Here is a 57671-nt window from a genome sequence, read left to right on the forward strand (position 1 = left end):
GTCCGGCAACGGCCTTCGCCTGACCACCGACTGCCCGCTGAAGCTGACCTCGCTCTCCCTCCACCACCTGAACTCCATCTGGGCGGAGGCCCGAGTCAGCGGTTGACGCGGCCTGTTTCGTAGGCCCACATGACGATCTCGACCCGGTTCCGGGCGCCGAGTTTCGTCATGATGCTGGCGAGATGGGTCTTGACGGTGCTGAGGCTAACGTGGAGGTCGCCGGCGATCTCGGCGTTCGTCCGGCCCTGGGCAACGGTGACCAGGACCTGCTCTTCCCGGTCGGTGAGCGGTTCAACGGGTTGAGCCGGCGGGCGCCCACGCTGTACGTCGGAGAACGCGGCGAGCAGCCGGGCGGTGATGCTCGGGGCGATCAGGGCGTCGCCGTCGGCGGCCGCGTGGATCGCCTGAATGAGGAGCGCGGGTCCGGAATCCTTGAGCAGGAATCCGCGCGCACCCGCTTTGAGTGCGCCGTGCACGTACTCGTCGAGGTCGAAGGTGGTGATCACGACGATCGCGAGCGGGTCGTCGACACCGGGACCAGCCAGCTCGCGGGTCGCCGCAATCCCGTCCATACCGGGCATGCGGATGTCGAACAGGCACACGTCGGGTCGCAGCTGCCGGGCGAGTGCCACCGCCTCGTGACCGTCCGCCGCCGTACCGACAACCTCGATATCAGGCTGGGCGTCAAGGATCATCGCGAGCCCGGTCCGGATCAGATCCTGGTCGTCGGCGACCAGCACTCGAATTGTCATCGGGCCGCCCTGGGCAGCGTCGCCTCGACCGTCCAGCCGCGGTCCGGCCCGGGACCCGCCTCCAGGAAGCCGCCGAGGAGCATCGCGCGTTCGGTCATCCCGATCAGGCCGTAGCCCAACGGGTTCCGTGGGGTCGAGCCGCCATCGCCGTTGTCGGAGACGGTCAGCCGGACCCGGTCCGGATCGCCGTCGACGTGGACGTCGATCCGGGTGGCGCGCCGGGCATGCCGTACGGCGTTCGTGATCGACTCCTGCGCGATCCGATAGATCGCCGTACCGATGGGTGATCCGAGGTTCTCGAGGTCGCCGGACAGCGTGAGCTCGACCCGCGGGCGGTCGCCGACGCTGCGGGCGAGCCGCTCGAGGTCGGCCACTCCGGGCTGCGGAGCCAGGACGGCCGAGCCGTTGTCGCGCAGACCGCCGACCATGATGCGCATCTCGGCGAGCGTACGCGAAGCCTCCTGCTCGATCACGGCGAGCGCGTCCAGCGCGGCCGTGGGGTCGGTCGCCGCGACAACCTGCCCTGCCTGCGCCCGGATGGCGATGGCCGAGACGTGATGGGCGACCGTGTCGTGCAGTTCGCGGGCCAACTGCTCGCGCTCCCGAAGCCGTACCTGGTCCAGCTCGCGCATCCGGGACGTCGCCCAGTACCGCACCGCGGCGCCGAGCGTCGCCGGGAACAGCAGGAACATGCTGCCGAACACCGAGTCGACTACCCCGGTGTTGTCGACGGCCAGCCCCATGGCCAAAGCGACCAGGATGACCACCATCCCGATCACGATCTCGCGCCCGGATCCCCAGCGCACGAGCGAGTACGGCAGCATCACCACGCAGATCATCGTGTAGAGCCCAACAGGCCCAGCGGTCGTGAGCAGGCTGGCGATATCGAGGACGATCAGTGCACCGAAGGTGCCGGCCACCACCGCGAGCGGGTGGGTACGACGCCACAGCAGCGCGCAGACGACTCCCACCCCGAGCACGAGAGCGACAGGTCGCCAGGTGAGCGGATCGCGCAAGATGCCTTCGAGAATCGCAGTCGGCACCAGCACCGCGACGAGCACCCAGTCCCGCCACACCCGCGCGGGCGGCTTGGGCGCTCGCGATTCGGCCCAGAGCGCGCGGACGGCGTTGGTCAGCATGACCTCAGCGTAGATACTCCGGGCGGACTGCGGATCAGCCCAAAGTACGGCGCGCGGATCGGCCGGTCGGCCGAGGAAAGTCCGGCTCTTCGCCCGAGGCGCCTCCGGCGGCGCCGTCGACACGATGTGACCACATCTGTCGCTGGAGGGGATCAAGGATGATGTCGAATTCGCTGTACCGGTTGGGCCGGTTCGCCGCACGTCGACCATGGGCTGTCATCGGGGCATGGCTGGTCGTGTCCGTGCTCGTGGTCGCGGCGTCCAGCACGTTCGGTCAAAAGCTCGAGGACTCCTTCGGAGCACCAGGAGTCGATTCCCAGCGCGCGACCGATCTGTTGGCGGCCGCCGGGTCGGATCAGGCAGGTCTCACCGCACAGGTTGTCGTGACACCTCGCGACGATGGTGTGACGTTCTTCAACTCAGCTGCGGCGCGGGCGGCTTTGTCCCAGGTCCAGTCGGCGGCGGCCGAGTTGCCGCACGTGCTGGGGACCAGTGATCCCGCGGGTACGCCGACCGCGACTCCCGGCGTCCTTTCGCCGGACGGCCGGGTCGCGATCATCCGGCTGCAGTATCCGGTGCTCGAGGAGCTGGCCAAGGAAGACCTCGCGAACCTCAAAGCCTTCGCGGCCGGCGCCGGTCAGGATCTTCCGGTCCGGATCGAGCTGGGCGGTGACCTGTTCTTCGCGTTCGAGGAACCCGAGAGCGGACTCGGCGAGGCGATCGGCCTGTTCGCTGCGATTCTCGTACTGCTGCTGGCGTTCGGATCGATCATCGCGATGGGGTTGCCGATCGGCATGGCGCTGTTCGGTCTCGCCCTCGGCATCAGCTCGATGTCCCTCGTCGCCTTCCTGATCGACATTCCGAGCTTCGCACCTGTGCTCGGCAGTATGGTCGGCCTCGGGGTGGGGATCGACTACGCGCTGATCCTCGTCACCCGGCACCGCGAACACCTCGCGCAAGGGCTGACTGTCGAGGAGTCGGCCGGACGCGCTGTCGCCACTGCGGGTCAGTCTGTCATCTTCGCTGGTGGCACTGTCGTCATCGCGATCCTCGGGCTGGCTGTGGCCGGCGTTCCGTTCGTGACTGCCGCTGGGGTTGCCATCGCGCTCATCGTGCTGACCATGGTGGTCGTCTCGATCACCTTGCTACCGGCCTTCCTCGGCCTTGCCGGGCACTGGATCAACCGGCTCGCAGTCCGGAAGGTGGCAGCCTCCCCCGGTGCCGGCTGGCAACGATGGGCAATGCACGTTGCCAGACATGCAACCGCGTATGTCATCGGTGCAACCGTGCTGCTGCTGGCTCTTGCCGCGCCAGTGCTGGCGCTGAGGGTCGGCACACCTGACGACGGTTCCCTCCCCGAGAACCGGACGCAGCGCCAGGCCTACGACCTGGTTGCCGCCGGCTTCGGACCTGGGATCAACGGGCCGTTGGTCATCGCCGTCGACATCTCGAAGGACGCGACCGTCGTACCGCCGCTCCTCGAGGCTGTCCGTGCGGACGAAGGGATCGCGGACGTCACGCCGCCCCAGGTGAATGCCGCGGCAGGGGTCGCGACGCTGGTCGCGTTCCCGACCACCGGGCCTCAGGACGACGCCACGGTGGACACGATCAAGCGTCTCCGCGCGGACGTCTTTCCGGCGGTGATCGGCGAGAGCCCGGCCAAGGCTCACGTCGGAGGTCAGACGGCGAGCCTGGCCGACGTCGGTGACCGGGTCAGGGAACGCCTTCCACTGTTCATCGGCGCGGTGATCCTGTTGTCGGTCCTGCTCCTGACCGTCGTCTTCCGGTCGGTCGTCGTACCCCTCAAGGCAGCGTTGATGAACCTGCTGAGCATCGGTGCGTCGTTCGGGGTGATGGTGATGGTGTTCCAGTGGGGTTGGGGCGCCGACCTGATCGGACTCGAAACGACGGTGCCGATCATCCCGTTCATCCCGATGTTCATGTTCGCGATCCTGTTCGGCCTGTCGATGGACTACGAGGTGTTCCTGCTCTCCCGCATCCGGGAGGAATACCTCAAGACCGGCGACAACGACGCATCGGTCGTCCGCGGTATCGCCTCCACCGGAAGGGTGATCACGTCCGCCGCGCTGATCATGATCTCGGTGTTCCTGAGCTTCGTCCTGAACGACGATCCGAGTACGAAGATGTTCGGACTCGGCCTGGCCACCGCCGTCTTCGTCGATGCCACCATCATCCGCCTGGTCCTGGTGCCGGCCGTGATGAAACTGCTGGGCCCCGCCAACTGGTGGCTCCCCGCCTGGCTGGCTCGCCTCCTCCCCACCCACGACGTACGCCGCCCTGAGCCAGTCACTGACCTCGTCGAACTCAACCGGTAAAGGTGAACCTGGTCGCGTCCTTCGGGAATGCCGACCAGGCAATCACCCGTCGCGGATGTACGACCGTCGGCTCGGCGTAGGCGCTCGCGTCGTGCTGCATCCCGTACTCGGCGTACTTCTCGTTCGCCAGATCAGCGAGCCGCTGCGCCAACTCCGGCGAGGAGGTAGACACCCGCACCTCGCCCTCGACCACCACGACCTTCCACGGATCGGGAAGATGAATCGTCACGTTCGGATTCGCCTGCACCGCCCGCACGTGAACGGTCTCCGGGCTGCCGCCGTAGTACAGCAGGTCATCAACCCACAACCCGTCGACAGGCACCAGGTGCGGACTACCACTCACCCTGTTCGTCGCGAGCCAGTACTGCTTGGCATCCACCAACTGAGCCCGCACACTCTCCCAGCTCATCGTCTTGCTCGTGCGCCCATACCCCTCGGGCAGCACCAACCTCTCCCGAATCGGCACCCCAGCCACCTCCTCACACACATCCTCGCGCGTGGCGTCCATCAGCGACCAGGCCTCGAAGGGGTCAGCACTGACGTGCCCGGCTGGATGATCCAGCCGGGCACCGCTCAACTACAGAGGCCGGGGTCCTACCGCTCAGGTCGTCGGCGGGGCACTGCAGTTGCCGTCAGCAAACTAGCGTGTCGCGGAAGTCGGTGCCTTCGGCACGTAGCGCTGCGGCACGGGCGACGGCGTCGGCCGGGGTGACCACTTCGTTCTTGGCGTAGTAGGTCCAGTCGGTCTGCTGCTGGTACACGCCGGCGCAGTCCATGGCGGACCGTCATGCCCAGTTCCTGCTCGTCGACGTCATCTACGCCCGGATCGCGCAACTCACGCATCCCGGCATCGTCGACGTACTCGAACGGACCGCCGACGCACTCCAGGCGCACCGCCTCCCGCCCCGCCCGGGCCGCAAGCGGGCACGCCAGTAGCCGCCTGTGCGCGTTGGCGAGCCTGTCGTAGCAATCACTTGACAGCGGGATGTGGCGGAGAAATCCTGGCAGCTGTCGCTGCTAAGTGTACTGGTCGGACCAGTGCGCGATCAGGCTGGAGGATCATGAGTGAGAGCCAGGCGTTCCAGGGTCGTATCGGCCTGACACATCTGGATTCCGTGCCGCACTGGTCGCCTGTCCGGACACCAGGAGCCTCGGCGCCGAACGTCGTCTACGTGGTTCTCGATGACGTCGGGTTCGCCGATCTCGGCTGCTTCGGCTCGGAGATCGACACCCCGACGATCGACGGTCTCGCCGCCGACGGGCTGCGCTACATCAACTTCCATGCGACACCGTTGTGCTCGCCGACCCGGGCGTCTCTGCTGACCGGGCGGAACCACCACTCGGTCGGCATGCGCCTGCTGTCCAACCTGGACACCGGCTACCCGAACGGCCGCGGCCACGTCACGAAGGCCGCAGCGACCTTGGCCGAGATGCTGGTCGACGCCGGCTACAACACGATGTGCGTCGGCAAGTGGCACCTGGCTCCGACTGAGCACACCACCGCGTCCGGTCCGTACGATCAGTGGCCGCTCGGGCGGGGATTCGAGCGGTACTACGGCTTCCTCGAGGCCGAGACCGATTGCTTCTATCCCGAGCTCTACTCGGACAACCACGCGATCGAGGCTCCTGGGCGGCCGGAGGACGGCTATCACCTGACCACCGACCTGGTCGACCAGGCGATCTCCTTCGTCCGGGCCCAGACCTCGGTCACGCCGGACAAGCCGTTCTTCCTCCATCTCGCGTTCGCCGCCGCGCACGCACCCCATCAGGCTCCACAGGAATTCCTCGACAAGTACCGCGGTCGCTATGACGAGGGCTGGGACGTCGTCCGGGAGGTACGGTTCGCGCGGCAGAAGGAACTCGGCGTCATTCCGCCCGACACCCGGCTGCCACCTCGCAACGACGGGGTGGACCCATGGGCGAATCTCACCGCCGACGAGCAGCGGCTGTTCGCTCGCCTGCAAGAGGCGTACGCCGCGATGCTCGACCACACCGATGCCGAGCTGCGCCGGTTCGTCGACGCCTTGGCGGCTTTGGATCGGCTCGACAACACCATGCTTGTGCTCTTGTCTGACAACGGTGCAAGTCAGGAAGGTGGCCGGCGCGGCTCGCTCAACCCGGCAGCCTTTCAGAACGGCATCGAACCGGACTTCGCCTGGAACCTGGAGCACCTCGACGAGATCGGCGGACCACGCGGTCACTCGAACTACCCCTGGGGCTGGGCGCAGGCAGGTAATACGCCGTTCCGGCGCTACAAGCAGAACACCCACGAGGGCGGCGTACGGGTACCGCTGATCGTGAGGTATCCCGACGCGATCGCCGACCCCGGCGTGGTCCGCTCACAGTTCCACCACGTCACCGACATCACGCCGACTGTGCTCGACGTCGTCCGTGTGGAGGCGCCGGAGGTCTACCGGGGTGTGCCGCAGCTCCCCATCCACGGCACTCCCCTGACCTACACCTTCAACGACGGCGCGGCGCCGACCCGTCATCGCACGCAGTACTTCGAGATGTTCGGTCACCGCGCCATCTGGCACGACGGATGGAAAGCCGTCGCCTATCACCAGCGCGGCACGGACTACGCCGACGACCGATGGGAGCTGTTCGACACCGCGACCGACTGGTCGGAGTCCGACGACGTCGCTGCCCGCTACCCGGACAAGCTCAACGAGCTCCAGCAGCGGTTCTGGGCCGAGGCAGGCAAGTACGACGTCCTGCCGCTCGACGACCGTGGCTTCGCCGTACGGGCCAAGGTGGCCAGGCCGGGATCGATTCGCGCCCGCCGCCGGTTCGTCTACTACCGTGGGATGCCGCACCTGCCCGCAGCTGCGTGCCCGCCGACGATGAATCGCTCGCACCGCATCACGGCCTTTGTCGAGCGCGCCGCGTCGGACGGTGACGGAGTGCTGGTCGCTCTGGGCGGCGTAGCCACCGGGTTCTCCTTGTTCGTCAAGGACAGTTGTCTGACGTTCGACCACAACTACCTTGGTCAACACACCGTCGTACGCTCCCAATCCCCCATTCCCGTGGGGACGACGGAACTCGCGGTCAGCGTCGAGCAGACCGGAGACCGCACCGCATCCGTGCGACTACTGGTCGGTGCGAAGGAGGTCGCTTCCGGCAAGCTCGACGCCGTACTACCGCACTTCCACGGCTGGGAGGGCTTGGACGTCGGCCAGGACGGCGCGTCCCCGGTCTCGTCCGAGTACGACGACACCTTTCCCTACCAGGGCCAGCTCGACCGCGTCGTGATCGACCTCGAGGACGACGACGTACCGCTGTTCGAAACCGTCGACTAGGACTCAACAACCCTGAGGGCCGAAGCCCTTGTGGGCGTATCTCACCAGGTCAATACTCGATGGCAGGTGGTCGAAGGCCGCCGATTTGGTCGCGGGGGGCGCCGCAAGGGCAGATCAGCCAAGGAGGATTTACCTGACGTCACCTCGCTGCCCAGGGATGTGGAGGGGAAGCGATGTCGATTCCGGAGCTCGAGGACCTCAAGAGAGAGGTCCGGGAAATGCTTCAGAACTTGGAGCTGGTGACCGACGCGGAGTGGCGGAACTACATCAAGGTCCGCGACATTCTGGCGTCCGACTCAGATTCCGGGCTTGGTGATCTGCATGCCGGAGGTGCTTTCAAGTGCGCGATGATGGGAATCTTCGAGACCCAGGCTGGACCGGGTCAGCCCGGCGAGTTTGACGCCGGCACCGTTCAGCGGTTCGCCGACCTCGGCGGATGACCTCGGGGCAGGTGAAGACCGGGCCGTTCATCGTGCCGGTCCCCGGGCTGGACGTCGTCGACGTCTCCTCGTCGAACGCAGCAGGCCACGATGGTCGTCCAGCCCCTGACGCCGTGCTCAGAACGCCGTCGGCGATGCTGCGGCTGGAGCCCGGGGTCGCGCAGTTGGTGCGGGACCGCATCCTGCCGGCGCTCGCCCAGCCGCGAACCCGCGGGGATCTGCTGGACGACCTGTCCGATCTGCCCGCGGCCGAGCTCGACCGGTTGATCGGCTCGCTACTAAGGGCCGGCGTCCTGGCAGAGGTGGACAACGATCTGGATCTGCTACCCAGCTGGCTGTACCTGGTGTCGTCGTCGGCCCACGAGCGGGCGGCGGTCGGCAGGCGGCTGGCCGCGTTACGCGTCGTCCTGATCGGGCGCGCGGATCTCGCCGACGCGGTCCACGCGGCGTTGACCGGGGCCGGGCTCGTGCCCGACCGTCTGGTCCGGGCGCTGTACCCGCGGCAGCGTGAAGATCTGCCGGCGTTGATGGCGGGTGCGGATCTCGTCGTCGCGGCCGGTGATGGCGCGCTTCCGGTTCTGCATTCGTGGGTCAACCAGGTCGGTCTGCAGTTGGACATACCGACGCTGCACGTCGACCTACAGGGTCCCCGGGCGACCCTCGGTCCACTAGTGCTGCCCGGTCGGAGTCCCTGCTACCTGTGCTGGCGGATGCGTGCGCTGGCTTGCGAGGAGGACTTCACCGCTGCGATGGCGCTCGAGGAAGGGCTCGACGCCCTCCGGCCCTCGAATGCCGCGGTCAAGCCGGTGCTGCCGGCACTCCTGCCGCTGGTCACCGGCGCGGTCGTTGCCGAGTTGTTCGCGCACACGCTGGCGATCGCGCCGCCGCGACTGCGCGCCGGCGTGCTCACGCTCGACGCCCTCGGCGGCGCCGAGAAGCTGCATCCGGTGCTGCCACGCCCGGACTGCCCGGCGTGTGCAAAAAAAGGCCGCCGGCCAGAGGCGGCCGTTCAGGCTGACGCTGGTCTAGGCACGACCGACTTCGATGGCATCGAGCGGCTCGCGGTCGATCCACTGTGCGGGCTCATCCGCACGCTGGAGGTGATCCCGAAAGACGTCGACGAGCCAGAGCGACCGCTGATCCTCCGCGCCGAGATCGCGAACGCCAACTTCCGCGCCGGCCGCAATGCCTTCGTCTCCTGCTCGGGCAAGGGCTGGACCTGGCAGGAAGCTCGTGAAAGCGCACTCGGCGAGGCCGTCGAACGGTACGCCGCGATGACCTGGCAACCCGAGCGCAGGCTCACTTCGACGTACGACGGGCTGGATCGGCCCGGGCTGCATCCGCGGGACCTGGTGCTGTTCGCAGATCACCAGTACGACGTCGTGCAGTACCAACGGTGGCGGCCGGAGACCGAACTCGAGTGGGTGCCGGCACAGTCGCTGGTGACCGGCGACGAGGTCTGGATTCCCTTACTGGCAACGCATTTGGGCTACCGCCCGCCGACCGCAGCCGCACTGTTCCCGTCCACGTCGAACGGGTTCGCGGCTGGGCCGGATTGGCCCGACGCCACGCTGCGGGCGCTACTCGAGGTGATCGAGCGGGACGCCTTCGCGATCGCCTGGTCGCATCGGCTCCCTGGCCGGTGTGTGGCCGCCGCCGACGTACCGGACGAACAGACCCGCACGATCGCCGCGGCGCACGCGCGGCGTGGTGTCGAGCTCGTGGTACACCTGCTGCCGACCGACACGTCGACGTCCGTCGCCCTGGCCATCGCGTGGTCGGACCGGGCACCGGCCGCCGTGATCGGCGCCGCTGCCGCGCTGGAGCCGATCGCCGCCGCCCGCTCCGCGGTGCTCGAGGTCATGCAGGTGCGGCCGATGTTGCGTACCAGGCTCCGGCGGTCCGCGGTCCGGGCCCGAGTGGCGGAACTGGCGTCCGCGCCGTCCAAAGTCACGAGCCTCGACGACCACGATCTGGTGTACGCCGACCCGGCAGCGGCTGCCGCCGGGATGCGGTTCCTCCGCGAGGCACCACAGGAGCCGTGGCCGGACTCCGTACCCTCGCTGCTTGCTCAGGGCAACGATAGCCTCGGATCCCTGACCCGATCGCTGGCCGAGGTCGCGCCGGATGTGCTCGCCGTGGACGTCACGCCGCCCGATGTCGCCGGCCTCGGAGTGCGGGTCGTCCGCGGTGTGGTGCCAGGGTTCGTGCCGATCTGGTTCGGTGCGGGCCAAGCCCGGCTTGGCGGCTCCCGCCTGCTGGAGATGCCGGCCAGGATCGGGCTGCGACCGGGGCCGGCGCGGTTGGACGAGCTGAACCTCGATCCGCACCCACTCGCGTGAGGACGGCCAATGACCCCTGACCCCGCCGCCTTCCGCACCAGTCAACCCCTGGCCTGGACCTACCACCGTGGGACCGAGGGTCGGCTGTTCACCACCCCGGAGGCGATCTCGCCGCCACCACAGCCGGGACGGGAGGATCCGACGGCACGGTGGGTGCCGTTGCCGCCCGGCGTACGGGTCGACGCACCGCTGGCCGAACTGATCCGCGACCGCGTGTCCTGCCGCGCATTTCGCGACCGGCCGATCAGCCTCGCGGAGTTGGCCACCCTGCTGCGGGCCGGGTACGGCACCGTTGGAGTGACCGACGACGGCCCGTTGTACATGGTCGACCGCGCGGTGCCGTCCGCCGGTGGGCTCTACCCGCTCGAACTCAGCTTGGTTGTGCGCTCGGTGGATGGCCTGCCGGCCGGGGTCTATCACTACGTGCCGCTCGCGGACGGCCTGGAGCAGGTCCGCGAGCATCCGGTGCCCGCGCCGCTGGTCAGCTACCTGTTCATGGATCAGCCGTGGGCGGCCGAGGCCGCCGTCGTCCTGGTGCTGTCCGCGGTCTGCGGGCGCAGCATGGTCAAGTACGGCGACCGCGGGTACCGCTACCTCTTGCTGGAGGCAGGCCATGTGGCCCAGAACCTCGTCCTCGCGGCGACCGGGCTCGACCTCGGTACGGTCAATCTCGGTGGCTTCTTCGACGACGAACTGTCCGGGCTGCTGGGCCTCGATATCGAGTCCGAGATCGTGCTGTACGGCACGGCCGTCGGCCACCCGTCATCCGGCAACCGCACTGCCCGCCGCGCTCTCGGTCGGCTGCAAGACAGTTAGTCCTGGAGGTTCGTCGACGATTGGTCGAGTCTGACGGCCAGGGCCGCAACCTCGCGACGCGATGACGTCCCGGTCTTGTGCAGCAGGTTCGACACGTGCACGCTGACCGTCTTCTCACTGATGAACAGGGCCTTCGCGATCTCGCCGTACGTCCGGCCTGCGACCAGGTGGGAGAGCACCTCGTGCTCGCGCTTCGTCAAGGAGTCGAAGGGTGCCGGTGGCTGGACGCGTGCGGCCGCCGGTTCCCCGAGCGAGATCCTGCCGACGGCGGCCAGTGTCTCGACCTGGTGCAGCAGGGGGCGCGCGCCGACCTCGACGGCGAAGCGGTAGGCGGATCTCAGCGGTCTGGCGACGACAGCCCGGATGGCTCCCTCGTCGAACAGAGCCTGTGCCCACCGCCAGGAGGCGACCGCCTCGTCCCACCGCAGGCCCGCGGCGTCACACCGGCGTGCGGCGTCCTCCCAGGCGGCTGATGTGGATGTCTGCGCCGCGCCCCTTGCGGCCTCCGCGGTGAACAACGCCTGCATCGCAGGCTGGATCAGATCCTCGGAGCCGCCGACCTCGAAAGCTGGCGGAAGCATGCTTCGGCGCACGATCAGGAGGTCGTCGTAGGCCGCTCGCACCGCCAGGACGTCTTCGCTGTCGCCTCGATCCCGCGCCGCCTCCATCAGGTCGGCCGCGGCCCGTGCACCCCACACCAGCATCTCGTCCGCGTCACGGGTGTCGGCGGCGAGGACTGCCAGCGTTCGTGACATCAGATCGAGGGCCTGCCCGTCCCCGCCCGTGGCGAGCAGATACTCGGCCAGGACGGTCTGCGCTGACAATCCGGCCCGGTTCTCGACGTCCGGCATCAACTCCTTGGCTCGTTGCAGGTGCATTCCCGCCACGTCGAGGTCTCCTCGCCGGACCGACAACGAGGCCGCGCTCAGCCTGACCATTGCGCTCGCATTCGGCATGCCGGCCAGGGAAAGACCCTCACGGATGACGCCATCGGCTTCGGCCAAGCGTCCGAACATCAACAGGTGATGAGCCAGCAGGCCGGCAGCGAAGACCGCCACCGACAGGGCGCCGGCGCCGATGGCGAACGGGAGGAAGTCCCTCGTCAGCTCGACGCAATCCTTGATCCGACCTCGCCGGCCCAGGTAGTTCTGCCTGATCACCAGAGTCCGCCAGATCAGTTCGGGGTCGCCGGTCAGTTGGGCGTAACGTAGGCCTGCCGCGGTATCGGGATCGGAACGCTCACCGTTCGCATCGACATTTCCACGAACCGCGTAGGCCAGACCCAGCGCCGCGTTCGACCCTGATCGATGGGCTGCCTGGACCGCGTCCTCGCCGTACCTACGAGCGATGTCGGGCTCGTTGTTCCACCATTGACACCAACTCAGATACGCGAGTGCGTCGGCGTACTCCGCACTGTCGGGAGCCGCCCGGCTCAGCTCGACCGCGTGCTCTGCCTCGGCGATCGGTCTGCCATTGGTTCGGCCGGTGGCCCAGGCGGAGTCTGCCCAACGCCTCAGCAGCCGGCAGGCGTGAAGCGGGTCGGTGCGCTCGTCTACGAGTTCGAGCGTGCGGGACCACGCCGCGAAGCTCGCCTCGCCGTCGCCGAGCAGATCGTCGGCCCGGGCAACGCGCTCCCAGAGGTCCAGCTCACGATGCCGGCCCGCACTGTCCCCGCTGTGGACCATCGGCCAGATACGCACCGCCCGGCGCAGATGGACGGCCTCCTCACGGGGCGCTCTGCTCGCCTTCGCGAGCTCGGCTGCCCGAAGCGACGCCTCCAGGCATGCCTGCAGATCCCGTGCGCGCTCGTAGTGCTGGGCCAGATCGCCCTGCCGTTGCACCTCGTCGAGGCCGGTGGCGGAACGAGACGCCAGCGTCTTCGCCCACGCGGCGTGGACGGGTTCGGCCTCGCCCGGGACGAAGGTGGCGTACAGGACCTCGGCCAGCAGTGGATGCCGGAACCAGAACCTGTCAGGACCGTGCACCACGCTGATCCCGGCGCTGGTCGCCTCGACAAGCGCGGCCGTCAGCGCCTCGGGCCCGATCCCACCTGCCGCCGCGACCTCCCTCAGGTCCTCGATCGACGTCGGACGCCCCGCGACCGCCATCACCCGCATGACTTCCCGCCCCGGCGCCGAGAGCCGATGCCAGGCGGCCAGCAGCGCTCCCGTCAGCTCCGCCGGCAGATCGGCGGGCAGCCCTGCGGCGGTGCTCGTGACGCCCTGGACCAGCAGTTCACTGAGGTACGGATTGCCGTCGGATCGTCGTACGACCTCGTCCACGAGGCGGTGGTACGGGGAACCACCCAGGAGGAGCGCGAGCTGTTGCTCGGTCTCGTCCCAGCTCAGCCTGTCCAGCCGGATGTCCGTCACCAACGGCAACCGCCGCAGGTCGGCCAGCCAGGTGTACAACGGATCACCGGACGCGAGCTCCTCGTCCCGGTAGGTGGCCAGGACCGCCAACCGCTGGCCGCGGAATCCGGCAACCAGGTAGGCCAGCGCATCGCGGGATGCCAGATCGGCCCACTGCACGTCGTCCACGACCAGAACCGTCGGACCGTGCGAGGCGATCGCCATCACCAGCGCATCCACCACAGACAAGAGCCGGACCCCACTGTCGGACGCGTACCCGCCCAGCGAAGGCAACAACTCCCCCGCGGCCGGAACAGCATCAAGTACCTCGGACAGTTGGTGGGGTTCGGCGGACTCCACCCAGCCCTCCAACGCGCCGATCAGCGGAACGTACGGCGCGTCCACGGCTCCGAAACGGACGCATCGGCCCCACAGGACGAACACGCCTTTCGCAGCGGCCTCGTCACACACTGCTCTGACCAGACGCGTCTTACCCACGCCGGCCTCGCCGTGCACGAACACCGCGCCCGGCCGTCCGTCGACCGCTCCCTGGATCGCCGCCCCGAGAATCCCCCGCTCCTCGATCCGGCCGGCCATCCCAGACGAGCTCGCGATCGCTGCCCCTCCCACGGCCCCCAGTCTGACCCCATTGGGCCGGACTGTCTGCAGGGTTTGGAGTGCCCGATCACGAACTGCGAGTGACCGGACGGCGGGGTCTGGCCGCCCTCGGCGGCGTACGGCGGAGCGGGTGTACGTCGAACACCACCCGCGCCGGCGCCAAGGGGTCGTACCTGATCGGGACCCGCCGACCGACGGGCGGCACCGCCCCCGGAAGCGGGTACCGCACGTCGTTGCGGATCAGCGAGGTCCCGACCAGGTAGCGGACCAGCAAGAACGTGCGGTTGCTGGTCCGCAGTACCGAGATCACCTCGGCGTTCGCCCGGCGCCAGTTCTCGTGCTCGATCTCGAGGTCCCGGTCCTGGTCAGCCCCACCGAGCAGGCTGACCAGGACCAGGACGCCGATACCCGTGGCCGTCCCAACCATCAGTAGCAGAACGATTGCCACCATCGGTCCGTCCCTCCTCACCTTAGGGATTCCCGATTTGCTGGACTAACCGTTCGCCAACTGGCGACGCCGGTACAGCCACAGGCCGCTGAACGCGAGGGCCGCACCACCGAGCGCGGACGCGCCGGACTGGAGAGCCTCGACTCCGTTGTCGTCCGACCTACTCTGCGAGACCGCGGCGGCCTGCGCGGGGACTACCTCGTACTTCGGGTCGAAGTTCGGGTAGTTGTACTCCGAGCGCCAGGTGCCAGCTCCCGGGTAGCCGGATCCCTCCTCCGGCCAGGTGGACACTGGCGGCGCGGTCTGTGAGGTGGATCCGGGAGTCCCCGGGTCCGTCTTGGCCGAGGCCTCGGTCGTGGTGAAGGCGACGGCGCCCATCGCGACTGCAACCAGTGCGAGGGTCGAGTACTTGCGGTTCATGATCGCTCCCTGGGGACTTCGCGGCGCGGATCGCCGCTACCCCTTCACGATTCGTCCGCAGGCCACTCACCCACATCCGAGTGAACCCCTCAGATCCGCAGCAGAAACCCTCAGATACGCGGTGCATTCCTACGACTGCAGGCTGCAGCGTCGCGGGCAGCAGCGCCGCGGCCAACTCAGCGACGCGGGCTGCAGCGTCGCGGGCAGTTCAGCGGCGAACGAACCACGGTGGCGGAAGGCCGACCAGCGGCGCTGTCCGCCGGAGCTCGCGAGCTGCCCCAACCAGGAACGGATTCGGGTTCGCGGGGCACACCTTTCCGTGCGGCGGAAGCGACACCGTGAGCAAGTAGGCGTCCACGTAGTCGGTCACACACTGGCTGCGTCCGTACGCGGTGTGCCCCCAGCCGGCGTAGCTGAGCAGGCGGCTGTTGCGCAGCAACTGGTCGCTCGCCACGGCGCCGGCATAGTCGGTGACACCGTCGAAGAAGTTCCCCACCACCAGCACGGGCGCCGAGGTACGAGCTGTCCACGGTCCGACGTAGCGGTCGGCGTTGACCGGCCAGCGCGCGCAGCCAGTGTTGCTCCACCACCAGAGCGGCCCGAACCTGGAGCCGAGCCGCGCGTACCTGTCGATCGCGAGCCAGTAGATACGGCTACTTCAGCTCAGCAGACGTCTTCCCGAGCAGTCTCCTCGCGATGATCAACTGCTGGATTTGTTGAGTCCCCTCGAAAATGTCGAGGATCTTGGAGTCTCGGGCCCATTTCTCCAGCAGGTTGTGTTCGGAGTAGCCCAGGGTGCCGGTCAGTTCGATGCAGCGGAGGGTGATGTCGTTGGCGGTGCGGCCGGCTTTGGCTTTGGCCATCGAGGCTTGGAGGGAGTTCGGCTTGCCGTTGTCGGCCATCCACGCGGCCTGCAGCGTCAGGAGATAGGCGGCTTCCCAGTCGGATTCCATCTGGAGGTACGACGCTGCCGCCGCGGGCTGGAGGTGGACGGGGCGGTCGTAGTCGACCTCCACACCAGCGTCGGCGAGCAACGAACGGGTGAGCTCCAGCGAAGCACGAGCAACGCCGACGGCCATCGCGGCGACCAGCGGACGAGTGTTGTCGAAGGTCTGCATGACACCCGCAAACCCTTTGTCCGTGTCGATCTCGGGTGAACCCAGCAGGTTGGCGGCGGGCACCCGGCAGTTCTCGAAGCGGATGGTGGCGGTGTCGGAGGCGCGGATGCCGAGCTTGTGGTCGAGCCGCTCGACCGTCATACCGGGCGTGTCCTTCGGCACGACGAACGACTTGATCGCAGCGCGTCCCAGCGACTTGTCCAGCGTCGCCCACACCACGACCGCGTCGCAGCGACCGCCGGCCGTGACGAAGATCTTCTCGCCGTCGAGGACATAGTGATCACCATCAAGCCGCGCCGTCGTCTGGATGTTGGCGGAATCCGATCCGCACCCGGGCTCGGTGATCGCCATGCCGGCCCAGACTCCGTCGAAGTGCCGAAGCTGCTCGTCCGAGGCCACTGACGCGATCGCCGAGTTACCGAGGCCCTGTCGCGGCATCGACAACAGCAGCCCGACATCTCCCCAGCACATCTCCATGACCGACAACACCGAGGAGAGGTTCGATCCGTTCACGACCCCGTCAGCGGCGTCCGCCGTACGACGTACGCCGGAAGCGCCCGCGCCCGAACCGGTGCCCGAGGCACCCAATCCGTCGACCACCGCGGCGAGCATGTCCAGCTCGACCGGATAGGTGTGCTCGGCCAGGTCGTACTTGCGCGAGTTCGGCCGCAGCATCTCCGCCGCGACCTGATGCGCCTGGTTGATGAACATGCGGAACTTGCGTGGCGTCTCCAGGTTGATCATCAGACCAGCACCGCACCTTCCATCACGCCGATCGCCCGCAGGTCGCGGTACCACCGCTCCACCGGATGCTCCTTCACGAACCCGTGCCCGCCGAGCAGCTGGACGCCGTCACTCCCGATCTGCATGCCCTTGTCGATGCACAACCGCCGCGCCAACGCGACCTCGCGAGCGAACGGAAGCCCTTGCTCAGCACGCGATCCGGCCCGATAGGTGACGAGTCGCATACCCTCCAGCTCGATCCCGATATTCGCGACCATGAACGCGACCGACTGCCGGTGACTGATCGGCTCGCCGAAGGCGGTCCGCTCGTTCACGTACGGCGTGACGTAGTCGAGCACAGCCTTCGCCGTACCGAGCGACAACGCACACCACCCGAGCCGCGAGAGCCGCACGCACTCGGCGTAGTCCTGGAGCGTGCCCAGCTGCACAGCCGGCACATCCTCGAGAATCACCCGGCTCAGCGAGGCCGCGCGCAGGCCCATCGACGGCTCCGCCTCGATCGTCACGCCGGGGTGCTCCGACTCGACCAGGAACAACGCCGGACCCTGGTCCTCCAGCTGTGCGGCGATCACGAACAGTTCGGCCTCAGCGCCTCGCGGCACCAGCGACTTCACCCCGTTCAACAGTCCGCCAGTCGCTGTTGTCTGCAATGTAAACGGGTCAAATAATGGCCGCGGTTCAAGGATCGCCAACGCGGCCGCCGGTACCGACGAACCGGTGAACGCGGGCAAGTACGTCGCCTGCTGCGTCTCGTCACCCCACAGCGAGATCGCCGTACTCACCGCCGCCGGCGCCAGGCACGCGACCGCCTGACCCAAGTCGCCGTGCGCCATCGCCTCGGCGACCAGTACGCCGGTCATCGCAGACCGCTCGGTGACGATGCCGCCGAGCTCCTCCGGTACCTCGATCAGGCTCAATCCGAGCTCGGCGGACTGCTCGAGCACCTTCGGGTCCGTCGCACAGGCGGTGTCCGCGTCGGCTGCGGCAGGTCGCAGTACCTCCGCAGCGAACTCCTTGACCACCTCGACGACCATCTGCTGGTCCTCGGTCGGGGTCAGATCGAACCGCCCACTCCCCTTCGCGACCGGCAGCCGCGATGGTTGGGCGAGTTTCGACGCGGCCGTGAAGCTCCGAGTCAGCGCGCCAGCCGTCCGGAATCCGGTCTTGGTCGCCTCGAACACCACCCGCTCGGTCTGCTTCCGCAACCCGAACCGGTCGATCGCCCGCGAGTTCGCCAGCCGATTCAGCAACGCGACCCCGCGGCCGATGGCGTCTCGGCGGCTCTTCACCGGAAGGCTCATACCCGCTACTGTAAACCGAAGTTACAACCCAGGTCACGTGACCCAGCACACAGCACGGCCGCGGCACGGCGGAATGCCGCTCGGATTGCCCATCAACTGTCCGGTCAGCTCGGGTCCGACCGGCCACCGCCGCCAAGGCAGCCTTCACCGACGGAATGAACGTCGTCGCCATCGTCGGCGCCCCCGCCTTCCTCGGCTGCGCACCCCTGGCCACGCTCGCCGTCAAGGTGCCTTCTCCTCTGCGGGAGTTCGCGGGCCAGCTCCCCCGGAGATGCCTAGACGTCAGCCGCCGGTGTTCCCTCCGGAGATGCCGGCGGCTTTGGCGGTCAGGTAGCGCTGCTCGGGCAGGCTCGTCGTACGGCGTGCGGCGGCGAGGTAGTGATCATGCGCCTTCGCGAGCTCGCCCGCCCGCTCGAAGAGATGTGCGCGTACGGCATCCAGCCGGTGGGTCTCGGTGACGTTCTTGTCGGCGTCGAGCGTGGCGAGCAGGTCGAGACCGGCCTGGGGACCTTCGACCTGGGCGAGTGCGATCGCCCGGTTCAGCGTGACCATGGGGTTCGGTGCGAGCTTCTCCAACAGCAGGTAGAGACCGAGGATCTCGCGCCAGTCGGTCTCCTCGGCACTCGGCGCCTCGGCATGGATCGCCGCGATCGCCGCCTGCACCTGGTACGTACCGACGGCCCCCTGAGCCAAGGTCCGCAGAATCAGCGCGGCGCCTTCCTCGATCTGCTTGCGATCCCACAGCGCCCGGTCCTGCTCGTCGATCGGGACCAGGCCGCCGTCGGCCGTCGTACGCGCCGTACGACGGGAATCCGTCAGCAGCATCAACGCCAGCAGGCCCGCCACCTCGCCGTCGTCGGGCAGCAGCTCGTGCAGCATCCGGGCCAGCCGGATCGCCTCGGCGGTCAGCTCGACCCGCTGCAACTCCTCGCCCGAGCTGGCCGTATACCCCTCGTTGAAGATCAGGTACAGCACCTGGAGCACCACCCGCAGCCGATCGGCCCGCTCCTCCTCCGGCGGCATCGCGAACCGGCTCCCGGCCGCCTTGATGCTCTTCTTCGCCCGGCTGATCCGTGGCGCCATCGTTGCCTCCGGCACCATGAACGCCCGGGCAATCTCAGCGGTCGTCAGACCGCCGACCGCGCGCAACGTGAGCGCGACCTGCGAGGCCGGCGTGACAGCCGGATGGCAGCACAGAAACAGCAGGGTGAGCGTGTCATCGGAGTCTGGCGGCGCGTCCACATCAGCGCCTGGGGCAACCATCTCCTCCGGCCCGGCCATCGCCGCGACGGAGTCCTCACGCCGCCGCCGCGCGTTCTCACTGCGGAACTGGTCAGTCAGCCGCCGGGTAGCGACCGTGATCAACCAGCCGCGCGGATTCGCCGGTACACCATCCACCGGCCACTGCGTCGCCGCCGCCAGCAAGGCCTCCTGTACGGCGTCCTCGCACAGATCGAACTGCCCATGCCGCCGAGCCAGAAACCCCAGCACCTGAGGCGCCAACTCCCGCAGCACCCCTTCAACACCCACTCCATCACCCACCCGCAACCCTCCTCCACTCACCCACCCCACCCTAGGCCCGCACCGGTCACCCTCCGCCCGACCGCCGCAAGCCCGCCGCTTCGAGCCCTCCCCCTCCCAAGCCCGCGCCAACCGCACAGCCGACCGACCGCGCCGCTTCGAGCCACCCCTACCCAGGCCCGCGCCAGCCGAACGGCAGACCGAGCGCGCCGCTTCGAGTCACCCCCTCCCAGCTCGGCATCAGCCGACGTACCGCCGAGTGACCGCGCCGCTTCGAACCGCCCCCTCCCCGCTCGGCCTCAGCCGCCGTACGCCCGAGTGACCGCGCCGCTTCGAACCGCCCCCTCCCCCAGGTCGGCGGCAGCCGCCGTACGGCCGAGTGGGGGCAGAACGCCGGCTTCGAACCGCGCTCCCCCACCGAGACACGCGTCAGACGGTGTCCGGGCGGCTGGGGCGAGGACGCCGCATCGAGCCCCCTGTCCAGGCCGACGTCCGCCGCCATACGGCCGAGTGAGCGCGCCCAGGACCTGCTCCAGACCGGCGACCTCCACCGCGACCTCGTCGCTGCCCTCCGCATCGCGACTCAGGTGTAGGACCAGCCGGACCAGCCGTCCACCTGTACGACGATCACCGGCCCGCGCGGCGGATCGGCCTCGTACTGCGGGTACTTCGCCCGCAACAAGTCGACCGCCGCCGGCGCCTCCGACAGCACCCGCGCGACCCCGTCGACCCGCACCCACCACAGATGCGTCCAGTCCTCGTCGTACTCGTCGACCAGGATCGCCACCCGCGCGTTCTCCGCGATGTTCCGCAACCGCCGCAGCGCGATCGTCGTCTTCGGCTTCTGATCGATCCCGACGAACACCTCGTCGCCATGCACCGCATAAGTCACCGGTACGACGTGCGGCCGCAGATCAGCCCCCACCGTCGCCAACCGCCCCACCCGCGCCGCCGCGACCCGACCCCGGCACGTCCCCTCATCCAACCGCACCCCCCGACCCTATTCCCCCACCCGCCCACCACCCCACAACCACTGACCCCACCTCCCCGCATTTGGGTGGATAACCCCTCAACTTGGGGGTTCTCCACCGCGAATGTGAGTGGATAACCCACAAGTTCATGGGTCATCCACTCAAGTTGCCGTCACTGGGCCGTCGGCCCCGGCGACCGGCCGGCCTGGAGGTGGCCGGCAGGGCTGGGCGGGGAGGTGGGCGGCGGCGCGGCCCGGCGGGACCGGGTGTCGGAGGCGGCCGGCGGGGCCAGGCTTGGATGTGGCCGCCGGAGCCGGCCGGTGGGGTCAGCCCCTGAGATTGGGGGTTGCCCACCGAGATTCTGAGTGGGCAACCCCCCAGGTCGGTGGTCAACCCCTCGGATTGGGGTGTCCCGACGGGCGGAAGGGCGCCCGGGGAAGGTGGGGGCCAGCGTCGGATGCGGCCGGCGGGGCCAGGCTTGGATGTGGCCGCCGGAGCCGGCCGGTGGGATCAGCCCCTGAGATTGGGGGTTGCCCACCGAGATTCTGAGTGGGCAACCCCCCAGGTCGGTGGTCAACCCCTCGGATTGGGGGTTGTCCCGAGGGCCGAGGAAGGGCGCCCTGGGGAAGGTGGGGGCGGCGGAGCGGACGGGGGCGCCGTGCGGAAGGCGGGGCGGCGGAGCGGGCCGCGGCGACGGCTGGCGGACTGGGGCGACGGCTGGCGGACTGGGGCGACGGCTGGCGGGCGGGGTGGGGGCTGGCGGACTGGGCGACGGCTGGCGGAGTGGGGTGGTGGGTCAGCGTTGGAGGTGGCGGAGGGCGGCGGTGGGGAGGGTGCGGGTTAGGGGGCCTAGGACGGAGGCGTCGCGGAGGGCTGTGCGGGCGGCCAGGTGGCCGCAGGCGCCGTGGACGCCGCCGCCGGGGTGGATGGCGGAGCTGCCGAGGTAGAGGCCGGAGACGAAGGTGCGTGGGCTGCCGAGGCCGATGGTCGGGCGGAAGACCAGTTGCTGGTGGAGTTGCATGGTGCCGCCGCCCACGGCGCCGAGGCCGAGGGACGCGTTGCCGGCCTCGAAGGCGCTCGGGCGTTGCAGGTCCCGGTCGATGATCAGGTCGCTGAACCCGGGAGCGAACCGCTCGATCGCACGCTCCATCCGGCCGGCCAGCTTCCCCGCCGACTCATCGTCCGCGATTCCACGCGGCAGGTGCGAGTAGGCCCAGACAGCCTCGGTCCCCTCCGGTGAGCGGGTCGGATCCGACTTCGTGGTCTGCCCGATCAGCAGGAACGGCGCCGACGGCAGCCGGCCGGTGTCGAGGTCGGCGCCCAGGTGGACGAGGTCGTCGGCGGTTCCGGCCAGGTGCACCACGCCGGCGGACCGCGCCTCGGGCGACCGCCACGGGATCGGTCCGCGCAGCCGGAAGTTCAGCTTGACCGTCGGGTAGTCCCACTCGAACCGCTCATCCAGGTCCCGCCGCAGCCCGGCCGGGATCGTTGCACTCGGCAACAGATCGTCGTAGAGCGTCGGCGCCGACGTGTCCGCGATGACGGCGCGGTTGACCACCACCGTCTCCCCGGAAGCCGTGCGTACGCCGGTCACGCGCCCGGACGAGACCTCGATCGCGGAGACCGGCGTACCGGTGACGAGCAAGGCACCGGCGCGTTCGGCCCGTCGGACCAAGGCACCGGACAACGAGCTCGATCCGCCCTCGGCGACCGGGTAGCCGACGTCCTGCGCCAGCATCGCGAGCAGCCAGCCCATCGTGCCGCTGACACTGCCCAACAACGGTGCATCCGCGTGCAGTGCATTGCCGGCGAGCAAGGCACCGCCGCGCGGACCCTCGAACAACTCCTTGCCCATCCGATGCATCGGCATCGCCATGAACCGCGCGAATCGCAGCAGCTCCCCCGCCGACCCGAGCTTGCGGACCAGCTTGAGGCCCGGCCCGACCGGCGGCCACGCGGTGAGCAGCGCTTTCAGCAGCGGCTCACGGATCGCGACGTACTGCTGGTAGAGCCGCAGCCACGCTTCGCCGTCCTGGGGATGGTCGACCGCGATCGACTTCGCGGTGTCCTCAGGGTCCGGATGGAGCGCGACCGAGCCGCCTTCCTCGTCCAGCAGGTGAACGAGTGGCAGCGGCGCATGCGCCCAGCGAAGGCCGTGGTTCTCCAGCTCGAGTGCGCGCAGTACCGGTGACGCCACGCCGAGTGGGTAGTTCGAACTGAAACGATCGCTGATCCAGCCGTCGCTCTCGGTTGACCGGACCGCACCGCCGAAGGTCTCGGCTGCCTCCAGCACCAGCACGTCCCAGCCCGCGTCGGCGAGGGCGATCGCGCTCACCAGCCCATTCGGCCCCGACCCGATCACCACGGCATCAACACTGCGCGGCAGCATGCCTACGACCTTAGGGCATGCCGCCCGATCCCGTGCAGTCGCGAGCAGGTGCTCGGTGGTGTGTCTCGGTGCGCCACCGAGTGCCGCGCAGCACGCACGGGATCGGGTGGGATGCCCTAACTCTGCCTGGCTTCGATCTCTCGCATCAGGGTGGTCAGCTCGCGGGCGCGCCCCACCATGGCTGGGTCGACCATCCGGCCGTCCGGCAGCACGATCACACCACCTTCGGCCACCCCGGCCTTCTCGACTGCGGTCAGCAGGGCCTCGGCCTCGGCCATCTGTACGGCGGTTGGCGTGAAGCACTCGACGATCGTCGCCAGCTGCCGCGGGTGGATCGCCGTACGCCCGACGAAGCCGAGCGCCCGGCCCTCCAGACTCGTCCGCCGCAATCCGTCCAGATCGTTGACATGCGGATACACCGACATCATCGGTGCACCCAACCCGGCGGCCCGGGACGCCGACACCAGCCGACCGCGAGCCCATGCCAGACCGGGAGAGCCGTCGACACCCAGCGAGCTGGCCAGGTCAGCTTCGCCGAGTGCGACCGCGACCACGCGCGGATCCGACGAAGCGATCTCGAACGCCTTCTCCAGTCCCAGCGGCGACTCGATGATTGCCGTGATCCTTGCCGACGGCACCTGTTCCAGTACGGCGTGAATGTCGGCCGCGCTCTCCACCTTCGGCAGCCGGACCCGGATCCGCGGCACCGCGGCCACCGCGGCCAGGTCGTCCTCGATCCACGGCGTACCGGGCGCGTTCACCCGGACCTCCACCGGACCCGAGGCGTTGGCGGCGATCCACGCCACCGCCCAGCCGCGCGCGTCCGCCTTGTCGTCGACCGGGACCGCATCCTCCAGATCGAACACGACCACATCGGGGCCAGCGGCAACTGCCTTCGCGAACCGATCCGGCCGGTTGGCCGGGACATACAGCGCAGTAAGCACCTAGACCACGCCGGCTTCGCGCAGCGCCGCGAGTTGCTCGGGCGTGACGCCGATCTCCGCGAGCACCTCGTCGGTGTTCGCGCCATGTGGCCGGCCGGCCCAGCGGATCGACCCCGGCGACTCCGACAACCGGAACAACACGTTCTGCATCTGCACCGGTCCCCCCAACTCCTCGTCGTCCACGGCAACGATCGTCTGCAGAGCGGCGTACTGCGGATCGGTCATGATGCCGCGGATGTCGTGCACCGGCCCGACCGCGGCCTCCGCCTTCTCGAACGCCGTCATCACGTCATCCAGCGACCGCTCCGCGATCCACGACCCGACCGCGTCGTCCAGTACGTCGGCATGCTCGGCCCGCTCCCGACCGGTCCGGAACCACGGCTCCTCGACCAACTCCGGCCGTCCCACCAGAGCCATCACGCGCTCGGCGATGCTCTGCGAACTGGTCGACACCGCGACCCATCGGCCGTCAGCGGTCCGGTAGACGTTGCGCGGCGCGTTGTTCGACGACCGGTTTCCTAGCCGCGGCTGGACGTACCCAGTCTGCTGGTACGCCGTGATGCCACCGCCGAGCATCATCAGGATCGGTTCGATGATCGCCATGTCGATCACCTGCCCCTGGCCGGACCGATCACGCTCGCGCAGCGCGACCATCACGCCGTACGCGGTCGCGAGCGCGGTGATCCCGTCGGCCAGCCCGAACGGCGGCAGCGTCGGCGGGCCGTCCGGCTCACCGGTCACGGCGGCGAACCCGCTCATCGCCTCAGCCAGCGACCCGAATCCCGGCCGGCTCGACCATGGCCCGACCTGACCGAACGCCGTGACCCGGGCGATCACCAGCCGGGGGTTGACCGAGAGCAGCACGTCGGGACCGAGGCCCCAGCGCTCCAGCGTTCCCGGCCGGAAGTTCTCGACCAGTACGTCGTTCTGACGCACCAACTCGAGGAAGACGTCGCGACCCCGGGACAGGTCGAGCGTCGCGAGCCGCTTGTTCCGGCCGAGCGTCTTGAACCACAGCCCGACACCGTCCTTCGAGGCGCCGTGTGTCCGGGCCGCATCGGGTCGGGCCGGGTGCTCGATCTTGGTGACGTCGGCCCCGAAGTCCGCCAGGAACGTCGCCGCCAGCGGTCCCGCGAACAGCGTCGCCGCCTCCAGCACCTTCACACCGTCGAGTGGAGCAGGTCTCATCCCGCAACCCTGAAACCGATGGTCTCGGAGCGATCGAGACCACCACCGGTCAACACGAGCTTGAAGCTCACCTCGGGTTCCTTCGGCCCGCCGTCGGAGTACCAGTCGGAACCCTCGGCAACATAATGCGACCCGCCCTTGAGGATGCAGAACCGGCTGCGCCCGTCCCGATGCTCGCTCTCGGTCAGGTTCCACACCAATGGCTCGGCCCGGGTGAACCCATCCAGTCCGGCCGCGACCTGCCACTCGTCCTCGGTCGGCAACCGCCCGCCGCGCCAGGCCGCGTAGGCGCGCGCGTCCGGCAGGTCGACGTACGTCACCGGGTGGCCCTCAGTCCCGACGACGGGCGCGCCGTCGACCCAGTGCTTGAGGAACCTGTTCGCAATCCGCGGCCGATAACCGGTCGCCCCGAGGAACTCGGCGTACTGAGCGTTCGTCACTTCGGAGATCGCGACCGAGATGCCCTCCAACACGACGTCCCGTCGGACTGTCTGGATGTCGTGCAACCGTGGCGGCAGCGGCTTCCACTCCTCCACGTACGGCGCCTGGTCGTACAGCCCGGTCTCACGTCGCCGGTGCCGGACCGTCAACGCCTGCTCCCCCGCCGGTACGACGACCACCGGGCCAAGCTCGGCGTCACCGGACACCGCGGCCACCTCGACCCGCCGAGCCGGTGACATCGGGAACGCGGAGTCCTTCAGGTGCGGTCGCGGCAGCGTGCCCAGCCGCCGTGCCGTGGCCCGGCAACTGGGTCCGGCGGTGGCGCCGACCCGGACGATCCCGGTCACACCACGCCCTGGAACGACCAGGTGGACCCCGTCGTCGTCGGCGGTGATCGGTACGCCGGACGTCACGTCGTACCAGTCGCCGACCTGATCCTCCGAGCGCAGCACGATGCCCTCGAAGTCCTCCTCGTCGCGGTTGATCAGCGTCCAGAAGGTGATGTCGGCCAGATCCCAGCGCGAACCGTAGACGCCGTGCTCCCGCGCCTTGTCCGGGACCTCCGGCGTCAGTTGGATCCAGTCACCGTTGATCAGCACCGGCGCGAAGGCGCGTTGCGCGGCAACCATCCGGCGCAGCGTCGCCCGGTCGCGCGCGTTCCAGCCGACCCACGCGGAGAAGACCGACTCCCAGACCAGCATGCCGACGCCGTTCACCCAGGCGGACTGCAGCTCGTCGCTGTGGTCGCGGTTCCAGCGGCGGGTGTGGTGCATCATGTGCCGGCGCTCGAACAGGTGCGCACGCAGGATGCCGGGCGCCTTCGTGTCGGCGAACCACTGCGCCCAGGACAGCGCGTGGTCCCCGACTCTTGCCATCGGCAACCGCGACTCGCCTTCGAAGGCGATCGCCGGATTCGCCTTGCGCAGCGCGCGGGTGAAGGCCGGGTCACCCTCCTTCAGCGTGTCCAGGAAGACACCGTCGACGGCGTAGTCGGTGACGAGAGACGCGAACTCCTCCGCGTCCGAACGCGCGGCCCGGCGGGTGCCGACGTCCCACGGGTTGTAGTCGAAGAACACCTTCAGCCCGAGCCGGTGCAGGTCGTCGATCAACTCCCGCAACTTCGGTACGTCGCGGTAGAAGTCGAACTGGTTGCGCGAGTCGATGCCGATCACCGGATAGGCATGCCACAGCACGACCGCGTCGTACCCGCCGAAGTCGTCGATCCCGTGCTGGACGAACTTGTCCGGCGTGAACTTCCCGGTCTCGACGTCGTAGAGCTGGTCGTCCCAGAGCCAGACGAGCGCCACCGAGTACGCCGTCTGGGTCCACTCCCGGCCGGGGACCTCGTAGTGCGTGCCGTCGTACGGCGTCCGGTCGTACGCGCCGATCAACCACTCGGCGAGCTTGCCGCGCCACCGCGGCAGGTCGGCCGGGTCCTCCGGCGCGCCGAGGATCTTGGCGTCGTCGAGGAAGGCCAGGTCGGCCCGGAGCCCCAGATCGACCCTGGCGGGCAGATCGATGGGCCGCGGCTCGAGCGGATTCACAGGTACACCTCCGCATAACGCGCGTCGATTGCATCCCCGTGAGGCACCGAGGGAATCGCCCCCGCGGCCTGAACACTCAATGAAGCAGCAACGTTAGCGCGTCGGACAGCATTCGTCAGGTCGCTTGCCGTGATCGGGTCGGTAGCTGACACAGCAGACAATGCTGCCGCCAGCACACCGCAGAACGTGTCACCCGCGGCCGTGGTGTCGACCACGTCGACCTGGACTCCCGGGACCTCGATCTCGTCACCGCCTCGGGTCAGGATCACCGCACCGGCACCGCCGAGCGTGACGACGGCGGCCGGCACCCGTTTGAGCAGCGCGGACCGGTCGGCGCCGGCGATCATCTCCGCCTCGGTCTCATTCACCACCAGCAGGTCCACGTCGGCGAGCAAGTCGTCGGAGAGCTCGGCCGCCGGGGCCGCGTTGAGGATGAAGTACGAGCTCGTCGCGGCCGCCTCCTGGACGGTCGCGAACGGGATCTCCAATTGGGAAAGAACGATTTTCGCTCGGCCCACGACCCGGGCCGCCTCCTCGGACAGCGTCAGCTCGCCGTTCGCACCCGGCGCGACCACGATCGAGTTCTCCCCGGAGTCGTCGACCGTGATGATCGCCGTACCGGTCGGGGTGCTGCTCGACGACGAGACCAGGGAGAGGTCAACACCGGCGCCGGACAGTGCGTCGCGGAGAAGATCACCGGCGTCGTCCATGCCCAGTGAGGCGACGATCGCAGTTCGTGCGCCTGCCCGGGCCGACGCGACCGCCTGATTCGCTCCCTTGCCACCGGGTCCGCGGGTCATCACCCCCGAGAGCACGGTTTCGCCGGGGCGCGGGATCCGCTGGACCGGGAGAACCAGGTCCACGTTCGCACTGCCCACAATGACCACATCAGGGACGACATCAGGCTCCACCCCGTGCCACCTCCACAGTCCTCGCTGCCAGCTCGTCGATCGCGATCTGGTTCATTCCCGGCAGGCTCGTGGCCACCCGGTTGTCCAGTGGTGCAGACCACTCTGCCGGAACCCCGCGTACTGCGCCAAACACCGCACCGACCGTGGCGCCGGCCGAGTCGGTGTCCCACCCGCCCATCACCGAACGACCGACCGCGGTGGCGAAGTCGGGAGCGGTCAACGCGTACGCCGTGAGTGCTGTGTTGTTCACCGCGTGCACCCAATGCAGGTCGCCGTACTCCGCGTGCAAGGCGTCGAGCGCTTCATCCAATTCGACCTCCGCGAGAGCCAACCCGAAGCGGACAGCTTGTGCGATTGCGCCGTCGGCGGCGACGACCTCGAGCCCGGCGACGGCCACTTCGCTTGGGTCGTCCAAGACCAGAGCTGCGGCCGACATCGCAGCGACCCAGAGAGCTCCGTCGACACCTGCACCGCTGTGGCTCAAACGTGCGTCGACCAGCGCGAGCCGGGCTGCCGCCGTGCGGTCGCCCGGATGCGCCCAGCCGTATGCGTCGGTGCGGATCTGTGCACCGATCCACTCGCGGAACGGGTTGCCGACTACCGCTGCCCGGGCCGGCTCGACGCCGTCGAGAAGGTTGCGGTAGGCAACGCGCTCTGCGGTGAACACACGGCCGGCGGGCAGGTCGTTCAGCCAGGCCTCCGCGACGTCCTCCGTGGTCAGCGCCGAGCCATGCCGCTCCAGCAACTGAAGCGCCAGGATGGCGAAGTTGAGGTCGTCGTCCTCGGGCATCCCGTTGATGACCTCGCGCAGGCTGGTCGGCTTCGACCGCCGGTTCCACGGCCAGCGCTCCTGCACTTCGTCCGGTACGCCGATCGCGGTGATGTACTGCGTGAGCGGCCACTGGCCCGACGTCTCCAGGATCTCCCGGATGCCCTCACGCGGGATCTTCTCCACCGGCTTCCCGAGCAGGTTCCCGGCGGCCCGGCCCAACCACGCGTTCAGCGTCCGCTGCTCGACGTCATCCGCGCTTTTGAGCACCGGGACGTCGGGGATGGCCGGTTCCTGCCATGCGGTGGCCCGCCGGTCCAGTTCGTCCATCAGTTCGCGGGCCAGCGATCGCAGTTCCGGCGAGGCCGGCTCGTCCGTGGCTCCCGAGGCCGGGGCGTCCGTCGCACCGCCGGCTTCGCGCCATCGGGCCTCGACGTCGGCGACGTCGACACCTTCGGAGCGGGATTGGATCAGTTGATGTGGCAGCAGATCCTCCGGCTGCACCCAGCTCAGTCTCATCCGGATCCTTCCTTCCCTTGTTGCAGCAGGCGAAACGCGTCCCTGGAACGTCGTGACACAACCGCCTGATACTCCGTCACATGTCCACCCGCCGCAGCTTCCTCACCGCGACCGGCGCCGCCGCCGCTCTCGCCCTCACCGGCAACCTCCCTGGCCTTGACGCAGGTCTTGATGCAGTAGGAATACCGCATCGCACCGACAACCGGCCGTTGTTCACCTTGGGCGTCGCGTCCGGCGATCCGATGCCGGACGCCGTGGTGATCTGGACCCGCCTCGCGCCGGGCCCGCTGGAGCCGTTCGGCGGGATGGACGACCGCATGGTGACCGTCGACTGGGAGGTCGCCGACGACGACGCGTTCCGCAGAGTGGTACGACGCGGCACGGCCCACGCTCGGCCGGAGTACGCGCACACTGTGCACGTCGACGTCCGCGGACTGCGGCCGTGGCGGCACTACTTCTACCGATTCCGCGCCAAGGGTCAGATCAGTCCGGTCGGACGTACTCGTACCGCGCCCGCGCCGACCGACCAGCCCGCGGTGACGATGGCGGTCGCGTCGTGCCAAGCCTTCTACGACGGCTACTACACGGCGTACCAGGACGTCGTACAACGGGACCACGACGTGGTGCTGTTCCTCGGCGACTACATCTACGAGGTCGGCGTCGGTCCGACGGCCGGCGTCCGCAACCAGGCTGTGCCGGTCGACTTCGCCGGTGAGATCTTCACGCTGGACGAGTACCGCGCCCGGTACGCGCTCCACCGCACCGACCCCGACCTGCAAGCCGCACACGCGGCTGCGCCGTGGGTGGTGACGCTGGACGACCACGAGGTGGAGGGGAACTGGGCCGGCTACATCTCCGAGGACGGCCTGCCGCACGACGAGTTCGTGGTACGCCGTGCCAACGGCTTCCGGGCGTACTGGGAACACATGCCGCTGCGCCTCGACCAGTCCGCCGACGGGCCGTCCATCCGCCTGCACCGGCATCTCCGCTACGGCCGCACGGCCGACCTGAGCGTGCTGGACACCCGGCAGTTCCGTGACGACCAGACGGGCACCGGTGGTTGGCTGCCGCCGGATGAGGTTTCGCAGGATCCTGCCCGCACGATCACAGGTGCCGAGCAGGAACGCTGGCTGCTCGAGACACTCGGCCGCTCCCCCAGCCGGTGGAACGTGGTCGCCCAGCAGGTCGCGATGGCCCAACTCGATCGGAAGCCCGGCCCGGATCTCGAGCTGCCGATGGACACCTGGAACGGGTACGCCGCCTCCCGGGACCGGGTGCTGTCCGGCGTCCGCGATCGCGGGGTGCGCAACTTCGTCGTACTGACCGGAGATCTGCATCGCAGCGTCGCCTCCGATCTGCGGGTCGACTTCGCCGACCCTTCGACGCCGGTTGTCGGTACCGAGTTCGTCACCACGTCGATCTCCTCCGGCAAGGACGGTGTCGACGCGGACGCCACCGGCAATGCACTCCTCGCCGAGAACCCGCACGTCAAGTTCCAGAACGTCCAGCGGGGCTACCTCAGCTGCCGCCTCGACCGCACCCAGTGGACGTCGGAGTTCCGCATCGTCGACCGCGTCACCACGCCCGGCGGTACGGCGTCCACCCGAGCCACCCTGGTCGTCGAGGACGGCCGTCCCGGTACCCACCTGGCCTGAACGGAATCGACCATGAATCGCGCCGCCCTGCTCGCCGTCCCGCTCGCCTTGCTCGTTCCCTCGCTGGCAGTTGCTCATGGCAACACCATCGAGATCAGCGCCACCCCGCAGCCGGTCGAGGTGGTGCCGCTGCCGTGCTTCCCGTCCGGCAAGCTCACCCTCGGCATGACCAACACCGGCCGGAAGGCGACCATCGCCGACATGCGTATCAGCGGCGACCCAGGACTGACCCTGTCCCGGCATCAGTTCTCCAGCTATCTGCCCGTCGACCAGCTCGTGAAGGCGCCGCTCGAAGTGACGGTCCCTCGCGGCACCGCGCCGGCGACGTACAGCGTCAGGCTGCAGGTTGGACGCGAGCAGCTCACCGCACCGGTCACGATCCTGCCGACGCCGCCGAAAGGGCCGGGCGACAACCTGCTGCTCGGTGAACAGGCCGTCGCCTCGTCCACGCACGGCAACATGCGGCTCTGCGGCGGCGTCGACGGCAACGCCGACTCCGAGCAGTGGGGCGCCAGCGGTTGGCACGACGCCACCAAGGGCGTCTTCCCGGACAACTACGGCGTCGACTTCATCGCTCCGACGACGGTCGGCCGAGTCGTGCTGCAGACGCTCGACTCGGCCCGCTACCCGGCCGCCGTGATGGGCATCCGCGACTTCGACGTCCAGATCCGGGTCGGCTCCGAATGGACCACGGTCGGCGAGATCCGCGGCAACGTGCAAGGACACGTGTCTGTCTCGTTCACACCGGTGACAAGCAATGCAGTGCGACTTGTCATACAAGACTCCAACGATCACGGGTACTCCCGCATCGTCGAACTCGAGGCCTATAGCGCCTGACATTCAGACCAGTGCGTCCAGCGCGGCCGTCCGCCGGGCCCACCGCTCGGCGTCGGCCGCGCGGATGTCCTCCGCCACCGACGCCATCACGCGCCCGGGCAGCTCCAGGTTGGTCTTGCTCGCCTCGGCGATGTCCGCCGCCCAGTCCGCCGGTACGCCGTCCAGTCCGTTGAGCGCGCCGGTGATCGCACCGGCCATCGACGCGATCGAGTCCGCATCCCGGCCGTAATTGGTGCCGCCAAGGACGGCACGTCGTACGTCGCCCTCCGACACCAGCACGAACCCGAGCGCCACCGGGAGCTCCTCGATCGACTTGGTCCGACTCGGCCTGCGGGCGTCGAGAGACTGGTCGCGATAGTCCGGCCCGATCAGGTCATAGGGCTCGATTGCCTTACGCAGCACGGGAATCGCCTGCTCCCAGTCGGTGATCCCGTCAGCGGCCGCGACCACCGCCTCGACGGCCCTCCGAGTGCCGTCCTTGGCCAGCGCCAGCCCCGCCTCCACCGCCGAGGCAGCCGTTGCCCCGGGCGTCATCGCGGCGGCGACGGCGGCCGCGAACACGCCGGCCGCCTCCCGCCCGTAACTCGACTGGTGGGCACCGGCGACGTCGATCGCCTCGGCGTAGGCGCCGTCCGGGTCGCCCGCGTTGGCGATCCCGACCGGCGCCATGTACATCGCCGCGCCACAGTTGACGATGTTGCCGACGCCGGCCTCGCGCGGATCGACGTGCCCGTAGTGCAACCGGGTGACCAGCCACTTCTCGGCCAGGAACACCCGGTGCAGCAGCAGCGCGTCGGTCTCCAGCTCGGGCACCCACCGGCGCCCGATCATCATCTTCGGCACCAGCACGTCCGCGATCGCATACGCATCCAGGTGGGCCCGGCGCTCGTCGTACACCTCAACCAGCGCATGCGTCATCAAGGTGTCGTCGGTGATGTGCCCGTCACCCTTGTGGTACGGCGCGATCGGCCGGGCGGTGCGCCACTCGTCGTACCAGGGACCGACGATGCCGGTCACCCAGCCGCCGTGCCGTTCCTGGATCGCCTCCGGGGTCCAGCCCTCGACGGCACCGCCGATCGCGTCACCGACCGCGGAGCCGACGAGGACCCCTGTCGCCTTCTCCTCCAGCAAGGTGTTGGTTCTGTCAGGCATCAGCTGTTGACCTGACCCCATCCGTCACTCAGTTTCTTGCCCAAGGTCGCCAGATCGGTCTTGTTAGCCAAGTACTCCTGTAAGGCAGGTGTCGCGATCTGGTCCTTCCACTTCGGGTAGTTCTCCACGCTCTGGAACGGCGCCTTGGTCAGCTCGCCGGCGCCGGCCAGCGTCTGCTGCCAGCCGTTCTTGCCGCCGGTCGTCTTCAGGATCGCGTCCCGGGCCGCCTGGGTGGTCGGGATCAGCCAGTCACCCTGTCCGACCGCGGCCAGGTTCTCGGCCTTCATGAAGTAGTCGATGAACTGCGCGGACTGCTTGATGTGCTTGCCCTCGGCCGGCACCGACAGCGTCTGTGGGTTCGCCGCCTGCTTGACGCTGGTGCCCTTCAGTGGCGGCAGCACCTCCCACTGGAAGCCCTTCGGCGCCTGCTCGACCATCTGCTGGGCGGCGTAGTTGCCACCGACGACCATCGCGTATTTGCCGGCGAAGAAGCCCGGCAGAACGTCGGAACCGCTCTGCGTCAGCGAGGTCGGCTCGATCGACTTGTCCGTGTAGGCCATCGCGTGGATCCGCTTCGGCACCTCGAGCTCGGGGTCGCCGATCTTCGCGGTCGCGTCCCGGCCGGTGCCCTCGAAGAACTGCGCGTCGAAGTTCATCCCCAGGTTCAGCACGGTCGCGGTCGGGCTCTTCAGACCCCAGCCGAGACCGTACTTGCCGCCCGCAGTGAGCTTCTTGGCATCCGCCTGCAGTTGATCCCAGCTCAACGACTCACCGGTCGTCGCGATCCCGGCCTGCTTGAGCAACGCGGAGTTGCCGAAGACGACGTACGACTGCAGCAGCGTCGGCGCCGCCCACACCTTGCCGTCGCTGGACACCGAGTCCCAGACACCCTGCGGTACGGCGTCCTTCGTCTCCTGACTCAGGTACGGCGACAGGTCGGCGAGGTAACCCTGGTTCGCGAAGCCGGTGATGTCGGCGGACTCGTCCTGGATGATGTCCGGCGCCGTACCACCCTGGAACTGGGTGACCAGCTGATCGTGCACCGAGTCCCAGCTGCCCTGGACGTACTCGACCTGGATGTTCGGGTTGGCGGCGTTCCAGTCCGCGACGATCTTCTTGGTCGCGGCGACAGTGGTCTTCTGGAACGCGAGGCTCTGGAACTTCAGCGTCACCTTCTCGTTCGACGATCCGGAGTCACCGGAACTGTCGTCACTGTTGCCCCCACACGCCGCGAGCGTCACCAGGGCGCTTGCCGCGAGCAACGCGGTCATGACCTTCTTCATCACATCTCCTAACCTTTGACTGCGCCGCTCAACAGGCCGGACGTCAGCCGGCGCTGCAGGAAGGCGAAGAACACGAGACTGGGAACCGTCGCCAGCACCGATGCGGCGGCGAGCGGACCGAACTGAACCTGGCCTTCCGCACCGACGAAGCGGGCGAGCACGAGAGGCAGGGTTTTGAGCTCCGGGTCCTGTAGCAGGACCAGAGCGAAGAAGAACTCGTTCCACGCCGAGATGAAGGTGAACATCGCGGTCGCGATCAGCCCGGGTCGCAGCAGCGGCATCACGATCGACACGATGGTCCGCAGCCGCCCGGCCCCGTCCACCGACGCGGCCTCCTCCAGCTCCCGCGGTACGGCGGCCACGTAGCCCTGCAGCATCCACAGCGCGAACGGCAACGACCAGACCATGTAGACGATCACCACACCGGGGATTGTGTTGGTCAGGTGTAGCGGCCGCAGGATCATGAACAGCGGGATCACGATCAGGATCACCGGGAACACCTGGCTGACCAGGATCCAGCCGTTCGTGACCGGACGCAGCCGGCTACGGAACCGGGCCAGCGCGTACGCGACCGGCAGTGACACGATCAGTACCAGGATCGTGGTCGCGATCGAGATCTGCACGCTGTTCATCAGCCCGCGGACCAGGCCCTGCTCGCTCAGCGCGTCGCTGTAGTTGGTGAAGTCGACGTCCTTCGGCAGCAGGCTCGGCGTGATACTGGCGAACTCCCGCGGCGACTTCAGCGAACTGGACACCAGCCACAGCAGCGGGAAGGCGAGGAACATCAGGTAGCAGACGACGGCGACGTACTGCAGCGCGCGGGCGACCGGACGGGTTCTCATGCCTCGCTCCTCAACCGGTTCCGCAGGTAGAAGGCGAGGAACACGATGATGATCACGACCATCACGTCACCCATCGCGGCGGCCATCCCGAAGTTCCCGTACCGGAACGCCTCGTTGTAGGCGAACAGCATCGGCAGCATCGTCTTACCGCCCGGACCGCCGGCGGTGAGCACGTAGACCAGGCCGAACGAGTTGAAGTTCCAGATCATGTCCAGGCTGGTGATCGCCACGATCACGGTCTTCAGCTGCGGCAGCGTGATGTTCCAGAACTGGCTCCACGCGCTCGCACCGTCCACCGCGGCCGCCTCGTACAGCGACCGGTCGATCCCTTGCATCCCGGCCAGCAGAGTGATCGTGGTCATCGGCATGCCGACCCAGATGCCGACCACGATCACTGCCGGCAACGCCGTACTGAAGTCGCCCAGGAAGTTGATCGGCTGGTCGGTCAGGTTCAACTTCTGCAGGACCTCGTTGACCGGGCCGTTGGTCGGGTGCAGTAGCAGTCGCCACATGATCGCGACCACCACCGGCGGCATCGCCCACGGGATCAGCGCCAGCGTCCGGGCCACGCCGCGGAACTTGATGTTCGTGTTGAGCAGCAGTGCCAGGCCGAGCGCGGCGACGAACTGCAGGATCGTCACCGACAAGGTCCAGATCACGCCAATCCGGAACGACGACCAGAACAGGTCGTTCTGCAGCAGCTTCGAGAAGTTGTCGAAGCCGACGAAGTTCGTGTCGACGTTGAGGCCGGCGCGGGCGTCGGTGAAGCCGAGCGCGATACCGCGGATCAGCGGGTAGACGCTGAGCAACAGCACCGGTAGCAGCGCGGGCAGGAAGAGAAAGATCGCCTCCCGATTCTGCTTCGGCCGAACGGTTTTCCTGACCGGCGTTTCCGGCGGGGCGGTGACGGTCGCGGTCATGGAGTCTCCCGGCCTGGACTGAGGAGCGGAGGGAGCCCGGTCATGGGGCCTCCCGGCCTGGACTGAGGAGCGGAAGGAGCGAAGCGACTGGAGCGACGAGGGAAGGCCGGGAGCCAAGGCCCCATGACCCGCCGCGCCGGAGGCGTGGCATCAGTTCCGTCACGGGGTGGACCTCCGCACACTCAGAGACGGCTGTACGACGATCCGCCGCGGCGTGCGGGTGGAGTCCTCGATCCTTGCCAACAGCAACTCCGCGGCCCGCCGACCTCGCTCGGCCGACCCGAGATTCACACTCGTCAACGGCGGAAAGCTCTGCTCAGCCAACTCGCTGTCGTCCATTCCGACCACCGCGACGTCGTTCGGCACCTCGAGCCCGTAGGCGGCGAGCTCATGCATGACGCCGACGGCCAGCAGATCGTTGGCGCAGATCACCGCGTTGGGACCGCTCTTCTTGAACAGCGTCTTCCCTGCGTCCCGCCCGGCGGCGAAGGTGAAGTCGGCAGCCTCGATCTCACCCGCGGACCGCAGGTTGAACTCCTTCATCGCATCGGCGAAGCCTTTCGCGCGAGCCGTGCCAGGAACCGTGTCCGCAGGCCCGTTGACGAAGGCGATCTGCCGGCGTCCCCGGGCCGTGAGGTGCTCGACTGCCAGCAAGATGCCCTTCGGGGAGTTGGCGCGGACCGTATCGACGCCTGTTTTGGCGGGGACGTTACCGGCGACGACCACCGGGACCTCGCACTCGCGGATCGACTTGATCAGGTCCTCGTCGACGCGCAGCGGGCTGATCACCAGGCCGTCGGCGTACCCTCGCGCCATCCCGCGAACCAGCGCGACCTCGTCCACCACATCCGGCCCGGTCGTCGTCACCACCAGGCGATAGCCGGCCGCCGCGACGACTTCTTCGACCGCCCGCATCATCGTCACGTACACCGGGTTACCGACGTCCGCGACCGCCAGCGTGAGCTGGAACGTCCGGCCGACCTTGAGCGACCGGGCCCGCGCGTCCGGCACGTACCCGAGCTCCTCGACCGCCCGCTGCACCCGCTCGACCATCTCCTCGGTGGCCGGCAGCCCGTTCAGCACACGTGACACCGACGCCACCGAGACCCCGGCTGCCCGGGCCACCCCAGCGACCGTCGGACGACTCACGCCCGCCTCCTGTAATCGTTCTTGTAATCGTTTACAGATCAGAGATTAGGTCGGCCCTCAGCGGTCGTCAACACCGGGTCGGCGGCGACCACATCCCGAAACCGGACCGTTACCCGGGGAACGCAAAGGCCTGCCGCGGCACCCGTTCTGATCACGAGTGCCGCGGCAGGCCGCCGTACTTGTCTAGTCCCGATAGAGGAGCCACGCGTCGGCCATGCGCTGTGACTGGCCGGGCGTGAACTGCGTGTAGCAGGAGTCGTACGAGTAGTCCATGTAGTTGTGGATCGGGTCCAGTCCCGGAGCCTTGCAGGTGTCCTTGCCTGCGGGGCATCCGGAGGTGGGTGTCTTCTCGGCCGGGGTGTCGGCGACGAAGTCGCCCTTCGCGCTGCAGCCGCGGTAGAACGTGTGCTCGAGGTTCAGCCAGTGGCCGACCTCGTGCGTGCCGGTCTCGCCCTGATCGTAGCGATCCTCGTACGTTGTCGACGTACCCAGCATGGACTCCCAGTCCACGACCACACCATCGAGGTAGGCCTGCCCCGGCTTCGTCACGATGTCGGGCAGGTAGGCCCACCCGAGGTAGTCGCCCGCGGTCGTCGAGTACCAGTTGAGGTCGCCCGGTCCGCCAGTGTGCAAGGCCTGCTTCATGCGGCGCTCGCCGAGGCTAGTGGGGTTCGCGTAGAACCACTGGGCATTGTCTGACCGCGTCACAGCGGCCAACGTGAAGCTGAACCCGCTGTTGTCGCCGCCTTCACCGCCCGCAAAGGTGTTGTTGAGCACATCGATCTGCGCCTGGATCTGGGCCGTCGTCACCGCACCGATCGAACCGTCCGTGATCACGTGGAAGTACACCGGCACCGTCGTCGTGAACCCCGGCTTCGCCTGACCCTTCGCCGAGGCCGGCAGATCCTGGGCGATCTGCCCGAGGTCCGGCTCCCGCACCGGTCCGCCCTTCGCCAGGGCCGCGTTGCTGACCGAAGCCGGGTCGCACTGCTCCGTCCCTGATGACCCCAGCGCTTGACTCGGCGCCCCCGCAACGCCACCACACACCATCGCCGCGATCGCGACGCCGACGACCTGCCTGTTCCACCTCATAAGAGCCTCACCCCTCGGGCGGGCTGGGTGCCCGCCTAATCCGAGGTAAGCACTCGAGCGCCATCGGTGGAAGGGTTCACTCGTCCTCGTCGTCGGCGCCCGGGCGCTCGGCCCAGGGAGTTTCCTTGGCCGGGCGGACCACAATGAGTTTGTCGCCGGCAGCAAGGACCGAGACGCTGGAGTCGTAGTACCGGTGGACCCTGCCGTCGCGGACGACGGAGACGACCCGGTCCGGCACGGCCGACGGGGGCTTGCCGACCTCGCGGCCGAGGACGGGGCGTTCGGCCACCTCGAGGCCCTCGCCGTACGTGAGCAGGTCCTCCATCACCTCACCGAGGTTCGGGCTGATCGCGGACAGACCGAGCAACCGGCCGACCGCCTCGGACGAGGTCACGACCGCGTCGGCGCCGCTCTGACGCAGCAGCGGGACGTTGTCCTCCTCGCGGACCGCGACCACGATGTGCGCGTCCGGGTTCAACTGCCGCACGGCGAGCGTGACGAGCACCGCCGCGTCGTCGCGATCGGTCGTGACGATCACCTCGCGCGCCGACCCGACCTCGGCCCGGCGCAGCACGGTCCGGTTCGTCGCGTCACCGTGGAACGCGGCCATCTGGTCGTTGCCCGCATCACCGATCGCCTGCGCCCGCGGGTCGATCACCACGATGGTGTCGCGCTTCACTCCGTTGCTGATCAGTGTCTGGACAGCAGACCGGCCCTTGGTGCCGTAACCGACGACGACGACGTGATCCTTCATGCGCTTCCTCCATCGCGAGTCGCCGATGATGCGGCGGCCTTCGTTGGCCAGTACTTCCAGTGTCGTGCCGACCAGGACCACCAGGAACGAGATCCGCAGTGGTGTGACGATGAAGGCGTTCACCAGCCGGGCGGCCGGAGTCACCGGGGTGATGTCGCCGTACCCGGTGGTGGTGAGGGTTACGGTCGCGTAGTAGATCGCATCGATGATATCGACGTTGCCGTCGTAGGTGTCCTTGTACCCGTCACGGTCGACCACCACGATCAGCACCATCACGCTCAGCAGCCCCAGCGCCACCAGAAAGCGGGTGAACAGCTGAAAGAGCGGCGAGCGAGTGCTCGCGGGCAGGTTGACCAGCAGACCGTGTGGATTGCGACCGGAGGGAAGGGGTGGCACGAGACTGACGATATTGCACCGGGGGCCGATCCACCGCATGCGACAGGCTCCGGTCGGACAGGGCGACCGTGACCACCAGATTGTCGCCGTCCTGCACCACTCTGGACCGCATCCGCAGCCGCTCGAGCGTGCGGAGCATCGCGTGGTTCTCCGGCTGCACCACGCAGACGGCCCGATCGGCGCCCAGCCCCCGTGCCTCGACGACCACCCGGCGGAGCAGCTGCAGTCCCAGGCCCTGACCTTGCCAGCCGTCCTCGACGAGTACGGCGACCTCCATCGTCGTACTGCCGAACTCCTCCCACGGCGCAGCGGTCGCCATCCCGATGACGCCGTCACCGACTGTGGCCACGATCGAGATCCCGCCGGCCGGCGCGGCCAGGTGCCGCGCGGTCCGGGTGGTCAGCTTCGGCATCGGCACGTGGTAGCGCCGGGTGCGGCTCTCGTACGAGCACCGCTCGTGCATGGCGACAACGGCCTCAGCGTCCTCGACGGTGGCCGGTCGCAGCTCCGGTACGCCGCTGCCGGGGCGCGGACCCTCCATCACGCTCCCCTGGTACCGCTCGGCCAGTCGGCCCGCGATCTCCACGAGTGCGTCGGCGCGCGCCCATTCGGCCGGGGTGTACTCCTCGAACCCCTGCAGGTTGCCCAGCTCCTCGTCGACGGACACCGGGTCGTCAATCAGCCGCAGTACAGCGCGCAGGTAGCGGGTCGGCGCATCACTCAGTACGTCGGCCTGGCACGGGCGAACCGTCGTACGGGCGCAGCCTGCCTCGGCGACCAGGGCGGTCAGGTCGTCGGCGGTCCAGCCGACCCTGGTGGAGACCACCAGCTCGTCGACGGCGCCGGTCTCGGCGGTGAACACTTCCAGGCTCAGGATGTTGATGTCGTCCGCACCACACCGTGCAGCGAGTTCGGCCAGCGCACCGGGCCGGTCGGCGAGTTCGGTCCTGATCTTCCAGAGCATGCGGACGCCCTCCCTCGTGGAAACGTCCTTCCACTCTGCGTTCCGCCTGTTGCCCGGCCGGGTCCGGGATGTTACGCCCGCGTCAAGCTTCAGCGCTTGCGCATCTTCGGCAGGTGCGGCCCGATCCTCGGCTTCCGGGCGGCCAGCACGACAGCAGGCTCGCGCTTGTCCAGGTCGGCGTGCCGGAGCAGCTCCGGGTAGGCGTTCTGCGGCACCGGCGGGTACGTCGTCACGATCGCGTCGCCACTGAAGACGAAGAAGATCGCCTGGCCGTCACGGATCACCTTGAGCAAGGACCCGTCGCGGACGGTGAGCGCGTGCTCGAGCGCCTTCTTCCGGGCGGACCGTTTCGCCAGGGCCGCCTGGACCGCCTGCTGAGCGGGTTCGCGGCCGTGCTTGATCGCCTCCACGGCGAGCGGTCCGTACCGCACGCCGTACTTGACCAGATTCTTGGCCAACTTGCCGCCGCCCCCACCACCAGCACCTGCCATAACCTCAGCCTACTGACCCCACCGGCCACGCGGGCGCCGCTCGGACCGGGATACACGCCCGGGGTGTGGGAGGCGGCGCCGGGTCGGCGTGCGAGGGGGCGGTGGTTCGGGCACCATTGAGCGCGTGGCCACCCCCAATCCGCGCCGTCCGATCATGCCCGGCAACAAGCTGTTCGAGTCGCTGCCCGGCGCCGCCGACCCGGCGGCCGTCACCGAGGTTGCGCACCGGACCGCCGAACTGCTGGTCCGCGGTGTCCGCTCCTCGGAGGACACCGAGGTGCACGCGCGGGTGGTGAAACTGGCCGACGACTACGGTCTCGACGAGCTCGCGGAACTCTGGTCCGACGCGCCTGCCGACTCGCTGCCGGGCTCGCTCTGGCGGCTGTACCTGCTGCGGTCGTGGGTGCACACGAACGCGGAGGAGGTCTCCCGCGAGTTCGCGGCCGGACGCAAGTACGCCGAGGTGCACGCGGTGGTCGCGGGTGTCGCCGAACCGCCCGGACCGACCGAGGTGCGCGACATGGTCGACGCCGTACTGCGGGGCGTCGCGACGGGAGATTTCGCCACCACTCTGGATCGGGCGGCGGCGTTCGCGCGGATCGTCGCGACCGGCCGGGCGCACCTCGCCGACGACGGTCACGACCGGGTGCTGTCGGCCTCGAAACTGGTCGAGATGGCGGATCAGTTGCAGACCGCGGCCCGGGCCGAACGCGCCGGGCAACTCTGGTAGTTGCGTACCAACACGTAGGATGCTATGGGCGTCTTGAGGCCCGAGATCCCAACAGGACAAGGGGTTTTGGCACCGGTTACACTGTTCGAGGTGTCGGGCCGGTGCAAGCCCCGGGTCCCAAATTAAGCCGCTACGAGCGGCCACGCGCCGTGAGGCGCTTCCCGGTCCGACGCCACCAAACTCCCCCCTCGAAGCTCTCCCACCACCTTCGAGGGGTTTCTGTCATCTTCCTGCCATACGGCGCCGAGTCGTGGATCACGGCGCCGAGTCGTGGATCTCGGTTGGCGAGGTCGCCGGAGCAGCACCGAAATCCACGACTCGCGGCCGGGCTTTCTAGCGGATTTTGTAGAAACGGTTGAGGGTCTGGGTGACGGACTTGTGGTTGGAGTCGGTGAGCTCGACCTTCAAGGTGACGAAGTCGGTGGCCTTGGTGTTGTCAGCCAGAGCGACGACTTTGGTGCCGAGGTTGAGAACGGGGACCTGGGTCCAGGTGGCGCCGTCGTCGTACGACGTCCAGACTCGAGCCTTCGTGAAGCGGCCGGCCTGGTACCAATGGCCGGACTCGGCGGTGATGGTGATCGGGAACGCGCGCACCCGTGGCGCGCGGTCGTTGAGGTCGACGGGAAGGTCGTAGTCCGGGAAGAGCAGCGGCAGCGGCTTGCCCGCATCGACTGCGGAGCTGTTCCACTTCCACCGGGTCTCGGCCGTCGTCGGCGACTCCCACTTGTAGTCCCCGCGCTGCCAGCGGATCAGGTCGTAGACCAGCTCGAAGTTGGTCGCCGCGGCCGGTACGTCCCAGTAGCCCTGCCCGTAGAACCCGTACTCCCCCAGCGACACCCCATCGGCCAGCAACTCCGTCCCACCCAGGTCCAGGAAACCTCCGCGCGAGAAGTGTCCCGGCTCGGTGTCCGACCAGGTCGGGAAGTTGCTCCAGATCGAGTTGCCGTCACGCGCCGCCGGTACATACTTCTGCCCGGTCGTCTGATCGGTCACCATTCCTGGCCGCAGTCCCGCCTTCCACCAGCTCTCGGTGTGTCGGCTTCCAGCCTGGTACGACGTAGCCGTCGACGTCATCAACGTCGCGAACGGCCAGCTCATCGTGTCCGAGTGCCCGACCATCTGCGACACCTTCGTGTCCCGGTCGGCCGTCACCAGATGCTGCACCCGCGTCGGTGCCGCCACGGCTCCCCGGTCGCCCGTCGGGATCAGGTTGATGCTCCACGGCCGCCACACATCGACGTACTCGGAGTACGTGTAGTCCTTGCCTGGCGTGTAATACGTTGCGTCAATCGTGGCCAGGTCGCGATCGCGGACCCGGTGCTCCGGCTTGCCCTTGATCTGCTGTTGATGCGTGAAGGCCAGGCTGTAGAGGTACGGCGACTTGGCGCCGGCCGGTGATGCGTACTGCCAGCCCTCGACCACCTCGAAGGTGCCACGGCGAGCCTCCGGCGTCTCACTGAGGTAGATCGACTTGATCTGTTTGCCGAAGCTGCGGCTCGAGGCGAGGATCCAGTTGTCGATCATCCGGCCGTAGGTCAGGCTGCCGCCCTTACGCTCGGTCGGCCGTTGGGTGGTGACCGTGGCCTCGGCTGCTGTGCGGGCGTCGTACGTGATCGTGGTGTTGTTCGTCAGGGTGATCTCGGGGTCGCCGAGGAAGGCATACGACTCGACCATCCCGGCCGCGTCGCCGGTCGCGATGATCGCCGCCAGCGAGTACGTGCCGGCCCGCAGGTGCAGCGTGCGGTCCGCGCCGTCGAATCCGATCCGCTGCGCGGCGATGCTGTCGGTGTCGAACACGTCCAGCGCGGTGATCGACGAGGCCGGTTGCCCGTTGCGGTCGATCAGCTTGAAGGTGACGTCGACGAACTGCGGTTCGAGGTAGAAGCCGAGCGGGGTGACGACCGTCCGGCCGTCATTGCCGGTAGCAACCACCCGCGCGCTGATCGCGCCGTACAGGCCGCGGTCCAGCGAGGCCGACGGGTCGACAGTCACCGGCAGCTCGGCGGTCCCACCGGCCGGGACGGTCAACGAGCCGGAGCCGAAGCTGATCAGCGACGCGGGCAACGGCTTCCCGTTGTTGCCGCGGGCGTCGACGGCGAAGGTCAGCGTCACCGGCTGCGTCCCGCTGTTGTGATAGGCAAGCTGCTTGGTGATCTTGTCTGACAATGTGTGTGGCCAGGCAAACGTACCGAGGTCCGTCGTCCCCGGGCCGGTCACCTGCTGGGCGACCGCCTGCGCGACGTCGAGCTCACCGGCGCCCTGTTCGTAGATCGCCACCGTGCTGGCCGAGCGCACCGAGTTCTGCAGTGCTGCCTTCAGCTGCTGACCGTTCCAGTCCGGGTGCTGCTGCTTCAGGATCGCGGCCGCACCGGCAACGTGCGGCGTCGCCATCGACGTCCCGTTCATGTCCGTGTACGCCGAATCGCCACGGCCACCGGCCCGAGCCGCGGTGATGTCCACACCAGGCGCCGCGATGTCGGGCTTGACCGCGTGGTTGCCCATCACCGGTCCCCGGCTGGAGAAGTCCGCGGTGGTCTGGGTCAGGTCGGTCGCCGCGACCGTCAGAGCCGACGCGGCGCACCCCGGGCTGGTGATGGTCTCGGCCGGCCCGTAGAGATTGCCGGCAGCAACGACAACCAGGACGCCCGACGCTGCGCTGATCCGGTCGACGGCGGCCGCCATCGGGTCGGTGCAGTCGACGGGTTCCGACGTACCGATGCTCATGCTGATCACGTCAGCACCCTCGGCAACGGCCCATTCCATCCCGGCGATGATCCAGGACAGCTCACCGCTGCCGTAGTCGTTCAGGACCTTGCCCGAGAGCAGTTGCGTCCCCGGAGCGACACCCTTGTTCTTGCCGTTGGACGCGACGCCGCGGCCGGCAACGGTCGACGACGTGTGGGTGCCGTGGCCGTCGTGGTCGGTGACGTCCGGGCTGTCGGTGAAGTTCTGCTGGGCCTTGACCGCGCCGACCAGGTCCGGGTGCTCCGCGTCGACACCTGAGTCGAGGACGGCGACCGTCGTACCGCTGCCGTCGTACCCGGCCTGCCAGGCCTGCGGGGCGCCCACGTACGGGACGCTCTGGTCGAGCGTCTTCCGCACCTTCGCGTCGAGCCAGAGCTTCTGCACGTCCCGACCGGTCGACAGGGTCTGCCAGGTCTCACGTGCACGCGCCTTGTCGGTCCGGAGCGCCGCGGCACCGACAGATGACAGCATCCGGGTGCGGGTGGACCCGGCAGGGACGGCCTGCTGAGCTGCACGGGCCGTGGGCTTGTAGGTGGCGATGACGGGGATCTGGCTCGTGGAGACGTCGTCGTACCCCTGCCGGATCAGTCCGCTCACGTTGAAGAGCGCCTGGTCCACCTTGCCGTTGTTGACGAGCTTGGCCGCGCTGTCCGGTACGACGTACAGGTCCTTGCCGACCGTACGAGTCTCGTAGCCGGCCTGAGCCGGGTCGGCGGGGACGAAGCGGACATTGCTGCGCCCGGTGCCGGCCGGCGAGACCTGGACTTTGTCACCGGTGAGCAGAGTGACGACCTTCTCGGCGTCGACCTGCACCGGCAGGGTCGGCCGAGCTTCAGCGGCAGGTTGAGGTGGACTAGCTGAGGCGGGAACGGCGGCGACGGCGAGCAGGGCGGTGACGCTGGCGCCGGCCAAGGTTTTGCGCGCGAGTGAGCGGAAAAACATAGGAAGGACCACCTTCGGGACGTTGTCGCGGGTCAGTCCATCGCAAAACCGCCAGCGAAAGAGGGGCCTGGCCTGGCAAGATTGCGACAATTCACGAACCCGCCAGGGTCCGGCCGCCACACAACCGCCTGCTGGGAGGCATCGTGCTCGACGTGCTCGGACTGGATGACTCCGAAGAACTCGCCTACCGCGCCCTCGTCGAGGTGCCGTCGTACGACGCCACCGGACTGGCCGGCCGTCTCGGCTGCCACCCGGTCGAGGCCGCACGCGCACTGGTCGCCCTGGAGACGCTCGGCCTGGCCGCACGCTCCAGCAGCGGCACGGACCGGTACGTCGCCTCTCCCCCATCAGTCGCGCTCGCTGCACTGGCTGTGCAGCGTGAGGAGGAGTTGCGACGGGCACAGCGCGAGATCGAGTCGCTGGCCGAGGTCTACCGAGGTACCGACACCGAGCGTTCGGTCAGCGACGTGGTGGACGTCGTACGGGGTGCGAAGGCTGTCGGGCAGCGGTTCGCCCAGCTACAGATGTCTGCACGCGAAGAGGTCCTCGGGTTCGTCAAGGCACAGATCGCAGTCGTCCCACCCGAGGAGAACAAGGAGGAGGACGCGGCGGTCACTCGCGGCGTGCGCTACCGCGTGCTGATCGAGCGGAGTGCCTTCGACCGGCCCGGGTTCTTCGCTGCCGCTTCTGACTCGCTGCAAGCCGGTGAAGAGGTCCGCGTAGTGCAGGAGCTGCCGATGCGATTGCTGATCGTGGACCGGCGGATCGCACTCGTCCCACTGCTGTCCGGGGCAGGTGGGAGTATCGGCGCGCTCATCGTGCACAGCAGCGGCATGCTCGACGCACTGCTCGCTCTCTTCGACCGGGTATGGCGTGACGGCATGCCACTCGTCCTGGGTACGGACGGCATGGTGGAGGGCTCGTCGGACGGTCTGCCCGAGCTCGATTCCCGCATCCTCGGCCTGCTCCTGGCAGGCCTCACCGACCAGGCTGTCGCCAACCAGCTCAACCTGTCGATGCGCACAGTCCAGCGGCGGGTCCGGGCCCTGATGGACATGGTTTCCGCGGACACCCGGCTCCAATTGGGCTTCCACGCCGCCCGCCGCGGCTGGCTCTGACGAAGCTGAAGCGTCAGGGTCAATCCGGGGAAACCCCTCTGTCGAACTCGCCCAAAGGCGAGCACACTCAGTGAGAGTTGTTGAAACGGTCTTCTGGGGGCGGGCCGCTGATCAGCCAGGGAGGGCGATCGGCAATGGAGGGGACGAGCGGAGTCGTGCACGCGGAAGGCGTCGTACGCGTGTATGGCGAAGGTGATACCGCCGTACGGGCGTTGCACGGCGTGGACGTGCAGATCGAGCCCGGGCAGCTGACGGCGGTGATGGGCCCGTCGGGATCGGGCAAGTCGACGCTGATGCACATCCTGGCCGGGCTGGACCACCCGACGTCAGGGTCGGTCAAGATCGACGGCATCGAGATCACCACGCTCGGCGACGACGCATTGACCAAGTTGCGCCGTCAGCACATCGGGTTCATCTTCCAGTTCTTCAACCTGCTGCCGATGCTGACCGCCCGGGACAACATCGTGCTGCCGTTGACGATCGCCGGTGAGAAGCCGGATCCGCAGTTCTTCGACCAACTGGTCGAACGGGTCGGGCTCGCCGACCGGCTGCACCACCGGCCGGCCGAGCTCTCCGGCGGCCAGCAGCAACGGGTCGCGATCGCGCGGGCGCTGGTGTCGCGCCCGACGGTCGTGTTCGCCGACGAACCGACCGGCAACCTGGACTCGCGGACCAGCGGTGAGATCCTCACGCTGATGCGCGGCTCGGTCGACGAGTACGGCCAGACCACGGTGATGGTGACCCACGACGCGAAGGCTGCGGCGATGGCCGACCGGGTGCTCTACCTGGCCGACGGCGAGATCGTGAAGGAGACCGGCCGGTCGAGCCAGCACGAGATCCTGCAGATCATCGACACGCTGGACCTGCAGTGATCCGGTTCGCGCTGCGGGGCATGCTCGGCCGCAAGCTCCGTACTGCGCTGACCGCGATCGGCATCGTCCTCGGCGTGGCCCTGGTGTCGGGCACCTACGTGCTGACCGACTCGATCTCCAGTGCCTTCGACTCGATCTTCACCGAGAACTACAAGAACACCGACGCGGCGATCACCGGCAAGTCCCCGTTCGAGCTGAGCCAGGAGGAGGCCGCCGGGGGCGTCGCACCGCCGTTCGACCAGTCGCTGCTGCCGAAGGTGCAGGCGCTGCCCGAGGTCGAGGTGGCCGACGGCAGCGTCTTCGGCGAGGCCCAGCTGATCGGCCGGGACGGCAAGGCCGTGGTGTTCGGTGGAGCGCCGAACCTCGCCTTCAGCGTGAATCCCGATCGGCCGGAGTTCAACACGCTCGCGCTGGTCGGCGGCGCCTGGCCGGCTGCCGGCGAGGTCGTGATCGACACGCAGACGGCCAGCAAGAAGGGTTTCCAGGCCGGCGACACGATCGGGGTGCAGGCCCGCGGGCCGATCCAGCAGATGCGGATCTCGGGGCTGGTCGAGTTCGGCCAGGTGTCGTCGATCGGCGGCGCGACGCTGGCCGGGTTCGACCTGCCGACCGGGCAACGACTGATGGGCAAGGCGGGCAAGCTCGACCAGATCCTGGTCGCGAAGAAGGACGGCGTCTCCGAACAGCAACTGCTCACCGCGATCCAGCAGACGCTGCCCGATGGCACTCAGGTCCGCAGCGCCGATGAGCAGGCGACCGCGGACGCCGAGGGCACGAGCGGATTCCTCGACTTCTTCCGGACCTTCCTGCTGGTGTTCGCCGGGATCGCGTTGTTCGTCGGCTCGTTCGTGATCGCCAATTCGCTGTCGATCACGATCGCCCAGCGGACCCGCGAGTTCGCCACCCTGCGGACGCTCGGTGCGTCCCGCCGCCAGGTGCTCGGCACCGTAGTGCTCGAGGCACTCGTGACCGGGCTGGTCGCGGCTGTTGCCGGGCTGTTCCTCGGCCTGGGTGTCGCCACCGGCCTGTTCAGGATCTTCGATGCGGTCGGGCTCACGCTGCCCAACAACGGACTGGTGTTCCGCACTCGCACGATCGTGGTCGGACTGCTGGTCGGCGTCCTGGTGACGCTGGTGGCCAGCCTGCGACCGGCGTGGCGGGCGACGCGGGTGCCACCGATCGCCGCGGTTCGGGAAGGCGCGACGCTCGCCCCGAGCCGGTTCCACCGCTTCCGGCCGATCGGCGCTGCCCTGCTCGCGATCGCCGGTGTCGCACTCGTGCTCACCGGGTTGTTCGCCGACGGGCTCAGTACGACCACCGTGCTCAGCTCACTCGGGCTCGGGGTGTTGCTGATCTTCATCGGGATAGCGCTGTTCTCCTCCCGGTTGGTGCGCCCGCTGGCTGTGCTGTCGGATCCGGTCGCGCGCTGGTCGGTGGTGGTCCTGACGGTGCTGGTCTGGCCGCTCTTCTCGTTGCCTTACTGGCTGCTGCGCCGCGGGCTGTGGGGCCCGGGCCCGGCCGGCCGGCGGACCGCCGGCTTCGTGCTGGGTGCGGTGCTCAACCCGGTCTTGCTGCTGATCGTGGCGCTGATGGCATTACGACGCCGGTTCAGCTCGTGGGAGCCGGAGTGGCCCGCGGAGTTCCCCGGCGTACTCGCGGACCGGCCCGCGACCCAGATCGGCGGTCAGAACAGCCGGCGCGATCCGCACCGGACGGCGTCCACCGCCGCCGCCCTGATGATCGGGCTGGCCTTGGTCACCCTGGTCGCCACGCTCGGAGCCGGCATCATCAAGCCGTTCGAGGACGCGGTCGACCGGATCTTCAACGGCGACTATGCCGTCACCGCGCAGAACAACTTCAGTCCGATGCCACCGGCGGTCGCGGCGGCCGTAGCGGCAGTGCCCGGGGTGGACGCGATCTCCAGCGTGCGTGGCGGGCAGGCTCAGGCGTTCGGCGAGACCATCTTCATGACCGCGGTCGACACCCAGGCCCCGGCGGTCCTCACCTTCGATTGGAAGGACGGCTCCCAGGCCGTCCTCGGCGAGCTGGGATCCGATGGCGCCGTCGTCGACGACGCGTATGCCGAGAAGCACAACCTGCAGATCGGATCGACGTTCCCGCTGCACACGGTCGGCGGCCAGACACTGACGGCCACAGTGCGCGGCATCTTCACGCCGCCACCGGGCGGCTCGCCGTTCGGCAACGTGACGATCTCCTCGGCCGCGTTCGACGCGACCAACCCGCAGCCGCAGAACCTGTACACGTTCGTCAGCCTGCAGGGCGGTGTCACCGCCGCGAACACGGCCGCCCTGGATGCCGCCCTGGCCTCCTTCCCGAATGCGAAGGCGCAGACCCGCGAACAGTTCAAGGACGCCCAGTCCGACAGCATCAAGAGTTTGCTGAACGTCCTCTATGTGCTGCTCGCGCTGTCGGTGCTGGTGAGCCTGTTCGGCATCGTCAACACGCTGGTCCTGACCGTCTTCGAGCGGACCCGTGAGCTGGGCATGTTGCGTGCGATCGGGCTGACCCGGCGGCAGGTGAAGCGGATGATCCGCCAGGAAAGCGTGATGACCGCGCTGATCGGCGCGGTGATCGGCATCATCCTCGGGCTCGGCCTGGCGTCGCTGCTGGCCGCTCGGCTGGACGAGGTCAGCTTCACCGTACCGGGCGGCCAAGTAGTGATCTTCGCCGTCGTGTCCGTTGTCGTCGGTATCTTCGCCGCGATCTGGCCCGCCCGCCGCGCCGCCAAACTCAACCCCCTCGAGGCCCTCCAATACGAGTAGTAGTACGGAGGAGGCCTGAGCTGTTGCGGTGTTAGACAGCAGCCAGGGCGGCGATGCCGGGCCGCCATCGCCGTACGGATGATCGACAGCCGACAGTCGCAGCAACCGTCCATCCTCACCTGGGCCGGCGAGTGCATCCAGCCCGGTAGCCTGCAACTCGAGCCGGGCCGTACCTCGGCCACGATCGCCCGCGGGTCGATCAAGCCGGCCGCCACGACAGCCACTCCCGGCGGCTCGTCCGCGACTTGTCAGATCGATCTCACGCCTACTCGCCGTATCGAAGGCAGGCTCGACAAGGCGTTCAAGGACGGCTCCATCGCGGCCGAGAGCCAGTCCGTGCGACGGATCGTATCCGCTCCGTAGCCGGTCGGCGACACGCGGCGGTCACCCGCAAGCCTTTTCTCGGCTACCTTCACGAAGGCACAGGTATCCCTGTGGCAGCCAGCCTCAGGGGTATCCCGCCCACACCCCTCCGGAAGGAACCCCTCATGCGCCGCCTTACCCGCGCGCTGCTTCCGCTTGCCCTCGTCGTCGGGCTGCTGCCTGCCGCACCGGCCGTGGCCACCCGCGGCGACTTCGACATCCAGGCCCACCGCGGTGGCCTCGGGCTCACCGTGGAAAGCACGATCGCGTCCTTCTCGCACGGCCTCGCACTCGGCGTCAGCACGCTCGAGCTCGATGTCCAGATCACCCAGGACGGCCACGCGGTCGTCACCCACGACCGGCGCATCTCCGGCAGCAAGTGCAAGGACACCGCGCCGTACACCGCGGGCGACCCCGAGTACCCGTACGTCGGCAAGTACATCAACACGCTGTCGCTGAAGCAGGTCAAGCAACTCGACTGCGGTTCGCAGACGCAGCCGAACTTCCCCGGTCAGCAGCCCGACCCGGGTGCCCAGATGCCGGAGCTGCGCGACGTCTTCGCGCTGGTCCACCGGTTCCACGCGTACGGCGTGAAGCTGAACATCGAGACCAAGGTCGAAGCCGGTGCGCCGTCGGAGACCGCACCGCGCGAGCAGTTCGTCCAGGTCGTCTCGCAGGAGGTCCGGAGCGCACGGATCGCCCGGCAGGTGACCATCCAGAGCTTCGACTGGGGCGCGCTGATGCGGATGCGCCAGGTCGCGCCTGAGCTGCCGCTGGTCGCTCTGACGAACTACGACTTCCTGCAGGTCGGTCAGCCGGGCAAGTCGCCGTGGCTGGGCGGGATCGACATCGACGACTTCGGTGGCGATCTGGTGAAGGCGACCAAGTCCTTCGGCGCGTCGGCCATCTCGCCGGTGCACGGCTTCCCGCAGGACGGCAAGGTCACCGACCCGACCTACCGGCCGTACGTCACCGCCGACATGGTCAAGTCGGCGCACGAGGCCGGGATGAAGGTGGTGCCGTGGACGGTCGACGACCCGGCGACCATGGAGTCGCTGATCGACAAGGGTGTCGACGGGATCATCACCGACTACCCCGACCGGCTGCGTGACGTCGTACGGTCCGAGGGCTTCAAGCTGCCGCGCTCGTACGACGCTCCCGCCGTACGCGCGCTCGCGTCGGCTCATGCGCACAACGACTACGAGCACCGGCGGCCGCTGCAGGACGCGTTGGACCGTGGGTTCAGCAGTGTCGAGGCGGACGTGTGGCTGGTCGACGGCGAGTTGCGGGTCGCTCACGACCTGGAGAACGCCGTACCGGGGCGCACGTTGGAGAGCCTGTACCTGAAGCCGCTGGCCGACCGGGTGCGGGAGAACCACGGGCAGGTGTACAAGCACGGGCGCGACTTCCAGTTGCTCATCGACATCAAGAGTGACGGGCCTTCGACGTACGCCGCGATCGACAAGGAACTGACGAAGTACCGCGGGATCAGCACGGTGTTCATCAACGGGCGGGTGCTGAAGGGCGCGGTGACGTCGGTGATCAGTGGGAACCGGCCGCTCGACGTACTGAAGGCGCAGAAGGTCCGGTACGCCGGGTACGACGGCCGGCTCAGCGACCTGCAGTCGGGGATGCCGGCGTCACTCATGCCGCTGGTGAGTGACAACTGGACGAACAACTTCACCTGGACCGATCTGGGCCCGATGCCGACCGCCGAGCGGACCAAGCTGCACGACATCGTGGTGCAGGCTCACCATGCCGGCTACCGGGTGCGGTTCTGGGCGACGCCTGATGCGCGCGGTGCCGCGCGCGAGGCGTTGTGGAGCGAGCTGGAGGCGGCGGGGGTCGATCACCTCAACACTGACGACCTGCACGGGTTGGAGAGCTTCTTGCGCAACTAGGGCTTGATTTCTAGGGCCTGACTTCCGTGAGGGCGATGAGGTTCGCGCCCTCACGGAAGGCCTTGCGTTGGCGGACGGCTCCGTTGCCGGTGGTCAATACCCGCTGCAGTTCGTCGTCAACCAACTCGAGGTCGCCCAGTTCCTGGAGTGCTGGTTCGACGTGCTGGCGTAGTCGCTCGATGACCTTGGGCATCGGCATTGGTTCGGCGTTGCGGACGTCGAGGCCGTTGCCGGTGATGCCGTCGCGGGCAGCGAGCCAGTAGGCGGCGCGCAGTACTTCCGGCTCCAGGGTCGGGCCCTGTGAGCCGTCGTGGACGGCGGTCATCACCAACGCGCGGATGAGGGTCGCGAGAAGGACTGTCTCATTGACAGTCAGTGGTACATCGCTGACACGTACCTCGATCGTCTGCAGGTGTGAGGACGGCCGAATGTCCCAATACACCATCCGCTCGTCCATGAGAGTCCCTGCCGCCAGGTGCATCGCAACCAGCGCGTCGTAGTGCTCGACAGACTCCAGATACGGCGGCGGGCCGGCGCATGGCCAGCGGGTTGTCATCAGCCAGCGCCAACTGGCGAAGCCAGTGTCCTGGTCCAGATAGATCGGCGAGTTCGCCGTCAGCGCCAGCAATGCCGGCAGCCAGGGCCGTATGTGGTTACTGACTCTGATCGCCGCCTCTCTGTCAGGCACGTCTACATGTACGTGACAGCCGCAGACGCCCTGTTCCCGGGCCAGCAGCCCCCACCGCTCGGCCAGCTCCTGGTAGCGCGGCTTGTTCGTGATCGCCTGGGCCGCCTTGCCGTGGGGAGGTACGGCGATCGCGAGTAGCAGTGCACGTTCCTCAGCAGCGGCGCTTGCCAGCTTGGAGCGCATGTCAGACAAGTGCCCATGCAACTCAGTAGAGCTGTGACAGACAGGACTGTTGATCTCGACCATGGCCCTGGTCAGCTCGAGGGTGACGTCGAGGCCTTCTTCCAGGTCGTCGACGACCGCTTTGCTGCGTGGGAGTGGATCACCGGTGGCGGATACGAGCAGGAGTTCTTCTTCGACTCCAATGGCGGGGGGCTTCACTCCGAGCCGGTACCCGGGCGCCGAACCGAGGAAACGAGGTCACTAGGCTCTGCTGGGTGAGCCTGCCGACTGTCACCGCGACCCGCTACGTCCTGCCGTTGCGTGAGGGCGGCTCACTCCCTGGAGTTGTCGAGGGCAACGATCTCGGCACCTACGTGCTCAAGTTCCACGGCGCCGGCCAGGGCCCGAAGGCGCTGGTCGCCGAGATCATCGTCGGCGAGCTGTTCCGCCGCCTCGGCCTGCGGGTGCCGGACCTCAAGCTGATGCGGCTCGACCCCGTGATCGGCAAGTCCGAGCCCGACTTCGAGATCCAGGAACTGCTGCTCCGCAGCGCCGGCCTGAACCTGGCCGTCGACTTCCTCCCCGGCTCCTTCGGGTACGACGGCTCGGCCGGCAACCCGGGTGACGAGGGCATGGCCCGGATCCTCTGGCTGGACGCGTACGTCGCCAACGTCGACCGGTCCTGGCGGAACACGAACATGCTGGTCTGGCACAAGAACCTCTGGCTGATCGATCACGGAGCCGCGTTGTACTTCCACCACTCCTGGATGTCGGCGGAGAAGTTCGCCGCGCTCCCGTACGACGCCTCGGACCACGTGTTCTCCGTCGCCGCACCCGCCGTACCGGCGCTGGACGAGGAACTGGCGGCGGCGATCACACCCGCGTTGCTTACCCAGGTGATCGGGCTGGTGCCGGACGAGTGGATCGACGACGGGGATCGAGAGCGATACTTCAGCCATCTGACCGCGCGACTGGAGAATCGGTCCGCCTGGCTGCCGGGAGGTGCCCGGTGACTGCGGACCTGGTGCCCTTCGACTACGTGATCCTTCGGGCGGCGCCGCGGATCCACCGCGGTGAGTTCGTCAACGTCGGCGCAGTGCTGTACTGCCGAGCGCTGGACTTCCTGGGCGCCGCCTGGGACGTCGAGCCGACCCGACTGAAGGCACTCGACCCAGCGGTCGACGTGGATGTGGTGTGTGCGTCGCTGGAGCACATCCGGGCGATCTGCGCGGGTGATCCGAACGGCGGCCCGGCCGCGGCGACCCGGATCGGCGAGCGCTTCCGGTGGCTGGCCGCGCCCCGCAGTACCGTCGTACACCCCGGACCGATCCACAGCGGCCTCACCAACGACCCCGCCGCGGACCTCGACCGCCTACTCGACGCGTTCGTGCGCTAGCTCAACGCCGCAGAAACCACTTCACGAGCTTGGACGAAGACCTGCTCGAGGTGGTCGGCACCTTTGAAGGACTCGCCGTAGATCTTGTAGAGGTCCTCGGTGCCCGACGGACGCGCCGCGAACCACGCCGACTCGGTGGTGACCTTCAGCCCGCCGATCGCGGCGCCGTTGCCCGGGGCACTCGTCAGCCGGTCCACGATCGGCTCACCGGCCAACTCGGTCGCCGTGACCGCGTCCGCGGAAAGAGCCGACAGCTTGGCCTTCTGCTCGCGCGTGGCCGGTGCGTCCACCCGTGAGTACGCCGACGCACCGAACCGCTCCACCAGCTTCGCGTGAGCCTGTGACGGGGTCTCGCCGGTGATCGCGGTGATCTCACTCGCCAGTAGCGCCAGCAGGATGCCGTCCTTGTCGGTGGTCCACACGGACCCGTCGAAGCGCAGGAAGCTCGCTCCAGCCGACTCCTCGCCGCCGAAGCCGACCGATCCGTCGATCAGTCCAGGTACGAACCACTTGAAGCCGACCGGCACCTCCCACAGCCGCCGGCCGAGGTCCGCGACCACACGGTCGATCAGGGACGACGACACCAGCGTTTTGCCGACCGCAACCTCCGGACCCCACTGGCGGTTGGCGAACAGGTACGAGATGGCGACGGCCAGGTAGTGGTTCGGGTTCATCAGCCCGGCGTCCGGGGTGACGATGCCGTGCCGGTCCGCGTCCGCGTCGTTTCCGGTGGCGACGTCGTACCGGTCCCGCTGCGCGACCAGCGAGGCCATCGCGTACGGCGACGAGCAGTCCATCCGGATCTTGCCGTCGTGGTCCAGCGTCATGAAAGACCAGGCCGGGTCGACGTTCGGGTTGACCACGGTCAGGTCGAGGCGGTGCCGCTCGGCGATCGCGGCCCAGTAGTCGACGCTCGCACCTCCCAGCGGGTCCGCTCCGATCTTCACGCCGGCCGTGCGGATCGCGTCCAGGTTCAGCACCGACGGCAGGTCGTCGACGTAGTGGCCGACGAAGTCGTACTCCCCTGCCGCCGACCGGGCCTGGTCGAACGGCTTCCGGCGTACCTCACGGTTGCCGCCCGCGATCAACTCGTTGGCCCGGGCCGCGATCCAGCCGGTCGCGTCGGAGTCGGCCGGGCCGCCGTGCGGCGGGTTGTACTTGATGCCGCCGTCTCGCGGCGGGTTGTGCGACGGCGTGATGACGATGCCGTCCGCACCGGCGCCGGCACCGCGGTTGAGCCGCAGGATCGCGTGTGACACGCCAGGGGTCGGCGTGAGCCGGTCAGCACTGTCTACGAGGGTCTGTACGTCGTTGCCCGCGAGCACCTCGAGCACAGTCCGCCAGGCCGGCTCAGACAGGCCGTGACTGTCGCGGCCGACCAGCAGCGGGCCAGAGGTGCCCTCACCAGCGCGGTACTCGCAGACCGCCTGGGTGATGGCCAGGATGTGCGCCTCGTTGAACGCACCGTCCAGGCTCGAGCCGCGGTGTCCCGACGTACCGAAGACCACCTTCTGGGCGGGGTTCTCCACGTCCGGGGTGATGTCGTCGTACGCCTTCAGCAGCGCGTCGACGTCGACAAGGTCCTCGGGCTGAGCGGGCTGGCCTGCGCGTGGGTGCATGGTGACATGCAACAAGCACCGGCCCGAGAGCACAACTCCAGGGACCCGCGTCTCAGCTCGTGTACGGCGTGAGGAGCTGATCGACCGGGGCGTAGTCGTCGGTCAGCACCGGCGCGTCGCCGACGAACTCCGTCAGGTCGTCGCGCACCTGCATGGGCGGCGCAACTTTGGCGCGGATCGCGGCCACATCGATGGGCTGGTCCGAGGCGACCAGCACGAAGTTGCCGCCGGACAGACCTGCGAGCTCGTCCGTCCGGGCGATGACGGCGACGTGCGCGAACTCGGCCTGCAGGGTCTTGATCTGGGCCTTGGCGAAGGCGAGATTGCCGAAATCGATGACGTTGACCAGGTAGATGCCGTCCGGCCGCAGGACCCGGCGGATGTCCGAGACCAGCTCACGCGTGGTCAGGTGCCACGGCACGGACACACCACTGAACGCGTCCATGACGATCACGTCATCGCTGTCGGTCGCCTCGGCCCGGATGCCGAGCCGGCCGTCGCGGACCGTGACGTCCAGATCCGGACCGGTCCGCACCCCGAGCTCCTTCTTGTCCAGCTCGACGACAGCCCCGTCGATCTCGTACACCTTGTTGTGGCTGGCGGGTCGGGTCGCGGTCAGGTAGCGCGGCATGGTGAGGCCGCCGCCACCGATGTGCAGCGCGTCCAGCCGCCGGCCGTCTTCCCACGTGCCGTTGATCGCGGCGGCGAAGTTCTTGATGTAGTCGAACTCCAGGTGGGTCGGGTCCTTCAGGTCGACGTACGAGTGCCGCAACTGGTCCAGGTACAGCGTGCGCCCACTCTCGCGGTTGGGGTCCGCCGCCACCCGTGCGCAGTGGTACGCCGTCTCCACCTCACAAGGCCGTGGTGCGACCAAAGTCAGCGTGGCCCCGATCACTGCGAGTGCTACCGGCTTCACAGCCGCTTGAGCACCCCGCAGTACGACGGTCAACGCGGCTCCGGCGACCACCAGCAGGCCGCCGAGGGAGAGCAGGATCGTGCTGACCGGGACCTTCGACACGAACACGAAACCGGTCAGCACCGTGCCCGCGATCCCGCCGACCGTCGCGTACGCCGACAGCCTGCCGACGACCGTACCTGTCTCCGCCAGCGTTGCCAGCCGCAGCTTGGTCACCATCGGTGTCACGGCCGCCAGCAAGGACGCCGGCGCGAACAGTGCCACCGCGAGCACCAGGAACACCAGATCGGTACCGCCACCGCGCAGTGACTCACCGGTCCAGCGCACGATCGGGAGGATCAGCATCACCAGGGCACCGCCGATCAGGATCAGCGGCCCGAGCGTCTTCCGCGGCGGCACAGCGTCGGCGTACCGGCCACCCAACGCGGCACCGGTGGCGATCGCGGCCAGCGCGACCCCGATGACCGCCGTGTTCGTCTCCAGCGTCAGCCCGATGTACGGCGCCACCAGCCGCAGCGAAACCAGTTCCAGCACCATCACGGCCGCCGAACTACCGAACGCCAACCCAATGGCCAGCCGC

48 protein-coding genes (2 of these 48 running past the window's edge) are annotated in these 57671 nt (G+C 68.3%); 17 read left to right on the plus strand and 31 right to left on the minus strand.

The window, feature by feature from the left end:
• Positions 1 to 106, plus strand: the final stretch of a protein-coding gene (locus EV652_RS13930; protein WP_132209506.1) for a glycoside hydrolase family 32 protein. The gene continues 1241 nt to the left of window position 1, outside the view; the window shows 106 of its 1347 coding nt (coding positions 1242-1347); its start codon lies off the left edge, out of view; the stop codon is at positions 104 to 106.
• On the opposite strand, the gene EV652_RS13935 is transcribed toward EV652_RS13930, so the two are convergent.
• Positions 96 to 752 (minus strand): response regulator, encoded by a 657-nt coding sequence (locus EV652_RS13935; protein WP_132209507.1) that lies wholly within the window; start codon positions 750 to 752, stop codon positions 96 to 98. The genes EV652_RS13930 and EV652_RS13935 overlap by 11 nt on opposite strands.
• Positions 749 to 1891: a sensor histidine kinase gene (locus EV652_RS13940; protein ID WP_132209508.1), complete on the minus strand. Its 1143-nt coding sequence runs from the start codon at positions 1889 to 1891 to the stop codon at positions 749 to 751. The genes EV652_RS13935 and EV652_RS13940 overlap by 4 nt, the downstream gene beginning before the upstream one ends.
• A 161-nt stretch (positions 1892 to 2052) precedes the next feature.
• On the opposite strand from EV652_RS13940, the gene EV652_RS13945 reads away from it, so the two are divergent.
• Positions 2053 to 4227, plus strand: a complete 2175-nt coding sequence (locus tag EV652_RS13945; protein WP_132209701.1) for an MMPL family transporter — start codon at positions 2053 to 2055, stop codon at positions 4225 to 4227.
• On the opposite strand, the gene EV652_RS13950 is transcribed toward EV652_RS13945, so the two are convergent.
• On the minus strand, positions 4217 to 4693 hold the full coding sequence (locus EV652_RS13950) for a pyridoxamine 5'-phosphate oxidase family protein (protein ID WP_158441157.1): 477 nt from the start codon (positions 4691 to 4693) through the stop codon (positions 4217 to 4219). The two genes, EV652_RS13945 and EV652_RS13950, sit on opposite strands and share 11 nt — an antisense overlap.
• Before the next feature lie 166 nt (positions 4694 to 4859).
• Positions 4860 to 4988: a hypothetical protein gene (locus EV652_RS45785; protein ID WP_255512594.1), complete on the minus strand. Its 129-nt coding sequence runs from the start codon at positions 4986 to 4988 to the stop codon at positions 4860 to 4862.
• A gap of 13 nt (positions 4989 to 5001) precedes the next feature.
• Here EV652_RS45785 and EV652_RS44025 point away from each other — a divergent pair, with 13 nt between their 5' ends.
• The 5 genes from EV652_RS44025 to EV652_RS13970 all read left to right on the plus strand — a co-directional run bounded on the left by EV652_RS44025 (position 5002) and on the right by EV652_RS13970 (position 11124).
• Positions 5002 to 5163 (plus strand): hypothetical protein, encoded by a 162-nt coding sequence (locus EV652_RS44025; RefSeq protein ID WP_158441158.1) that lies wholly within the window; start codon positions 5002 to 5004, stop codon positions 5161 to 5163.
• Between the two features lie 125 nt (positions 5164 to 5288).
• The gene (locus tag EV652_RS13955) at positions 5289 to 7526 is read left to right on the plus strand and encodes a sulfatase-like hydrolase/transferase (protein WP_132209510.1); all 2238 of its coding nucleotides are present in this window, start codon (positions 5289 to 5291) and stop codon (positions 7524 to 7526) included.
• A 173-nt stretch (positions 7527 to 7699) separates the two neighbouring features.
• A complete protein-coding gene (locus EV652_RS13960) occupies positions 7700 to 7966 on the plus strand; it encodes a hypothetical protein (RefSeq protein ID WP_132209511.1) in 267 nt (88 codons plus the stop codon).
• A complete protein-coding gene (locus EV652_RS13965) occupies positions 7963 to 10308 on the plus strand; it encodes a TOMM precursor leader peptide-binding protein (protein ID WP_132209512.1) in 2346 nt (781 codons plus the stop codon). The genes EV652_RS13960 and EV652_RS13965 overlap by 4 nt, the downstream gene beginning before the upstream one ends.
• 9 nt (positions 10309 to 10317) lie before the next feature.
• Entirely contained in the window at positions 10318 to 11124 is an 807-nt protein-coding gene (locus EV652_RS13970) for a SagB/ThcOx family dehydrogenase (RefSeq protein ID WP_132209513.1), read from the plus strand.
• On the opposite strand, the gene EV652_RS46005 is transcribed toward EV652_RS13970, so the two are convergent.
• From EV652_RS46005 to EV652_RS14040, 14 genes are all read right to left on the minus strand, one after another.
• Entirely contained in the window at positions 11121 to 14105 is a 2985-nt protein-coding gene (locus tag EV652_RS46005; RefSeq protein WP_132209514.1) for a helix-turn-helix transcriptional regulator, read from the minus strand. The two genes, EV652_RS13970 and EV652_RS46005, sit on opposite strands and share 4 nt — an antisense overlap.
• Positions 14106 to 14160: 55 nt before the next feature.
• Positions 14161 to 14544, minus strand: coding sequence for a hypothetical protein (locus tag EV652_RS13980; protein ID WP_132209515.1), 384 nt, complete (start codon positions 14542 to 14544; stop codon positions 14161 to 14163).
• A gap of 42 nt (positions 14545 to 14586) precedes the next feature.
• A complete protein-coding gene (locus EV652_RS13985; protein ID WP_132209516.1) occupies positions 14587 to 14961 on the minus strand; it encodes a hypothetical protein in 375 nt (124 codons plus the stop codon).
• Between the two features lie 208 nt (positions 14962 to 15169).
• Positions 15170 to 15610 (minus strand): alpha/beta hydrolase, encoded by a 441-nt coding sequence (locus EV652_RS13990; RefSeq protein ID WP_132209517.1) that lies wholly within the window; start codon positions 15608 to 15610, stop codon positions 15170 to 15172.
• Between the two features lie 4 nt (positions 15611 to 15614).
• Positions 15615 to 16823, minus strand: coding sequence for an acyl-CoA dehydrogenase family protein (locus EV652_RS13995; protein WP_132209518.1), 1209 nt, complete (start codon positions 16821 to 16823; stop codon positions 15615 to 15617).
• On the minus strand, positions 16823 to 18124 hold the full coding sequence (locus EV652_RS14000; RefSeq protein ID WP_132209519.1) for an acyl-CoA dehydrogenase family protein: 1302 nt from the start codon (positions 18122 to 18124) through the stop codon (positions 16823 to 16825). Before EV652_RS14000 ends, EV652_RS13995 begins: the two co-directional genes overlap by 1 nt.
• Positions 18125 to 18406: 282 nt before the next feature.
• Positions 18407 to 19666: an RNA polymerase sigma factor gene (locus EV652_RS14005; protein ID WP_132209520.1), complete on the minus strand. Its 1260-nt coding sequence runs from the start codon at positions 19664 to 19666 to the stop codon at positions 18407 to 18409.
• Between the two features lie 562 nt (positions 19667 to 20228).
• Positions 20229 to 20636 (minus strand): TIGR03668 family PPOX class F420-dependent oxidoreductase, encoded by a 408-nt coding sequence (locus EV652_RS14010; protein ID WP_132209521.1) that lies wholly within the window; start codon positions 20634 to 20636, stop codon positions 20229 to 20231.
• Between the two features lie 776 nt (positions 20637 to 21412).
• Positions 21413 to 23005, minus strand: a complete 1593-nt coding sequence (locus EV652_RS14015) for a phytoene desaturase family protein (RefSeq protein WP_132209522.1) — start codon at positions 23003 to 23005, stop codon at positions 21413 to 21415.
• 116 nt (positions 23006 to 23121) lie between these two features.
• A complete protein-coding gene (locus EV652_RS14020; protein WP_132209523.1) occupies positions 23122 to 23949 on the minus strand; it encodes an HpcH/HpaI aldolase/citrate lyase family protein in 828 nt (275 codons plus the stop codon).
• Positions 23950 to 25137, minus strand: a complete 1188-nt coding sequence (locus EV652_RS14025; protein ID WP_132209524.1) for a CaiB/BaiF CoA transferase family protein — start codon at positions 25135 to 25137, stop codon at positions 23950 to 23952.
• Positions 25134 to 27122: an SUMF1/EgtB/PvdO family nonheme iron enzyme gene (locus tag EV652_RS14030; protein ID WP_132209525.1), complete on the minus strand. Its 1989-nt coding sequence runs from the start codon at positions 27120 to 27122 to the stop codon at positions 25134 to 25136. Before EV652_RS14030 ends, EV652_RS14025 begins: the two co-directional genes overlap by 4 nt.
• Complete coding sequence (locus tag EV652_RS14035; RefSeq protein WP_132209526.1) at positions 27119 to 28033, minus strand: ribokinase; 915 nt, start codon at positions 28031 to 28033, stop codon at positions 27119 to 27121. Before EV652_RS14035 ends, EV652_RS14030 begins: the two co-directional genes overlap by 4 nt.
• Complete coding sequence (locus EV652_RS14040) at positions 28023 to 29321, minus strand: ADP-ribosylglycohydrolase family protein (protein WP_132209527.1); 1299 nt, start codon at positions 29319 to 29321, stop codon at positions 28023 to 28025. The genes EV652_RS14035 and EV652_RS14040 overlap by 11 nt, the downstream gene beginning before the upstream one ends.
• A gap of 80 nt (positions 29322 to 29401) precedes the next feature.
• Here EV652_RS14040 and EV652_RS14045 point away from each other — a divergent pair, with 80 nt between their 5' ends.
• Positions 29402 to 30976, plus strand: coding sequence for an alkaline phosphatase D family protein (locus EV652_RS14045; protein ID WP_132209528.1), 1575 nt, complete (start codon positions 29402 to 29404; stop codon positions 30974 to 30976).
• A 12-nt stretch (positions 30977 to 30988) separates the two neighbouring features.
• On the plus strand, positions 30989 to 31813 hold the full coding sequence (locus EV652_RS14050) for a discoidin domain-containing protein (RefSeq protein WP_132209529.1): 825 nt from the start codon (positions 30989 to 30991) through the stop codon (positions 31811 to 31813).
• A gap of 3 nt (positions 31814 to 31816) precedes the next feature.
• Here the strand turns inward: EV652_RS14050 and EV652_RS14055 are convergent, their stop codons facing one another.
• The 9 genes from EV652_RS14055 to EV652_RS14095 all read right to left on the minus strand — a co-directional run bounded on the left by EV652_RS14055 (position 31817) and on the right by EV652_RS14095 (position 40856).
• The gene (locus EV652_RS14055; RefSeq protein ID WP_132209530.1) at positions 31817 to 32965 is read right to left on the minus strand and encodes an ADP-ribosylglycohydrolase family protein; all 1149 of its coding nucleotides are present in this window, start codon (positions 32963 to 32965) and stop codon (positions 31817 to 31819) included.
• Entirely contained in the window at positions 32965 to 34248 is a 1284-nt protein-coding gene (locus EV652_RS14060; protein ID WP_242001751.1) for an ABC transporter substrate-binding protein, read from the minus strand. The genes EV652_RS14055 and EV652_RS14060 overlap by 1 nt, the downstream gene beginning before the upstream one ends.
• Before the next feature lie 8 nt (positions 34249 to 34256).
• On the minus strand, positions 34257 to 35090 hold the full coding sequence (locus tag EV652_RS14065; RefSeq protein ID WP_132209532.1) for a carbohydrate ABC transporter permease: 834 nt from the start codon (positions 35088 to 35090) through the stop codon (positions 34257 to 34259).
• Positions 35087 to 36010, minus strand: coding sequence for a carbohydrate ABC transporter permease (locus EV652_RS14070; protein WP_132209533.1), 924 nt, complete (start codon positions 36008 to 36010; stop codon positions 35087 to 35089). Before EV652_RS14070 ends, EV652_RS14065 begins: the two co-directional genes overlap by 4 nt.
• 159 nt (positions 36011 to 36169) lie before the next feature.
• Complete coding sequence (locus EV652_RS14075) at positions 36170 to 37159, minus strand: LacI family DNA-binding transcriptional regulator (protein WP_132209534.1); 990 nt, start codon at positions 37157 to 37159, stop codon at positions 36170 to 36172.
• Positions 37160 to 37342: 183 nt separating this feature from the next.
• Entirely contained in the window at positions 37343 to 38251 is a 909-nt protein-coding gene (locus tag EV652_RS14080; RefSeq protein WP_199238174.1) for a zinc metalloprotease, read from the minus strand.
• Positions 38252 to 38327: 76 nt separating this feature from the next.
• Positions 38328 to 39278: a potassium channel family protein gene (locus tag EV652_RS14085; RefSeq protein WP_132209703.1), complete on the minus strand. Its 951-nt coding sequence runs from the start codon at positions 39276 to 39278 to the stop codon at positions 38328 to 38330.
• A complete protein-coding gene (locus EV652_RS14090) occupies positions 39250 to 40365 on the minus strand; it encodes a GNAT family N-acetyltransferase (protein WP_132209535.1) in 1116 nt (371 codons plus the stop codon). The genes EV652_RS14085 and EV652_RS14090 overlap by 29 nt, the downstream gene beginning before the upstream one ends.
• Before the next feature lie 89 nt (positions 40366 to 40454).
• The gene (locus tag EV652_RS14095; RefSeq protein ID WP_242001752.1) at positions 40455 to 40856 is read right to left on the minus strand and encodes a hypothetical protein; all 402 of its coding nucleotides are present in this window, start codon (positions 40854 to 40856) and stop codon (positions 40455 to 40457) included.
• Between the two features lie 124 nt (positions 40857 to 40980).
• Here EV652_RS14095 and EV652_RS14100 point away from each other — a divergent pair, with 124 nt between their 5' ends.
• Positions 40981 to 41586 (plus strand): hypothetical protein, encoded by a 606-nt coding sequence (locus EV652_RS14100; RefSeq protein ID WP_132209536.1) that lies wholly within the window; start codon positions 40981 to 40983, stop codon positions 41584 to 41586.
• 333 nt (positions 41587 to 41919) lie between these two features.
• Here the strand turns inward: EV652_RS14100 and EV652_RS14105 are convergent, their stop codons facing one another.
• Positions 41920 to 45273, minus strand: a complete 3354-nt coding sequence (locus tag EV652_RS14105) for a S8 family serine peptidase (protein WP_132209537.1) — start codon at positions 45271 to 45273, stop codon at positions 41920 to 41922.
• Positions 45274 to 45416: 143 nt separating this feature from the next.
• Here EV652_RS14105 and EV652_RS14110 point away from each other — a divergent pair, with 143 nt between their 5' ends.
• The 5 genes from EV652_RS14110 to EV652_RS14130 all read left to right on the plus strand — a co-directional run bounded on the left by EV652_RS14110 (position 45417) and on the right by EV652_RS14130 (position 52310).
• The gene (locus EV652_RS14110; protein WP_199238175.1) at positions 45417 to 46391 is read left to right on the plus strand and encodes a helix-turn-helix transcriptional regulator; all 975 of its coding nucleotides are present in this window, start codon (positions 45417 to 45419) and stop codon (positions 46389 to 46391) included.
• A gap of 134 nt (positions 46392 to 46525) precedes the next feature.
• On the plus strand, positions 46526 to 47263 hold the full coding sequence (locus EV652_RS14115) for an ABC transporter ATP-binding protein (protein ID WP_132209539.1): 738 nt from the start codon (positions 46526 to 46528) through the stop codon (positions 47261 to 47263).
• Positions 47260 to 50046, plus strand: a complete 2787-nt coding sequence (locus tag EV652_RS14120; protein ID WP_132209540.1) for an ABC transporter permease — start codon at positions 47260 to 47262, stop codon at positions 50044 to 50046. Before EV652_RS14115 ends, EV652_RS14120 begins: the two co-directional genes overlap by 4 nt.
• 78 nt (positions 50047 to 50124) lie before the next feature.
• Positions 50125 to 50409, plus strand: coding sequence for a hypothetical protein (locus EV652_RS14125; RefSeq protein ID WP_132209541.1), 285 nt, complete (start codon positions 50125 to 50127; stop codon positions 50407 to 50409).
• Between the two features lie 125 nt (positions 50410 to 50534).
• Positions 50535 to 52310 (plus strand): glycerophosphodiester phosphodiesterase family protein, encoded by a 1776-nt coding sequence (locus EV652_RS14130; RefSeq protein WP_132209542.1) that lies wholly within the window; start codon positions 50535 to 50537, stop codon positions 52308 to 52310.
• Positions 52311 to 52320: 10 nt separating this feature from the next.
• On the opposite strand, the gene EV652_RS14135 is transcribed toward EV652_RS14130, so the two are convergent.
• Positions 52321 to 53379, minus strand: a complete 1059-nt coding sequence (locus tag EV652_RS14135; protein WP_132209543.1) for a carboxylate-amine ligase — start codon at positions 53377 to 53379, stop codon at positions 52321 to 52323.
• A 56-nt stretch (positions 53380 to 53435) separates the two neighbouring features.
• On the opposite strand from EV652_RS14135, the gene EV652_RS14140 reads away from it, so the two are divergent.
• Both EV652_RS14140 and EV652_RS14145 read left to right on the plus strand, forming a co-directional pair.
• Entirely contained in the window at positions 53436 to 54173 is a 738-nt protein-coding gene (locus tag EV652_RS14140) for a HipA family kinase (protein WP_132209544.1), read from the plus strand.
• The gene (locus EV652_RS14145) at positions 54170 to 54556 is read left to right on the plus strand and encodes a DUF3037 domain-containing protein (RefSeq protein ID WP_132209545.1); all 387 of its coding nucleotides are present in this window, start codon (positions 54170 to 54172) and stop codon (positions 54554 to 54556) included. The genes EV652_RS14140 and EV652_RS14145 overlap by 4 nt, the downstream gene beginning before the upstream one ends.
• Here EV652_RS14145 and pgm read toward each other — a convergent pair.
• Positions 54553 to 56175: a phosphoglucomutase (alpha-D-glucose-1,6-bisphosphate-dependent) gene (pgm, locus tag EV652_RS14150; protein ID WP_132209546.1), complete on the minus strand. Its 1623-nt coding sequence runs from the start codon at positions 56173 to 56175 to the stop codon at positions 54553 to 54555. The two genes, EV652_RS14145 and pgm, sit on opposite strands and share 4 nt — an antisense overlap.
• A gap of 52 nt (positions 56176 to 56227) precedes the next feature.
• Positions 56228 to 57671: the 3' portion of a fused MFS/spermidine synthase gene (locus EV652_RS14155; RefSeq protein ID WP_132209547.1), read on the minus strand. It continues 23 nt past the right edge of the window; the window shows 1444 of its 1467 coding nt (coding positions 24-1467); its start codon lies beyond the right edge, outside the window; its stop codon occupies positions 56228 to 56230.

The organism is Kribbella steppae, assembly GCF_004342025.1.
Classification (GTDB): Bacteria; Actinomycetota; Actinomycetes; order Propionibacteriales; family Kribbellaceae; genus Kribbella; species Kribbella steppae.

Bases quoted from the DNA above. Each gene is read 5' to 3' on its own strand.
- EV652_RS13935 (WP_132209507.1), bottom strand. From the start codon at position 752: ATGACAATTCGAGTGCTGGTCGCCGACGACCAGGATCTGATCCGGACC.
- EV652_RS13940 (WP_132209508.1), bottom strand. From the start codon at position 1,891: ATGCTGACCAACGCCGTCCGCGCGCTCTGGGCCGAATCGCGAGCGCCC.
- EV652_RS13945 (WP_132209701.1), top strand. From the start codon at position 2,053: ATGTCGAATTCGCTGTACCGGTTGGGCCGGTTCGCCGCACGTCGACCA.
- EV652_RS44025 (WP_158441158.1), top strand. From the start codon at position 5,002: ATGGCGGACCGTCATGCCCAGTTCCTGCTCGTCGACGTCATCTACGCC.
- EV652_RS13955 (WP_132209510.1), top strand. From the start codon at position 5,289: ATGAGTGAGAGCCAGGCGTTCCAGGGTCGTATCGGCCTGACACATCTG.
- EV652_RS13960 (WP_132209511.1), top strand. From the start codon at position 7,700: ATGTCGATTCCGGAGCTCGAGGACCTCAAGAGAGAGGTCCGGGAAATG.
- EV652_RS13965 (WP_132209512.1), top strand. From the start codon at position 7,963: ATGACCTCGGGGCAGGTGAAGACCGGGCCGTTCATCGTGCCGGTCCCC.
- EV652_RS13970 (WP_132209513.1), top strand. From the start codon at position 10,318: ATGACCCCTGACCCCGCCGCCTTCCGCACCAGTCAACCCCTGGCCTGG.
- EV652_RS13980 (WP_132209515.1), bottom strand. From the start codon at position 14,544: ATGGTGGCAATCGTTCTGCTACTGATGGTTGGGACGGCCACGGGTATC.
- EV652_RS13985 (WP_132209516.1), bottom strand. From the start codon at position 14,961: ATGAACCGCAAGTACTCGACCCTCGCACTGGTTGCAGTCGCGATGGGC.
- EV652_RS13995 (WP_132209518.1), bottom strand. From the start codon at position 16,823: ATGATCAACCTGGAGACGCCACGCAAGTTCCGCATGTTCATCAACCAG.
- EV652_RS14000 (WP_132209519.1), bottom strand. From the start codon at position 18,124: ATGAGCCTTCCGGTGAAGAGCCGCCGAGACGCCATCGGCCGCGGGGTC.
- EV652_RS14015 (WP_132209522.1), bottom strand. From the start codon at position 23,005: ATGCTGCCGCGCAGTGTTGATGCCGTGGTGATCGGGTCGGGGCCGAAT.
- EV652_RS14025 (WP_132209524.1), bottom strand. From the start codon at position 25,137: ATGAGACCTGCTCCACTCGACGGTGTGAAGGTGCTGGAGGCGGCGACG.
- EV652_RS14040 (WP_132209527.1), bottom strand. From the start codon at position 29,321: ATGAGACTGAGCTGGGTGCAGCCGGAGGATCTGCTGCCACATCAACTG.
- EV652_RS14045 (WP_132209528.1), top strand. From the start codon at position 29,402: ATGTCCACCCGCCGCAGCTTCCTCACCGCGACCGGCGCCGCCGCCGCT.
- EV652_RS14050 (WP_132209529.1), top strand. From the start codon at position 30,989: ATGAATCGCGCCGCCCTGCTCGCCGTCCCGCTCGCCTTGCTCGTTCCC.
- EV652_RS14055 (WP_132209530.1), bottom strand. From the start codon at position 32,965: ATGCCTGACAGAACCAACACCTTGCTGGAGGAGAAGGCGACAGGGGTC.
- EV652_RS14060 (WP_242001751.1), bottom strand. From the start codon at position 34,248: ATGAAGAAGGTCATGACCGCGTTGCTCGCGGCAAGCGCCCTGGTGACG.
- EV652_RS14065 (WP_132209532.1), bottom strand. From the start codon at position 35,090: ATGAGAACCCGTCCGGTCGCCCGCGCGCTGCAGTACGTCGCCGTCGTC.
- EV652_RS14070 (WP_132209533.1), bottom strand. From the start codon at position 36,010: ATGACCGCGACCGTCACCGCCCCGCCGGAAACGCCGGTCAGGAAAACC.
- EV652_RS14080 (WP_199238174.1), bottom strand. From the start codon at position 38,251: ATGAGGTGGAACAGGCAGGTCGTCGGCGTCGCGATCGCGGCGATGGTG.
- EV652_RS14085 (WP_132209703.1), bottom strand. From the start codon at position 39,278: ATGGTGCTGATCGTGGTGGTCGACCGTGACGGGTACAAGGACACCTAC.
- EV652_RS14090 (WP_132209535.1), bottom strand. From the start codon at position 40,365: ATGCTCTGGAAGATCAGGACCGAACTCGCCGACCGGCCCGGTGCGCTG.
- EV652_RS14095 (WP_242001752.1), bottom strand. From the start codon at position 40,856: ATGGCAGGTGCTGGTGGTGGGGGCGGCGGCAAGTTGGCCAAGAATCTG.
- EV652_RS14105 (WP_132209537.1), bottom strand. From the start codon at position 45,273: ATGTTTTTCCGCTCACTCGCGCGCAAAACCTTGGCCGGCGCCAGCGTC.
- EV652_RS14115 (WP_132209539.1), top strand. From the start codon at position 46,526: ATGGAGGGGACGAGCGGAGTCGTGCACGCGGAAGGCGTCGTACGCGTG.
- EV652_RS14125 (WP_132209541.1), top strand. From the start codon at position 50,125: ATGATCGACAGCCGACAGTCGCAGCAACCGTCCATCCTCACCTGGGCC.
- EV652_RS14130 (WP_132209542.1), top strand. From the start codon at position 50,535: ATGCGCCGCCTTACCCGCGCGCTGCTTCCGCTTGCCCTCGTCGTCGGG.
- pgm (WP_132209546.1), bottom strand. From the start codon at position 56,175: ATGCACCCACGCGCAGGCCAGCCCGCTCAGCCCGAGGACCTTGTCGAC.